This is a genomic window from Bacillus sp. JJ664, from assembly GCF_036962205.1.
Lineage (GTDB): Bacteria > Bacillota > Bacilli > Bacillales > Bacillaceae_G > Gottfriedia.
The window spans coordinates 1-44115 of the sequence record NZ_JBALMS010000001.1 but is presented as its reverse complement, the minus strand read 5'-3'; the positions used below and the strand labels follow the sequence as shown (position 1 = coordinate 44115).

Genomic DNA, 44115 nt, shown 5'->3' with positions numbered 1-44115 from the left:
ATTTATTGGTTGTGGTGATGCTTTTAGCAAAGTATTAGGGCATAATAGTGCCTTGCTTACTTTTAATCAAACAAATTTATTAATCGATATTCCAGATTCGAACTATTATCGAATAGATAAAATGGGATTATCTTATAGTGATATTGATAACCTATATATCACTCATTTGCATGGAGATCATATTAATGGACTTGAGAAATTAGCATACTTTAGAAAATTTATCTCTCCATTAGAGCAAAAAGACAAAACTGTGAAAAAGATCAATCTATACTTACATGAAACATTGCTAGACGGCTTATGGGAAAGTGTAAAAAATGGATTAAAATTCACAAATGATGGTGAAAAAAAATTAGAGGATTATTTCAATATATATACTGTAACTGATTCCTTTCAAATCGATGGCGTACTATTTAATTTATCCCAAAGTCAACATGTTCCAAACATGCCTGTTTTCGGCCTTTTTGTTGAAGACGAATTTTTCTATTCAGCAGACAGCGTTTATAATCAACCATTATTACAAAGCTTACTTCCAAAGGTGAAGAAAGTATTTTATGATATTCATTTCTATCCATTTCCAATTCCCGTACATGCTAGCGTTCGAGATTTTGAAACATTACACATTGAGGATAAGGAAAAAGTCTATGCTATGCACTATGACGATAGTAAAGTAAATACTTTATGCATTGAAGGTATAAAGCTAGTCCAACCATTTCAAAAAATTCATATTTAATACACATAAAAACCACTGAATATGATCATTCAGTGGTTTTTCTTTATAACATGATCATCAATTCTTAGTGAAATTCTAAGAACTCAATGCGATTTCCAAATGGATCATTCACAAAAAATCTTGTTCGACCTTCTATTGGAGGTTCTTCTTTTATTTCCATTTTTAGTAATATCAATCTTTCTCTTAACTTTTCAATATTTGTAACGATTAAACCAGGATGAGCTTTTTTAGGATGAATATGATCTTCTTGGATACTAATATGAATTTCTTGATGACCACAACTAAACCAACAGCCACCTCTACCTTTTAAGTTTTCTGGTTTCGGTATTTCCTTCATTCCAAGAAGGTCGCCGTAAAATTTCCTTGCTCTATCTTCCCCACCCTTTGGTGAAGTAATTTGAATATGATCGATGCCAATTATTTCAAAACCCATTTAATCCACCTCTTCATTCATCGTTCTATCGCATTATATTATTTTCCATCTCTAGCATATCAGAACATATAAAAATGAAAAGCATTACCTCAAATTGAAGTAATGCTTCTCATAACGAATGACTAAATTAATTTCAGTCCGTTTGTAATCAGATTTTTCAGTGAATTAATTTTACTTAATTCTTCTAAATCCTTTTTAATAGGTAATACTAAATGATTTAATTTTGGATTTACAATTGATAATTCAAGTAATTCCAAACGTAATAACCAATCTTCTTTATGCGAACGATTTAGTTCATCATGCGTTTCAATTAGCTTTTTAATACAATCATCACAGAATGTATTCTTCTCTCTAATGACTCTAACTTGTTGGTATAGTTTTTCTAATTCAGTTAATGGTACTGGCGTTTCCTCAACAACTTCAACTTCTTTTAGTGAATGATTAAAGTAAGTAGCTGGATCAGCTGCACCTGGGTAAGCTGATGTTACTTTAGAACCAACAGCCATATCAAAAGTGCCCCATTCCTTCTTAAACAGTTCTTTACCTTCATAAGTAACTGTGCAGTCCTCAAATGAAATTAAAGCAACTTTTTGATTATTTTTAATGATATTCACAACTCTTCCGGAAGCGCTTACATTGCTTGAGAATTCTAAATCAACATAGTTTCCTACAACAATACCTAAATTTTTAAGCATGTCATCGTCACATTCTTCTAATTCTATATTTCCTTTAAGAAGTCCGATTGGTGTACCAAATCCTTTTGCATGGTAATTCTTACCGTGACCCTCTAATTGTTGATGATTAACTGATAATGCAGTCTCTCCAGTTGTATTAACATAAATTGCTTCACCATTTTCATCCTTTAAAATTGCGTGAACAATTCCTGTTACACTTAAGCCTGAATTTAATTCAAATGTCGCAACGCTTTTCGATTTTAGTGCCTTATCTAAGCTTTCAGTACCACCAACGCGGAATGCCATTGTATTTGCTAGTTCTTCAGCACCCTCCATTAGCTCTTCAAAACTTTTACATACAAATAATTGTGATTGCATTTCCGTTATATTTTTTGGATGCAACGTAGCAGCCTCTACAGAGAAAGGCAATCTCTCTACAGCATCTGTAAAGCAATGTGTACTTTCACCAACCGATGATAATAAACCTGCACCGTAAATTTTTGGTCGATCAACATCGCCTATTAGACCATATTCAACTGTTCTCCAGAATACGCGTGAAATTTTTTCAGCTTCTGAAATGCCTACAATCGCGTTTTGTTTTTCCTCAACCAATCTTTGAGCCGCTGCTTTTTCTTCGACAGTTGATTTTGGATCTTCCATTACAATCGTTAAGTTTCTTACAGCCTCGAATAATTCTTGCTTTTCCTTAGTAGCAAAAGCTTTTGCACCAATTGAACCAATTTTTTGTACATATTCTCTAAAAACTGGGTCAAATAAAATCGGCGCATGCCCAGCTGCTTCATGAATAATATCTGGAGCAGGTGTATATTCAATGTTTGTTATTTGTCGGATTTCTGTTGCGATTGGTAAAATTCCATTTGCCAATAATTCAAAAAATGCTGCACCAGGAATTAATCCATTTACAATTCCAGCACCCCATCCAATTTTAGAAAGGCACTCGTTCATTTCAGCAACATTCGGAATTTTTTCCGTTTCAATTCCAGATTGTTTTAATCCATCAACAAATGCAGCGTGCGCTTTATCTTTTAAAGCATGATGATTTTGTCGCATAACATAACGCCACACAGCATGATCAATCGGTGTGTACAGATCATAATTTTGTTCAGACAAATATTGTTTTAAATGAGGTGGTATTATTTTTGTCTCAAAAGCAGCTTCTTTCATTTCTCAGTTCCCCTTTTTTTGTTTTTCACATAATAATCTATTACCTTACTTTCTTAAAAATACCCGTTTCATCTATTCTTGCTAAGCTTTTTTCGAGCATTTCTAAGCAAGTATTCATCATTAAACCATTTCTACTTTTTCCAAATTACTCCTTCTTTCCCCATAATCTTTTTTTATTCTGTATAAATAGTCATACTCATCAATCAAAAACATCACTCCTTTCAAAATTTAAAAGTGGAACCGCCTCGCTCAGGACCGACAAGCATAAGACAAAGTTCAGTGAAGGTTGCTCTTTAACCTTTACTGGGCTTTGGCTTATGACCTCGAGGGACTAGGCGGTGGAACTAGACATCACGAAAAGTGGAACCGCCTCGCTCAGGACCTACTTGTCTTAAAAACTGTCTTTATCACTAAGGCCTAAAATAAAAAAAATCCCTACTGTTTACACAGTAGGGACGAACATTCAAGTCGCGGTACCACCCTAGTTATTAGTACCAAAATATAATAATACTAATATCTTCATTTCATAACGGCTCTTCGCCGTCTTCCCCTCACTAATTCGTTTCGAAGAAGATGCTCCAGGACTGTAATTCATGTTGTTTTTTGTACTGATTTGCACCAACCATCAGCTCTCTGTCACAGGGAAAACATCACTACTTTGTTCCTTTCATTGCTCTACACTATTCAATTCATTTTCACTTATAAATAAAAAAGTCCCTACTGTCTACACAGTAGGGACGAAATGGTTAAATTCGCGGTACCACCCTAAACTATTAGTATGTAAATTAATATACTAATATCTTCATTTCATAACGGCTCTTCACCGTCTTCCCCTCACAAGTTGCTTCGAGGAAGATGCTCAAGGATTGTAATTCATGTTGTTTTTTGTACTGATTTGCACCACCATCAGCTCTCTGTTACAGGGAAAACACCACTACTCGAGTTCCTATCATTGCTTTTCGTCATTTGATTAATAACAACTTTATTCCTAAACGAAACAAATGTCAACATTTTTTTATATTAAAATAAAACTATATCGATATAGATAAATCCAGTTTATCTACTCTGATTACATTACAAAAAAAAAATTTTATCAATTGAGCGACTACCAGGACTGGCCAAATTTATGCTTAAGTAAGATATACAACCGAAACCTTTTCACACAAAAACAGTTAATTTACATGGTTCGAAAGCAATCATTCTTGATCATCACTTTACTTCAATGTCTCAACATTATTTCTACTAACCAGAATTCTCACATATCCTCTCAAGCCAACTTCATTTTAAAAAATATTATATCGTTATAACTTTTCGTTTTATACTTTCAAAATTAAAATTTAGTTTTACTCTTAACAATACAACGCAAATCAATAAAAAAGCACAATCTGAATAGATTGTACTTTTTAAACATAAAATTTATGCAGTTACATCTCGTTTTGAAAATACATAAAAGGCTAAGAATAGGAAAACCACTAAATAACATATTAGCATGATGCATGAGAAAATCATCGTCATCCCTTCAACTAGAGGTGCTCCATCCATATATTGCATAAGATTTGTGTTTGCAAAAAGGATGTATTTAGCCCATTCATATTTAGATGCAACGATCGTAGTAATCACATTCCCCATAAATAATAAAAATATAGATAAACCAATTGCAATCGTATTGTTTCTAAAGATTGTAGAAACCATAAAAGCCATCGTAGCAAGCATAAATGTCTCAATGAAACTTAATAAATATAGCTTTGCAGAATATAGTAATCGACTTTGCTCTTCAACATGTCCATCTACATATGCTAAGTAAGATGGATTCCCATCAGCAGTTCCAAAAAGTATTAAACCTATTACTAGAGACGCACAAAATAAAACTGCTAAAAATACAAGACCAAACAGAATACTAGTTAAATATTTTGATAAAATAATTTTACTTCTAGAATATGGTCTAATTAATAACAATTTAATCGTTCCCCAGTTAAATTCACTCGCTACAATATTTGCCGCAATAATAATTGTGAATAAACCGACTAGTACTATCACGTCTTTGGTACTGTCAATAAATGTCCAAACATTTCTCTCCCCATTAGGAGCTATATTATGTTTTATTCTATATTCATTGACTGCTATGTTTTTTTCAATAAATTTTCTATTTGGATCGTTTTTACCATATTCTTTTATATCTTTTTTCATTCCATCCGTTTCTTTTTGAAGTACTTGTTTCCATTCAGTATTAGTTACTTGTTGAGATTTACCCTCCGAATATTTTGTAAAAGCACCTATCACTCCCACTAAAATAATAACAAGCGCCATCATTACAAGAGTTCCCGGTCTTTTTATAATTTTTATCCATTCATTTTGTATCAATTTTATCATGGTCATATTCCCTTCTCTTAGAAATACTCAAAGTATGTATTTGCAATTAATTACAATTCACTATCTTACACCGTTGAATTACACATTCGTTATTTCAAGGAAACGGTCTTCCAATGTTTTTGAATTCACCTTAATTCCATATATTTTTATGCCTGCATGAACTAATTTTTCAATCATTTCTGGAACGTCTTCTCTAGATGCTTGAACATAGATATCACTTTCATTAATATCAACACTATATTTTGACAGTACTTTTTGAGAAGCACTTACATCACTAACTTCAACAATATATGTTTGAGATTCTTCGTTAATCAGTTCATTTACTGTTTGGACACCAACGAGCTCACCTTTTTGAATAATGCCAATTCGATCACACATCATTTCCATCTCAGATAAAAGATGACTAGATACAATGACAGCCATCCCTTTTTCTCGTGTTAATTTTTGTAAGTAATCCCTCATCTCACGAATACCAGCTGGGTCAAGTCCATTGGTTGGCTCATCTAAAATAAGAACTTTTGGATCATGCAATAAGCATTGTGCTAATCCCAATCGCTGCCTCATACCGAGTGAGTATGTTTTTACTTTACTACGAATCGCACTTGTTAAACCTACAAGCTCAACAACCTCGTCAATTTTCTCTTTTGTAATTCCTTTAACCATTCGTGCATATTGCATTAAATTATCGTATCCGCTTAAGAATTTATATAACTCTGGGTTTTCAACGATTGCACCAATATTCGCAACAGCTTTTTCAAAGTTTGTTTTTATGCTGTTTCCATTGATTATTACATCACCTTCAGTAATACTCATTAATCCAACCATCATCCTAATAGTCGTAGTCTTACCAGCACCATTTGGACCTAAAAACCCAAAAACTTCTCCTTCATAAATATCAAAACTTAAATCAGAAACTATTTTCTTATTTTTGATTACTTTGGTTAAACCCTTCATTTGTACAATCGATTTTCCCATGTTGTCCTCCTTTTTAGCTGTTTAACAGTATTTCAAAATAAAATAAATCCACCATACATCTTATTCTATTAAATTATTAGAAACCCTTTAAAAATGTTAAATTTTTCCTTTTTTATAATGTTATGTAATATAATAGCTCATTTTGTGCACATAATCCTAGATAAAAAATCAGATTGTACAATCAAAAATGAAACAAGCGTAATATTATATACAAATGGATCAATGAGCCAATTTTTAATAGTTAATAGAATAAAAGGCTTCACATTACGTCTAAACCATAAAGAAATACAGATAGAGCATTATTGGAGCTTAACATAAAGTTAGACATAGCTCGTTCTTGAAATATACTTTTAAACAATTTGTCATACGATTTAACACAATTTAATTTGTAATGCTCCTAAATGAAATAGTATCAACTGATGATCGATATTCACATGCCTAACTATGCGATTTTGATGGAGGATACTTGATTGATAAACTATTTAAAATTATTTATGTATATTGTTTTTTTACTTATCGCAATTTATTTGGATATAAAATTATAATTTTTAACCCTTTTGAACAGATAAAAGAGAAAACCAAATTAATGGTTTTCTTTTTTTATGTCCAATTTAGTTATTGACAATTTTTCCTTATAAAATATAATTAACTTAGCATATGTTAACTAAAAATATAAATAAGTTAACATTAAGAATGGGGGATTTAAAATGCAACCTGAAAGATTGAAAATGCTTATTACTGCAGCTTTATTTGCATCGATTATTGGTATACTTGCACAAATATCTATTCCTTTACCATTTTCTCCGGTACCAATTACAGGTCAAACGCTAGCAATCGGACTTGCTGCAACAATTTTAGGTAGAAAATATGGAACAATTTCAGTACTAATCTATTTAGCAATAGGTGCGATCGGAGTACCTGTATATGCTGAGTTTTCAGCTGGATTTAGTGCACTTATCGGTCCAACTGGTGGCTATTTAATTGGATTTTTACCAACTGTGTTGATCATTGCTTACTATATAGAAAAAACTAGTTTCACAGTTTTACAAGTATTCATAGCAAATACGATCGGAATGCTAGTTACATTACTATTCGGAACAATTTGGTTAAAAATCTCTCTAGATTTAGGATGGAAAGCAGCACTAACAGGTGGATTTTACCCGTTTATCATTTTAGGTCTTGTTAAAGCTTACTTAGCTTCTACAATTGGCGTAATTGTAAGAAAGCGTCTTGAGAAAGCTAATTTACTAAAAGTAGAAAGCAATATTTCAGCTTAATATTAAAAGAACCCTTTTGTAAGGGTTCTTTTGTTTTGAATTTATCTTTTTAATTAAACGTTTGTTTAGTTATTTGCCTATACTCCTCTGCACTATTTATTACATGATAAATAAGTCTTTTTATAAGAAAAACCACTCTAATATGAGTGGCTTTCCTGTTAGTTCGAGACATCAACAGTTTGAACAATCGCACGATCCTTTTTGTGTTTTACGGTTACAATATAATCTTGACCTGGTTGATTATATTCATCCATTTGATGTTCTGGAATATAAAACCGATCAAGATTATGGTTGATATTGATTACTTTTTCGCCATTATCATATGAATCATATAAATATGATATTTTAGCACTAATATATTTAGATTTTTCAGGACGTTGATCTGTTACAAAATCAAAAACGTAGAATCCCTTTTCACTCTTTTTGAACACAATGTAAATCTTCTGCCCTTCTTTCGGCTTCGCTTTACCCTTCCATTCCTTATCGGTAATTTCATCAAATTTATATGAAAGTGCTGCATAGTGACCTAATAATGGCTCGATTGGATCTAAGCTTTCAGCCTCAATCTTAAAAGTGTCAGCAGTTTGTTTAAAGTACAATATGCTCCCAAGTAATGAAAGCAGCAAAATGTACTGTACGAGTGACAATAATATTAGTTTCTTTTTATTTTTCATATTCATCACCTCTTGCTTTTTTCGATTGAATAAAGACGATATATAGTATAGCTGCAAGTATAATGAATACGATTGATTTACCTATGAAAGTAACAGATAATCCAGTGTAAATACCAATTACAAGAATAATAAAAGTAATAAAGCCAATGATCATGCTTCTTTTTTCTTGGTGAGAAACACCAAAGAATAAGCGAATACAAGAATATGTGAATAAGATGAAGACACCAACAATCATATTAGCTAATTCGTCTTGGATACCCAAAATTGGTAATAAGAAAATGAATAAATAAATCCAAAGATAATTTTTGATCTGCTCATTATTTTTCCATTTTCTATAAACAGTATAAACAGCTAACAAAATGATCAATAACATTAAAATATTGAAAACTGGAAACGCCAATTCTTTTTGAATTTCATGAATTACATCATATGTTACTCCCATGGTCGTCGTAATAAAGGTACCAATCCAAATAAATGGCGTAATGAAAGGAAGTAATACATAATCAATCACTCCCCACTCATTAAGTAGCCACAGAACAAATATTACCGCTATGATTGGAGTAATATGCTGACCATCAGAAATCGTCTCAAAAAACACGATGATTATATATCCTAAAAAAGTATAATTGAAACTCGCATTCCAAGGAGTTTTCATTTTCATTAGAAAATAAATTGAACACAGTAATAATGGTAGCTGTAAAAGATATACAAAAGATGTTCCATTATCAGCACTATAGTTTAAACTAAATAATCCAATTCCTAAGAATAAATAATAAAACATATCATGCCTTAAAAAGTAATAATAAAGAAAGGCTAATAATGTCCAAGTAATAAGAAAGATTGGGCTATCGCTAGAAAATTGGTACATTTGTACAATTAGAACGAAAGCGCACGCATATCCAATTACATTTATGAAATTCAAACAATTTCCGAAAAGCTCTTTTCCTTTTTGATAACTAATAAACGCCGCTGAATGAAAAATGATTAATGTAACAAAAATAATGACTAATCTAATTGCTTGATCATAATTATTCCAGTTGCTTCCAACAAGCGCTAGTATTGAAAATGCAACTAGTAAAGCAATAAGAAAGGGTACGATATTTGTTAAAAATGACTGTTTCTCACTTTTATTCCTATGATTTTCATAGGTTAGAATTCTGCTCATAGTCTCGTCATCTATTAACTCATGAGACCGCCACTCTTTTAGTTTTTGATCGATTTTATTCATTGTTTGCCCCCTGTTTGTAGTGCAAAATAAATACGCTACTTTAACATCGTAATATTTCAATGGATTATGAAACTTTAATGTTTCATAATCATTATAAGCTCCAAATACTGTTTCTAGTATTAATAGTTCTAAGATTTAAATAATTAAGAGAATGAATCAAACGTTTGTTTAACTATTTGATAAAAAAAGAAAGCCCTCCATTTCTGGATTGCTTCCTTTACATGTCTTATCCTTTATACTTCAATATTCCCTATATCTATTAATCCCAAATATTTGGTCGTTCAATATTCATTGTTCGCATGTAATCCAATAATTGGCCAGTATGAACAGATTCATGATAAGCCACTCTTAGCAACATATCTCCTAAAGTACGGATATATCCAACGTCTGAACGATCTATTTTTACATTCTCCAGATCAGACACTTCTATCGATTTAATATAATTAATAAATTCATCACGAAGAGGTAATGCTCTGTCTAAATCATCTTGCACATTCGTAAATTCAATTAAGTCGTATGGATTCTCAGGATTTGATATACTTTTTCTATTTTGTAAGATTTGAAGATAAATATACTCACTTTCTAGTACATGCCTAACCATTTCCGCACAAGTTAAAGCTTTTTCATCAGGCTTCCAATTTAACATATTAGTAGGAATTGCCTGCCAAACTTTCATACTTCTACGTCTTATTTCTTCAAAATTTAGTACAATTAAATCGATTTGACTCATTAAAATCCCTCCTTATATTATTAGTAAATTATACCATTAATTAATCCATAATTCGAACTAATGTTCTTGTTCGAATTGAACTATTTTATAGTTTCTGCATTTATTGTAGATTCTCCTTTGAACCAATTGGAAGTTACTGCATCATAAAAAAAACAGCCCTTTTTCAAGGACTGTTCAGTTATTTAAACTGGATAAACACCGTGCTTTTTCGTGCTTGGCGTTTCGTATGATTCCGAGTAATATTCAAATCGCTTAATTAGTTCAGAACGTAGCTCTTCTGGTTGAATCACAACATCCACGACTAATTCTGATGCTAATCGATAAATATCAATATCCTCTGAATACTCTTTACGTTTTTCTTGAATGAATGCAGTTTGTTCTTCTTTTGGTAGGCTTGCAATTTTGTTTGCATATACTGCGTTTACGGCAGCTTCTGGGCCCATTACCGCAATTTGAGCAGATGGGAATGCAATTACACAATCCGTTTCAAATGCAGGACCAGCCATTGCGTATAAACCTGCACCGTATGCTTTACGAACGATAACCGAAATTTTTGGCACAGTCGCGTTACTCATACTGTATAGCATTTTCGCACCGTGTCGGATAATTCCTGCGCGTTCAACTTTTGTACCAATCATAAATCCAGGTACATCCATTAAGAATAGTAAAGGAATATGGTAAGCATCGCATAAATTGATAAATTTAGCTGCTTTATCTGCTGAATCTGGGAATAATACCCCACCTTTAACCTTAGGTTGATTCGCCACAATACCAACGCTTCGTCCATCAATTCTAGCAAAACCTGTTACTAACTCAGGCGCGAATAATTTTTTAATTTCAAAAAATGAATTTTCATCTACTACTCGATCGATAAATTCATAAATTGAAAATGGTACGTTTTGATTCCCTGGAATAATTTCAGCTAATGATTTTTCTTTAACAACTGGGTTCTTTGCTTCTACAACAGGAGACCCTTGTTTAAAGTTTGCTGGTAAAAATGATAAATACTCTTTTACTTGTCGAATTGCATCTTCTTCTGACTCACATAAAACATCCCCACATCCTGAAACTGAACAGTGCATTCTAGCTCCGCCCATTTCATCGAGCGTTACTTTTTCACCGATTACCATCTCAGCCATACGAGGTGATCCTAAATACATAGAAGAGTTGCCTTCAACCATGAATACAGCATCACAAAATGCTGGTATATATGCACCACCTGCAGCAGATGGGCCAAATAATAAACAAACTTGAGGTACTTGGCCAGACAGTTTAATTTGATTATGGAATATTCGCCCAGCTCCACGTCTTCCTGGGAACATAAATACTTGGTCAGTAATACGTGCTCCAGCTGAATCTACAAGGTAGATTAATGGGCATAGCATTTTTTGACAAGTTTCTTGGATACGAATAATCTTCTCTACCGTTTTTTCACCCCAAGAACCTGCTTTTACAGTAGAATCATTTGCCATTACACAAACTGTACGACCATTAATCTTTCCAATTCCTGTAATAATACCGTCTGCTGGAAACTCATCATTTACACAATTGGCAAACAAACCATCTTCTACAAAACTATCTTTATCTACTAGCTGATTAATTCTTTCCCTAGCAAAAAGCTTCCCAATTTTAGCGTTGCTCTCATGATACTTTTCTTTCCCACCAGAAAGTATTTGGTCTTTTCGAGCTTGATATGTTGCTTCGTTTGACATGTGAGTTACTCTCCTTTATATTGTGGTTGACGTTTTTCTTGAAACGCATTTAAGCCCTCCATACGGTCTTCAGTATGTAGTAGTCTTTCGTACTCATAAGTTTCTAATCTTAAACCTAAATCTAATGGTAGATCGAAACCAGATTGAATTGCTTTTTTTGCTGCACGTATTGCAAGAGGTCCCTTACTTGCAATTGCTTCACAAATTTCTAATGCTTTATTTTGTAATTCATCTAATTCAACAACATGCTCCAAAATTCCAATTTGCTCGGCTTCTTGTGCACTTAATCGTTTACCTGTATAGATTAATTCCTTTGCTTTTCCAATTCCAACCAAGCGTGGTAGTCTTTGTGTTCCACCAGCTCCGGGAATAATCGCTAAAGATGTTTCAGGTAAGCCAACTATTGCTTCTTTATGAGCAAGTCGAATATCGCAAGCTAAAGCAAGTTCCAAGCCCCCACCTAGTGCAACGCCATTAATCGCAGCAATTGCTGGCATAGGAAGCTTTTCAATTTTAAAGAATAGAGATCCAATCATTGCAACTGTTTCCCTAGCTTCATTTTCAGTCATGCCTCTTCTTTCCTTTAAATCGGCTCCACTGCAAAAATAAGAAGAACCACTGCCTGTAAATAAAACTGCACGAATCTCTGATGCTTTTGATAATTTATCCATTTCATCATGAAGAGCTTCTAGTAACTCGCGAGATAAGGAATTTGCTTGTTTTGTCCGGTTAAGCGTAAATACTCTTACATGACCAATATCATTCACAAGTAAACAGGATTCCATTTAAATACTCTCCTTTGAACCATTCCATACGGAAAATAATTTACTAACTGGCGTCAAGTTCATCGCCTCAGAAATATAATTAGTCGCATGGTGAAGTTTCTTTTCATCAACGCCAGTTGAAATACCTAATCGATGAAGTAATGAAACAATATCTTCAGTTGCTACATTTCCGCTTGCACCCGGAGCATATGGGCAACCACCTAATCCTCCAGTTGACGAATCGAATCTTTCAATTCCAAATAACAACGAAGTATAAAGATTTGCCATTGCACGACCGTATGTATCATGAAAATGCATTGCAATCTGATCATTAGATATTTCTTTTAATAAGTCTTCTAGAAATTCATTCACTTGATATGGTGTAGCAATTCCGATTGTGTCTCCAAAAGAAATTTCATCAACACCGCACTCAACTAATTGATTGGCCATCTTAATAACCTGAACAGTATTGATATTACCTTCATACGGACAACCAAATACTGTTGATATATATGCCCTTGTTGTTTTTTTATGCTGTTTACATTCAGTGATCATCGAACGGATCTCATTCATTGAATGCTCGATGCTAGCATTTTTATTTTTCAAATTATGTGTTTCACTGGCAGAAACGAAAAAATTAATTTCATCTGCGTCAACTTCAAACGCACTCATTAGTCCTCTTTTATTTGGGACAAGTGCTGCATACGTAACCCCATCTTTTTTGTTAAGTTTTGTGAATAGATCAACGGAGTCACTAAGTTGAGGAATCCAGTCCGGCCTAACAAATGAAGAAACTTCAATATAAGATAAACCGCTTTCTACCAATAAATCGATCCATTCAAGCTTCTTTTCTGTTGGAACAAATTGTTTCTCATTTTGTAACCCATCACGTGGTCCAACTTCCCTTAAAATAACTGATTGAGGTAGCTTCATCTATTTACTCCTAACCTAGTTTTTCAACTTGGATTAATGAGTCACCTTCATTTACAAAATCGCCTTCTTGCACAAATACATTTACAACCTTACATTTATATGGTGCAGCATGCGGTATTTCCATTTTCATAGATTCCAAGATTACATATTCTCCGTCACTACTAATTTCGTCACCTACTGCAACTAGTAATTTCCAAACGCTACCTGCCATCATTGCCGTTAAATTTTCCATTATATAAACCTCACTTTACTTTTTGATATTCACTGATAAAATTAGTCGCATAATCGCCTTCTTGGAAGCCTTTAGTAGAAAGAATATCAATTAAAAATGGCACATTCGTTTTAATTCCTTCAATACGTACACCTGATAAATACGACTGTAGTTGAGATACTGCATCTTTTCTTGTTTTTGCAGTAACAATTACTTTTGCTAAAAGTGGATCATAAAATGGCGATACAACCCATCCATCGTAAAGATGTGTATCTACTCTCACGCCTTCAACTTCTGGAAAACTACAATGTTGAACAGTTCCAGGAGATGGGAAAAATGTTTTAGGATCCTCCGCATAAACCCTTACTTCAATCGAGTGTCCATTCATCTCAACATGATGTGGACGAATTGGAAGAATTTCGCCAAATGTAATGCGGAATTGCCATTCAACTAGATCAATTCCTGTAATCCCCTCAGTAACTCCGTGCTCTACTTGTAATCTAGTATTCATTTCTAGGAAATAAATATTTTCGTTTTCATCTACTAAAAATTCAATCGTACCTACATTTATATATTTCATTTTCTTTGCAATCGTAAGTGCATACTCTTCAAGCTTCTTACGGCCATGTGAAGAAAGAAACGGTGATGGTGCCTCTTCAACAACCTTTTGGTTTCTTCTTTGAATTGAGCAGTCTCTTTCGAACAAGAATACGATATTTCCAAGTGTATCTGCTGCAATTTGAGCTTCAATATGCCTTGGTTTTAAGATTGCTTTTTCAATAAACACATCATCATTTGCAAAGAATTGAAGCGCTCTTGTTTGAGTTGCAACGAACTCCTTTTCAAGCTGTTCTTGATTCTCAATTAATTTCATACCAATCCCGCCACCACCACTTGAGGCTTTTAACATGACTGGATAACCAATATCGAATGCAATTTCTTTTGCTTCTTCTACCGATTGAATTGGATGAGAGTTCCCTTTGATGACAGGGATATTTAATTGCTCCATCAACTGTCTAGCTCTAATTTTTTCACCCATCATTTCTAAATGTTCAGGTTTAGGGCCAACAAATAAAATTCCAGCTTCTGCACATTTTTTAGCAAAATCACTATTTTCTGATAAGAAACCGTAACCTGGATGAATTGCAGTTACGTTGTTTGCTTTAGCCAATTGAATAATATAATCGCCATTTAGATACGTATCTTTCGTATGATTTCCTTTAAGAGGGAAAGCCTCATCACTTAACTTAACATGCAAACTTTCCTTATCAGCCTCTGAATAGATAGCAACAGTTTGATAACGCAGTTTCTTACATGTTTGGATAATTCTGCATGCGATTTCTCCGCGGTTTGCAATCAGTATTTTGATCATATTCTCGCTCCTTATCGGCATCCTAATTGTCTTGCAATAACGATACGTTGAATTTCAGAAGTTCCTTCACCAATTTCAAGTAACTTAGCATCACGAACTAAACGCTCAATACCATATTCCTTCATGTATCCGTAACCGCCATGAATTTGTAATGACTCATTCGCAATTTTGGAAGCGATTTCAGAAGCATATAACTTAGCGAACGCCGCTTCTTTTGTAAAAGGTTTTCCATTATCTTTTAACCATGCAGCTTTGTGTACCATATTTCGAGCTAATTCTATTCCCATTGCCATATCTGCTAGCTTAAATTGGATTGCTTGGAAGCTAGAAAGAGGCTGGTTAAATTGTTTACGTTCTTTTGAGTAAGCTAATGCTTTATCAAAAGCCTTTTGTGCAATACCTACAGCAAGAGCTGCAATTGAAATTCTTCCACCATCTAATGTATATAAGAACTGGCCAAATCCTTTATCTGGATTGCCTAGAATATTTTCTTTTGGTACTCGTACTTCATTTAAAACGATTTGAGTCGTATTTGATGCTCGTACACCCATCTTGTCGTAAGGATCTGTAATTGTTAAACCTTCAGAATCCGTAGGGACAATAAATGCACAAATATTTTTCTTTCCTCTTTCATCTATTGAAGTATAAGCGGTAACAATAATTGTGTTTGAATACTGAGCATTTGTAATCCAGCATTTTTCTCCTGTAATAACATACTCATCGCCTTCTAAAACAGCTCTTGTTTGAGTTCCCCCAGCATCAGAACCTGCATTAGGTTCTGTTAAACCGAACGCTCCAAGTGTTTTCCCTTGTGCCATTGGAACTAAGAACTTTTGTTTTTGCTCTTCCGTACCAAAATAATAAATCGGAGAAGCGCCAAGTGAAATTGTGGCTGCAAAACTTAATCCAGTTCCACCACATGCACGTCCTATTTCTTCTACAGCTATTGCATAACTAATTGTATCGCTTCCGCTTCCACCGTATTCTTCAGGAAAAGGAATACCTAACAAACCTAATTCGCCCATTTTTTGGAATGTTTCAATTGGGAATCTACTATCGCGATCATTTTCCTCTGCAAAAGGCTCAATTTCCTTCTCTGCAAAGCTTCGTACCATTTCTTGAATCAATTGCTGTTCTTTAGATAATAAAAAATCCATGTGCTAGTCACTCTCCTTTTAATAGTAAGGTACGTTTTAAAAAACGTAAGAATGCCTCCAACTGTCGGTTTTCTCAGTGGAGTCAGTTTATATCTATATTAAAAAATAATATAGTCTTACAATTGATAATATTCGATATATTATATCAATTTCCTTTATACAAAATTCTTATAATTTCGACAAATTAAGACAAGAAATTAGTACAAGGTGTTAAAAATTGATATTTTACTTTCTATTAAACAAAAACACTAGCTAGTGTAGTGTTTACTTAATATATATATGAAGGTAGTAATAAAGACATTCCTTTTAATTTGTCCCTGTATAAACTTTGTTTGGAATACGATAAAAATTCTCCAATAAAAAAACTACCTTACCATAAAGATAAGATAGTTTTTACTTTTAATCATTCATTTTAGTAATGAAATTTTCTGCAGCTGCTTTAATATCTTCTTTCCCTAAAATGGCAGATACAATGGCAACACCGTCTATTTTCGTTTTCATCAAATCGGTTACATTGTCTTCATTAATTCCGCCAATCCCAACAATTGGAATCGAAATTGCTTCACGAATTACAATTAATTCTTCTAATGAAACAGGCTTTGCATCTAGTTTTGTATTTGTAGGATAAACAGACCCAATACCAACATAATCAGCACCTTGTTTTTGTGCAAGAAGCGCTTCTTCTAAAGTCGTTGCTGACACTCCGATGATCATTTCTTCTCCAACGATTTTCCTTGCTACCGCGAGTGGTAAATCCTCTTGACCAATATGTAGACCATCCGCTTCAATTGCAAGTGCAATATCTAATCGATCATTGATAATAAGTGGAACATTGTATCTTGAGGTTACTTCTTTTACCCTTAGAGCTAATTCATAAAAGTCTAAACTACTACAGTTTTTCTCTCTTAGCTGAACAATCGTCGTGCCACCTTTAATTGCAGCTTCAACTGACTGGATTAAATCCCTTTCCCCTAATACAGCACGATCTGTCACTAGGTAGAGCTTATAATCAACTTTATTTCTCAATACACTCATTCAACTTTACCTCCACTTAGCAATGTTTCTGCTGACATTTTAGAGATTTCATCAAATAAATTTACTTTAAATGTTCCAATTCCTTGGTCCTTTGTTAAACGTTTCTTTGCCAACTCACCACTTAACCCCATGATCGTAATGCCGGCAATTGCAGCAAGGAAATAATCTTTTGTTACACCAGCGAATGTTCCAATTAGAGATGTACTCATGCAGCCTGTTCCTGTTACATCCGCAAGCATTTTATCACCATTTGAGATTGTACAAACATTATCTATAGATGCAACAATGTCAACAGCACCAGTAATCGCTACTACTGATCCTAATTTCACCGCTAAAGCTTTTGCAATTTCAATACCATTTTCTTCAGTCGCAATTGAATCAACACCTTTAATCTGCACGTTTAATCCTGCAATCATTTTTATTTCAGACATATTGCCACGTATGACCGAGAAACGAACTTCTTTTAATAAAATTGCCGTTGTCTCTGTTCGAAGTGTAGTTGCACCTACACCAACTGGATCCAAAATAACTGGGACTCCTAGTTGGTTTGCCTTTTTTCCTGCTGTGATCATTGATTGAATTGTTCTTTCGTTCAACGTACCAATATTGATGACAAGCGCTGATGCAAAGGATAACATTTCTTCTATTTCTGCTAAATCATCTGCCATGACGGGTGAACCACCAATCGCAAGAACCATATTTGCACAATCATTAACCGTTACATAGTTTGTAATATGATGTACTAATGGTTTTTTATCCTTTACATCTCCAATTAACTGACTGATTTCTTTAAGAACTGACATCTTTATTTCCCCCTACTTGCTGATTAGCAAATTTATTTATGACAAATTGAACGACAATATAAATCACACCAATGACAACCATACTTGGAACAGTTGCTCCTAGAAAACTATCAAATTGTACAAACTGTCGATAGATACATATCCCAATTACCCATATAAGCATTGCAACCCAGTCTACCTTTAAGGTTTTTCTAATTTTCGTACGCTTTAAAATAAAATAGTCCGTTAACAAAATTGCATACAAAGGTGCAAAGAATGAGCCAATTAAATATAAAAACCCTTCATACTTTTCAATCGGAAATACAATTGCCAATATTGTTCCTATGATCGTCAGTACAATTGCGACATGCTTACCATTTAATTTAGGAAATACAGTTGTTAATGAAATGCCACCTGAATATGCATCCATAAAAGTGGTCGTAACGGTTGCTAACACAACGGTTCCAACTGCAAATAATCCAAGATTTGCACTCATTAGGACTGCCACTGGATCAAATTCATTAAATGCTAAAGCAGCTCCGAGTCCGATTGCATACATCCATGAACTACCAACCATATAACCAACAAAACTTCCAATTGCACCTTCACGAGTTGACTTAGCAAAGCGAGTATAGTCACTTATTAACGGCAGCCATGATAATGGCATGATAACGGATAATTCAACTGCGGCACCAAATGACATTTCAGAAGTGCCTGGTTCAAAAAGGAATTCACTATGCTTAAAAATGACAAAGCACAATACAACCGTTAGTAAAAATAATAGTGTTACTGCTACACTATTTAACTTCTTCCAAGCATTTTGACCAAAATATAACCATGTACAAATTAACAGTCCAACAACAAGACACCATACCCAAGGCTGGTTAAAATGAAAGTCAGATGTAGTTACTACATTAATTGACCTGGCTCCTGTCACAATCATAATTGCTGTCCAGCCTAGTAGCTGTAATACATTTAATATAGAAAATAAATAACTACCATAAGGTCCAAATGATATTTTAGTAGACTCCATTGCTGTTAAACGCTCTCTTGAACCGATGACGCCACCTAATACAAGAAGTAGCGTACCAAGTAAATGACCGAATAAAATAGCAGTCAATCCTTTTGTAAAACCTAAAGGTGCAATGAGTGCACCTGTCATAATTTCAGCGATTGAAACTGCAGCACCAAACCAAAGTGTTGCGAAGTTCCATCTTGTTAACTTCCCAGTTAGTTTAGACATGCTGTATACCCGCCTTTTGATACATCGAATAAAAATGATGTACTGGACCTACACCTTTTCCGATAGAGAATGAATGTTGAATAGCTAGTGTTATGTATTCTTTTGCTCTGCTAATTGCTTCATTTAATTGACATTCATTTGCCAAATTAGAAGCTATACTTGATGATAAAGTACAACCAGTTCCATGCGTATTAATGGTAGCTATTCTAGTACCCTTATAATAAGTAAATTCGTACCCGTCATAGCTAACATCTGTTGCATCGTCTTCTAAGTGACCACCTTTTACAAGAACAGCTTTTGCACCTAATGAGTGAATTAAAATAGCAGCCTTTTCCATCTCTTTAATCGTTGAAATGTTTCTACCTGTTATAACCTCTGCCTCTGGAAGATTAGGCGTAATGACAGTTGCTAATGGAATCAGTTCTTGAATTAAAGCTTCTTTCGCATCTGGACTTAATAAATCATAACCACTTTTAGAAACCATAACTGGATCAACAACAATGTGCTTTGGCTTATACTGTCTTAGTTTTTCAGCGATGACTTTAATCGTATCAATTTGTGATACCATCCCAATCTTTACTGCATCAACTTCAATATCAGTAAAAATTGCGTCTAGCTGACTTGCTATCATTTCTGGTGTAATGTCTTGAACAGCAAATACACCTTGTGTATTTTGAGCTGTCACTGAGGTAATCACACTCATACCAAACACACCATGAGCTGAAAATGTTTTTAAATCCGCTTGAATTCCAGCCCCACCACTTGAGTCGGACCCCGCAATTGTCAGTACTTTTTTCAATTTCTTTCCTCCTATTTAATGAATAGACTTTTTTTGATCTAACAGATAGAAGTTGTGGATTGATTTAAAAACAAAAAAGCACAAATCCCCATAGGGACTTGTGCTCGAACAAATCAATGTTATAAATACATATAAATATGCATTTACTCGCTCACTTTCCTACGCTGGCATTATCCAGATCAGGTTAAAGGGTCAAAGACAATCGTGTCTTAATCTCAGCCGACCATTTACGGCACCCCTAGTACTATTCAAAATATCATATTGTATTTCTATTTCATATTAATTAATACTATTACTAAATTCAAGTAGTTAGACTTATTCATTACATTCTATTGAAAAAACTTTTGTAAGGATCGCTACAAGCTTACAACTCATTGAGTAGACTATAGATAAATAGTCTACAATATGTAATGTTTAAGTTTTATTTTAAGTCCTTAACTTCATTAAGAACATCGTTTAAATCATCTGCAGCTTGGTTAAGAGTATCTGCGTCAAGTGGAGAAACTTTTACACCAGCTTCAATAATGTGTAGAGGCGTTTCAACCTTTTCATAAAGATCTGCATCTTTATCTTTTACTGAGTCTTCAAATTTCTCCCAAGACTCTTCAAGTGCCTCTCCGCTTTCTTTTGCTTTTGTTTCATCGTTATCAGCAACTTGCGATTTTAAATCTGTAAGTGTTTGAATCATATCATCTGATCCACTTTTAATTGTTTTGTCTTCTTTTGTGCCACATGCAGATAAAGTTAATGATAGTGCTAGAGCCATTGATAAAACTACTTTTTTGTTAGATAACATGTTTAATATCCCCCGATTTTTGTTTTTTTTCATTTTTTTTATTAGATAATCTATTAAAAATTGCTGCGATACATGCAATCAGCAATAGTATGATTTGTGGGATGAAACTCTCCCAAGTAGAATAAATTGCAAAGAAATCCACTGTTGGTATTGGTGCCTGCGTCGCTGGTAATAGTCCAGATAATTGTAATCCGTGAATGCCCATACCTGTAAACTTGAAACATAAGTAGAACATAAGAATGCTAGATATAAGGAAAAATGGTCTCATAGGAACTTTTAAACCAACTTTTAAAATTAAGTAACTTAGAATCGCTAAAATGAGAACCCCTAATAAAATGCCAATTAATAAACTTGTTAATTTTATAGATGAAGCCATACCGATAAAGAACAAGACTGTTTCAGTTCCTTCACGAAATACTGCTAAAAATGAAAGGATTGAAAGTGATAATAAACTGCCCGTGTTTAAAGCTTTCGTACTTTTGGTTTGAATATAAGATTGCCATTGTTTTAAATTTGATTTACTGTGGAGCCAATAACTCATATAAAGCAACATGACTGCAGCAAATACCCCGGTCCATCCTGCAATTAAGAAATTGTTACTCCCAAAAGCACCTGCTGAAAATAATAGGTTCACGACCACGCCTAATATAATACTGACACCTAATCCAGCACCGACTCCAAACCAGATCCACTTACTTTTATTCTCATGACCAGACTTTCTGATAAATCCTAATAAAGCTACTACAACCAGTAAGGCCTCTAATCCTTCTCTTAATAAAATTGTGATTGCATCTAACATTGTATAACTAGTTTTAGCTGCTAATGGTGAAAGATAATCTCTCATATCTTTTATCGTTTTCGTTGCTGCTTTAATGTCTGGCGTTTTAGCAGACAGCATCGCGTAAGAAGTAACCATATCTCTTTCTGCATCTGTATAAACTTTTTGGGATTGTGTTAATACTACCCCTTCAATACTAATCCAAGATTTTCTAAATTGATCAATTTCTGATTTTGCTCCAGATACATCATTTTCTTTTAAGCTTGATAATGCATTGTTCAATATTTGTATTAAATCTTCAACACTACCTGTATTCTTTGTATCAATTTTGGATTCAGCAAACTGATGTGTAATGAACTTTTCATTTACTGCTTCCAATTCTTTTAAAGAATTGACAAGTGTATCTTGATTAATTGTCTTTTGGGCTAATGAGAATTGAACCATTCCCATCGCTTCCTCAATTTTGCCATATGCTTCAATTGACTTATTTTTAATCCCATCTTCTTTGGCTAACCATTCATCATTGAATTTTTTATAGTCCTTCTCAGCAGATGAAAAGTCTCCTTTCTGAGATGCCAGTATAGCGCTTTCAACAAATGCATTTGCATGCGTTAAATCTTCTTCAGGACTTGCTGCGAAGATTTTAGATGGAATAAGTAATAAACTAAGTAGTAAAGGTAAAATAACTTTCATTAAATTTTTCTTCATTTTCATTCCCCTTAAATACGAATGATAATCATTTTCAAATAGACTATATACTTAATTAGGTAGATAGTCAAAGGTATTTTTTATCTAGACTAACTATAAATAATCATAAAAAAGAATATTTATAAACTCTTGTTAAAATTTAACATTTCTATTACTTGATATAATTTAAAATAATGTGCACAAAAAAAATGGTGATGAATATGAACTAATATTCATTTAATAAAATATATTAAAATATCATTTAATCAGTGATAATTGAAATATAACCTTATAGTCAAGGAAGTTATAATATAAAAAAAGTTGGGGAATCACCTCAACTTTTTTATATAAATTATTTAGTTAGAAACATTTGCTGAGAGCTCGTACGTATTTCTTTTATAATAGCAGTTCATTTTCTTGTATATTTTGATCAAGATAAACTCTGTCTGGATGCGGATAACTTAGAATCCAGGACTTTTCGCTTATTTTTTCACTATTTTATTTTTATTAAACTAGTACTCTTTTATTGACTTGTAAGATTTGATATAACTCATCAAGATTTTGTATTTCATAGGTTGGAATTAGATCAGTATCATTTTGCTTTTTATGAGGATTAAACCAGCATGTATCTAATCCCGCTTGTTGACCGCCTTTAATATCAGCGTTTAAGGAATCCCCTATTATTAACCCTGTGTTCACGTTAAAATTTGGAATTCTCTCAAAAACATAATCAAAATACTCTTTCATAGGTTTTTGGAAACCAGTATCCTCAGAAACAAAAATATCTTTAAAGATCGGCTGTAAACCTGACGCACTTAATCGCTTATATTGAGTCAGCGAATCCCCATTCGTCACGATATATAGATCGAAATGATTTTGTATATTTTTTACTAATTCAAAAGCACCATCAACAAATTGTTTGCCATCTTCTAAATAACGGCGATAGCTATTTTCTAATAATGTTCCGTCAACAATGTGTCCATACTCTTTTAATAGAGTCGAAAAGCGAGTATTTAATACTTCAGAGCGTTCAATAGTCCCGTCTTCAAATTGCTTCCAAAGACCCTGATTGATGACCCTGTAATTCGCCTCAATTTCTGGTGTTAAATTCCATTGATGCTCTTCAAAAAGTAAACGTAAAGCAACTTTCTCAGCTGCACCAAAATCTAATAGTGTATCATCTAAATCGAATAATAAAGTTTTATACTTATTCATATTGATCTCCCCGTTTAATCGTATCAAAAATGATATAATCATAGATTCCATTCCATAAATATTAAGCAGCCTGTGATTTCTGTTTTTCACTCTCTCCGCTCAATTTAAATAAAATCATACCAAACATAATAACAATTACGCCAATACATTCTTTCAAGGTAAAAGGCACTTTTTCAAGTCCAAACATCCCGAAAGAGTCAAATAAGACTGCAAAGAGTAATTGAGAGGCTAAGGCGATTGATATTGCATACGTTGGACCTAGATGTTTGACCCCTTGCACTAAACAAGTAACGACACCGACACCAATAAATCCACTAAACCAGTACCATGGTTTCATATTCTGAAAGTCAAATAAACTCGTTCCTTCAATGATTAAGCCTATCATTAAAGATGCTAAAAATCCCATCCCTAAAACAAGTGTTGTTGTTGTCTGAGACCCAGCTCTTTCGTTTACTTTACTGTTAAATATATTTTGAAGTCCGACTAACGAACCTGCAAGGATTGCCAAAAATAACCCGATAAACATTGTGAACACCCCTAATTTCGTTTATCTTCATAACTATTCATAAATGCTATGACCCGAAAGAGACACTAATCCTTCTCTATCCTTTATCAGAATAAAACCATCTTTACGCTCGACTAAACCATCCTTACAAAACTGTTGGATGACACGATTCAAATGCCGATAACTCGTTCCGATAAAATTTGCTACATCTTTTAAATTAGCTGTTCTCAATTGATCTTCCAGTAGTGAATCAGATTCATCGAACGATACCGATAATAGATAACTAGCTAATCGGACTTCTACAGGATGCATTATATTGAAGCTTAAAGAATTTGATTTTATATAAAATTTTTCTGTAATAATTTCTAGTAAAAACTGTAGCAATGGTGAAAAATCTTTTCCGTATTTTTTTAACCATTGATGATGAACGCCAATCATGTGAACTGAAGAAACTGCCTCCGCTGTATTGAGAAAATCTGTACCCCGAACGTACTCAATATCACCAATTACCTCCACTGGCTTCTTAAAAGAAAGAATTAAGGTTCTTCCTTCTACTGAAGTCGTATAAATCTTCAGTTTCCCTTTGACAAGGAAATATAAATACTCAGGAGAATCTCCTTGCGAACAAATTAGCTCTCCTTGATCAAAGCTATACAAAATTAAGTGTGGCATTAACTGGTCATTAAAAATAGATTCGATTTGATGACTTTTTAAATAGTAGCTTAACAGCTCTTGATCCTTCAATTCCTTCATAATTTTGTTCACCTCCACACTTTCAAATTTCATTTATCTTAATAGCCTAAGATCACAACTCCAGCAATCATCATTGAGATCCCTATAAATTGTAATGGTCTTTTTTTCTGCTTTACGACATCGAACCAACCAGTCAAATCTACTAAATATGTCATACATAGCTGTGCAATTAATAAAGCCGAAATCGAAATTGTTACACCAATCTTATGAATAGATGTAACATTACTGAAAATAATGATTGCACCCAACGCGCCGCTAGTCAAATATAATGGTTTTACTTTTGTTAGTATTTGCCATTTTCCGTCTTTCACAAATAATAAAATAATAAATGCTAATACGAACCCTGCAAATTGCGTTATCGTTGCTGTTTGCCAAGTACCTATATCCTGACTAATATGAGCGTTAGCTACACCTTGTAGTGTTATAAATGCGCCACCTAAAAAAGCAAATAAACTCCCTTTCATTTCCGTTCTCTCCCTAATTTTATTTCTTCTATTATTAAAAGATATCTACATATAACTTGGAAAGGACATATGTCCTAAAAGTAAATAATAAAAGGATCTTCAATAAGAAGATCCTTGCAGTTTGTAGAACAAAGTATTAAAACTTAGAGATTCAGACAGATGGTCATTATTGCTTCATTATTTCTATTTCTTTTATTGATTGTATCAAATGTTTAATCTCAGAAACTTTCTCTACATTCAATAATTCTACAATTTTACTACCAACAACTACACCATCGCAATCTCGACTTATTTTTTTCACTTGTTCAGGAGTTGAAACACCAAATCCAGCGAGTACTGGTATTCTACTTAATTCCTTTACACTTTTTAAAAATGCAGACAGATCTCCATTAAAATCATTTCGAACTCCAGTTATTCCTTTTACTGTAACAGTATAGAGAAAACCTCTTCCTCTTTCAGCAATTTTCTGTATTCTGTCTTTTGGAGTCGTCATTGTAACTAATCGAATTAGTTCAATTCCAGCACCCTCAAGTTGATTGACAATCAACCCTTCTTCCTCAATTGGCAAGTCAGGTATGATACATCCATCTATTCCAGCTTTCTTGCAATTAGAGACAAACTTTTCTATTCCATAAGCCATAATTGGATTCATATATGTCATAATGATGAGTGGAATTGAAATCATTGAGCGAACTTCTTTCAACTCATCTAGTACATCTCGTAATGTAGTTCCGACTTGTAAAGCACGAATACCTGCTTTTTGTATTGTTGGCCCATCGGCAACGGGATCTGAAAACGGGATACCAATTTCAATTGCAGATGCACCAAACTTCTCAAGTAGAGCAAGTCTTTTACCTAGCACATCTAATCCACCATCACCTGCCATTATATATGGAATAAAAAGCTTTTCTCCATTTGATAGTCGCTTTGAAAATTGCTGTTCAATTCGGTTCATTCTAGACTTCCCCCTTTAAAAATTCTCGAACGGTATGAACATCTTTATCACCTCTACCGGACAGACAAATGACTAGACTTTCATCTTCCTTCATACTAGCAGCTTGTTTGATCGCAAATGCTACAGCATGAGCACTTTCTAATGCAGGAATGATTCCTTCTAATTTCGCAAGCAGTTGAAACGCGTCTAGTGCTTCTTGATCAGTGATTGATTCGTACTGAACTCTACCTATATCCTTTAAGTAACAATGCTCCGGACCAACACCTGGATAATCAAGTCCAGCCGAAATTGAATGTGCTTCTTGTATTTGTCCGTGTTCATCCTGAAGAAGATACATTAGCGCTCCATGTAACACACCAGGAACTCCTTTTGTTAATGAAGCTGCTTGTTTATCTGTATTCACACCATGACCTGCTGCTTCAACACCAACAAGTTTCACAGTATAATCTTCAATAAATGGATGGAACATACCAATCGCATTACTCCCTCCTCCAATGCAAGCCACAACTGCATCTGGTAGTCTATTGTTTCTAGCTAAAAACTGTTTCTTTGTCTCTTTCCCAATCACACTCTGAAAATCTCGTACCATCATAGGAAATGGATGTGGGCCCATTACAGATCCTAGTAAATAGTGCGTATCATCCACATTTGCAACCCAATAACGCAATGCTTCATTGACAGCATCCTTTAGTGTTGCACTTCCCGATTCAACACTGATTACCTTTGCACCAAGAAGTTCCATACGGAATACATTTAGCTCTTGTCTTCTAACATCTTCAGCACCCATGAATATGACACAATCAAGATTTAGCAAGGCACAAACCGTTGCAGTCGCTACTCCATGCTGGCCCGCCCCGGTTTCTGCTACTATTTTTCGTTTTCCCATTTTAACTGCAAGTAGGGCTTGACCGATTGTATTATTGATTTTGTGAGCCCCAGTATGATTTAAATCTTCCCGTTTTAAATAAATTTGAGCTCCATTTGCGTACTTTGTTAAATTCTCAGCATAATAAAGGGGTGTTTCTCGACCAACATAATCTTTTAATAGTTTTTCTACTTCAGCAAAAAAACTCGGATCATTCTTTACGTTTGTATAAGCTTCCTCTAATTCAGTAACGGCTTGAACAAGTGTTTCAGGTATATATTTTCCACCATACATTCCGAAGTGTCCCTTCAAATCAGGCATGACATAACTTTTCATCTCAAATTCCTCCTCTTTTTACTGTTTTAACAAAAGCTTCTATTTTCTTTTCATCCTTCTTGCCATCTGTTTCTACTCCACTACTTACATCAACCATCACTGGTTTCACGATTTCACTTGCTAATAAAACATTATCAATCGTCAACCCACCTGCTAAAATCAACTTTCTTTCAATATTTTTATGAATAAGTAGATTCCAATCAAATGTTGTTCCATTTCCGCCTCTATATGGTCCAAGTGGGCTATCTACTAAAATATAATCACATGAATACGCGGTGATTTGATCAATATCAGACTCAGATTCAATTCGAATAGCCTTTATGACTGGATATCGCAATGCTTGGCAAAACGCTGGAGATTCGTCTCCATGAAGTTGTATATGGGTCAATCCAACCTCTTCAAAAATCGATTCTAAATTCTCCTTAGTTTCATTTACAAACACTCCTATTTTGAGAATATGTTTTGGGATTGTTTGAATGATTTCCTTTGCTTTAGATACACTAATTTGACGTTTACTTTCAGCAAAGACAAATCCGATCGCATCAGCTCCTGCTTCAATAGCGAACTGAGCTGTTTTACAATCTGTTATCCCACAGATCTTTACATTCACTGTTTTGCCCCCCTCAAATTAGGAATCATTAAATCATTCATACTAGCAGTCAAGTCTCCGCTTCTCATTAAAGCTTCTCCTACAAGTACACCGCTCGCACCTGCAACACTGACTCTTTTCGCATCTGTATTCGTAAAGATCCCACTTTCACTTATGACATAGCTTCCAAAAGATTGAATAGATGGGGCCAATCTTTCAGTTACTGCTAGATCCACTTCAAATGTTTTTAAGTTTCGATTATTAATTCCAATTACCTTAGGAACGACTTTAAACGCTTTTTCTATATCCGCTTCATCATGAACTTCCATTAGTACTTCCAAATTTTGTTGTATAGCATATTCATATAACTCACTGAGTACAGAAGGAGTCAAGGCAGCTGCGATTAATAGAATAATATTGGCACCATTTTCTTTTGCTAAATCTATTTGAACTTGATCAATAATAAAATCCTTACATAAAATCGGAATATCAACAGCTTCTCTTACAAGTCTCAAATCATGAAACGATCCTTTAAAAAAGGTAGCATCTGTTAAAACCGAAATTGCTGCTGCACCATTTTCCGAATAATGTTTGGCTTGTTCTGCTGGGTTTAAATTGATATTTATATCTCCTTTAGAAGGCGAAGCCCTTTTAAACTCTGCAATCACTGATAATGTGTTTGCCTGTTCAAGTTGTTTGATGAGAGAGTATGTTGTTTCTTTCCGTAGCTCTTTTCTTTTTAACTCTTTTAAGCTTTTTATTTCTTTCCTTTTTTCAAAAAGAATTCGTTCCAAAATCGTTTCCATTTAAATCACCTCTTTTTTGAATTTAGTCGTTTGTTCAACTAACAAACATAATTTTTCGTAGGCAGCTCCGGAATCTATACTCTCTTGCGCTTTTTTGATTCCATCTGAAATGTTTTGTACAGTACCTGAAGTATAGATTGCAAGACCTGCATTTAATAAGACTGTGTCACGAAATGCTCCTCTTTCTCCTTTCAAAACACCTAAAAGTATGTCTGCATTGACTTTCGAATCTCCCCCAATAATGGATGCATTTGGGTAGCAAGTTAAACCAACTTCTTCCGGATGCAAAGTCATTTTTTTCAGATTTCCATTTTCTAATAGGACTAAGTGATTCTGTCCTTCTAGTGAAGCTTCATCTAGATGACCTGCGCCATTGATTACAATTGCTCTTTTTCGTCCAAGTTTTTTTAACACCTCAGCAAACATTTCTAAATAGTCCCGTCGATATATACCTAGTAATTGCGTTTCTAACTCAATTGGATTTGTCAAAGGTCCGATTAAATTAAAAATGGTAGGTATTTGCAATTCACGTCTTACTTTCATCACTTTTTTCAACTTCGGATGAACATGAGGCGCGAATAAAAAAGCGATTCCGATCTTTTCTAATAATTCTTCTGCGTAATGAGATGGAATTGATAAGTGAACGCCAAGCTCTTCTAAAACATCAGCACTTCCCGTTTTACTAGACATACTTCTGTTACCGTGCTTTGCTACTAGAATTCCAGAACCGGCAATGACGAATGCTGAAGTTGTACTCACGTTAAAGCTAAGTGAACGATCTCCTCCAGTTCCGCAATTATCAATGACATTCTGAAACTTTCGTGAAAACCCAATCGTATTGTTCCTTATTGCATTTACAAGCCCTGCAATTTCATCAACTGTTTCTCCCTTCGTTTTTAAAGCAATTAAAAATGCAGCAATCTCACTATCAGATATCTCTTCATCCAAAAGCATTTGTCCAACTGCTAATTGCATTTCTTCTGACGAAAAGGATTCTTTATTTGCTAATCTTTGAAGATACTCTTTCATTGCTAAACTCCTCCTTAATCTCATCTAAAAAATTTAGTAATAACTGCTTACCTTGCTTTGTACCAATCGATTCAGGGTGAAACTGCATACCATAGATTGGAAATTTTCTATGCTTAATTGCCATAATTTCTTGATCATCCATTGATGTTGCTAATGTTTCAAAGTTATGTGGTAAACTGTCTTTTTGAATCACCAAGGAATGGTACCTCATTACCTCTAAAGGCTGATGTAAATATGCAAATAAATTACTTCCCTGGTGAGTAATATTTGAAGTTTTTCCATGTTTAATAGTCCTTGCTTTTTGAATAGTGGCACCAAATACATAACCTATTGCTTGATGACCTAAACAAATACCAAGCATTGGGATTGATTCATAAAATCTTCGGATTAAATGAAGCGTTTCATGTTTTTCTTCTGGTTTACCTGGCCCTGGTGAAAGTACGATTGCTTTTGGATTTAACTGTTCTATTTCATCTATGCTGATTTTGTCATATCGAGCTACGTATACTTCTTCTCCAAGTTCTCCTAAATATTGATAAAGATTGTAGGTAAATGAGTCATAATGATCAATTAGTAATATCATGATTTCCCTCCAGAAAAGCTTTCATTTTATGAATGGTTTCCTCATACTCTAGTTCAGGTGAACTATCATAAACAATCCCCGCACCTGCTTGAATAAAGGCTTCATTGTTATGAAAAATGATTGTTCGGATCGCTAAAGCAAAATCCAGATGACCATTTACCGAAATATAACCAACAGCTCCGGAGTATACGCCTCTTTTTGACTCTTCTAATTCATTAATGATTTCCATTGCTCTAATTTTCGGTGCTCCTGAAACTGTCCCCGCTGGTAAACATGATATAAATGCATCAAGTGCTGTAAATGGTTTCTTTAAAGTCCCGCTAACCTCAGAAACTAAATGCATGACATATTTGTATTTTTCAATGTCCATAAATTTTTCTAATCTTACCGAACCGAACTCACAAACTTTCCCAAGATCATTTCTCCCTAAATCGACGAGCATTTTATGCTCTGCTAATTCCTTTTCATCTTGAATTAAATGTTTTTCAATCATTTCATCTTGCTCGATGGTCTGCCCTCTGCGCTTTGTACCAGCAATTGGGTTTGTTATCACTTGACTTCCTCTCACTTTGATTAAGCTTTCTGGTGATGTACCTGCTACCACGTTAGTTCCAAAATCTATATAGTACATATATGGTGAAGGGTTTTGGATTCGTAACTTACGGTAATAATCAAACGGATTCCCTTCAAAATTTGCCTTCATTCTCTGTGATAATACGACTTGAAAGATTTCTCCTGACTGAATATAACCTTTTGCCTTCTCAACTTTCGTCATATACTGCGCCTTCGTTACTTCAGGGTTGAAAGTTGAAAATGTGAAAGGCACTTGCTTCTTCTCAATCTTTTCATTCAAAATCTCTTGTTTAAGATCTTGAATTTCCCTTTCAAGCATTTCAGTAGTTGTTTCTTTCGAAAGTTTGATCCCAACAATTGATATTTGTTGCTCTAAATGATCGAAGACAATAACAACCTCAAAAAACATGAGATGAATATCCGGTAATCCGATCGTATCTTCTAAACCTTCTCCAATTTCTTCAAACTGTCGAACGATATCATAACCAACATAACCAATCCCTCCACCTATGAAGGGTATTTGGTATTCTTCAATCGCTTTTTGATTAGGTATTAGCTCCTTTAACTTTAAAATTGAATTACCGCTGAACTCTTCTTTATGACCATTTCTATATAAAACTTCTCCTTGTTGATTCGTCCCAATTAACTCAAACACTGGACTGCGACCAATAAATGAATATCTGCCAGCATCCTGATGTTTAAATGAGCTTTCGAATAAAAACTTCTTTGTTCCAGATAATTTGTTAAAAAGAGATATTGGTGTAAATGTATCTCCTTGCAATGCTTCAAATATAATTTCTACTTTGTTTTGTATTGATGACATAGCACTTTAACCTCCTAAAATTCACTTTTTAATAGATGGCTCTAATTGAACCAAATACATAAAAAAAGTCCCCTATATGCACAGAAACTGTACATATAGAGGACGATTATTTTATACCGCGGTACCACCTCGATTGGATTAGAAAACGCCTAATCCCACTTTTCAGATACGGGAATTGTTGTTATAACAATCCGATATCCTATCCTTTTAACGGTGGAAGTCCGTGCATCCCTACTATAAATTTCAAGATGCCTCTCGTAAGCCCATTCGATATAGGTTCCTGTGTTAGACTCTCACCAATGTCTAACTCTCTGGGACATTCACCAATATTTACTCTTCTTACTCAGCGATTTAACAATATGATTTTAAAAATAAATACAAAAAGGGCCCCCCGTCTTAAAAAGGACGAGAGACCCGTGGTGCCACCTTCATTAGCTGATTAACAGCCGCTTTGCCAGTATCCAAATAATTCCGTTGAATACTCGCCTCTTGTAACGAGGAGGCTACTCGCCAAAGCCTACTACTAAACGACCGGTTCGGTTTGGTAGCTCGGAAGTCCATTCACAATTACTTTCACACTGATTCTCACCAACCATCAGCTCTCTTAAGTTTCCGTAATCGTTACTACTCTTCGTCAACGCTAAGTTAAAATTTAATTGTCCTAATACTAATATGTGATAAATAAAAAGTCAATGACTAGAAATCAAAATCATAAAAAATATTATTCGAGCGCAAGAACCATTTTTTGTCGATAAACTCCGAAAACATAGTAGTTAGATAACCACTTTCCAATTGATTTTATTGATATTTTTTGGCAACTAGAAATTCTACAAAAGGTAATGTAATCATTGATAATATTAATAATAATAGCAGCATGATATTAATAGAACCTGAAACTAATTTATCAATAACTGCCGCTAGAAACACAAACACCATTAAAAGAAAATAACTAATTTTAGAACTTTTTTCTATGATTCTTTGTCCTAATTCTTCCTCTTGTAAAATACCATCTTTCTCTTCTTTCGATCCCCAAGTAATCGCAGTTAAAAACAAAATTAATAAACCACCTATGGAACCGACTTCATTAAACCCAACATCTTTTCCGATCCAAAGTTTATAAATCGTAAATCCGATTACAATCTTTGAAGCTATACCAGATAATAATGCTGTCATCCCTCGAGTCCTCATAAATCACTCTTTCCCTCAAAACAAAATAAATCATCTACTTTAATGCCTAAGTTTTTAGCAATATGAAATGCGAGTTGTAAACTTGGATCATACTTATTATTCTCGATTGCATTGATCGTCTGTCTACTTACATGACATAAGTCTGCTAATTTCCCTTGTGAAATCTCTAATTTTTCTCGATATTCTTTTATCCTATTTATCATGATGACTTCACCTTTACAGTAATATATGTAAAGTATGTTTTACACCTAAATTTTAGTAAATTACAAAGCATGTGTTAAACATGTTTTGCACATTATTCAGACAAACAAAAAAAGATCTGTTTCAACAGATCTCTCGTTTTACTATTCTAATATAACCATCTTATTGATTAAACCTAATATTAAACGTCGTTCCATTTGAGCTTGATACAAAATCAATCGTGGCATTATTTCTTTTTGCGATTGCATAACAGATTGCCAATCCTAGACCTGTCCCATTCTCCTTTGAAGTCACAAACGGTGTAGATATTCGATCATTTATTTCAGGAGGAATCCCTTTTCCGCTATCAATAATTGATAATACAACCGTACCTTCTTTTATATATGTTTTTAAAACAACCGAGTCGTGTGGTTTCATCGCATCTAAAGAATTACTAACCATATTCAAAAGAAGCTGGCGAATCTCATTTTGATCAATTTTTATAGTTGGAATACTAGACAATTCTAAATGAATGAACTTATTTTCTTTTAGTGCTCTCGTTTCAAGCAAAGGGTTTAATGTTTTTATGATCCCATTTAAATCATTAAATTCAATTTTGTTTGGCTTAACTTTAGCTATATCAAGAAATTCCGAAATGATGTTATTTACACGGTTCATCTCGTCAATCATTAACGCAAATATATCCTTATAGTCACTTAAATCATTATTTTCTGAGATTACTTGCAAAAAGCCTTTTACAATTGTAAGTGGATTCCGTACTTCATGAGCGACCCCCGCTGCCATCTCACCAATAATTTTAATTTTCTCTATGTACATCTGTTCTTCTTCAGACTTTTTCTTCTCTGTTATATCCGTAAATATAGATAAAATCCCATTTTTATCTGGAATAACTCTGATTTCTACATCTCTTTTAGAGTATTCCGTAACAATCTCAAATGTCTGTATTTCTTGGTCATCATAGGCTTTATGATAATATTTATAAACATCAGTTCCAATATAGTTAGGTAGAACATCCCACATACAAGCACCTAATAACTCTTCTTTAGGCTTCTCAATCATCGCTTCCGCAGCTTTGTTAATAAATACAAATTCCATTTTTGAGTTTAGGTAATAACACCCTTTGACCATATTCATTAGTACATCTTGCAAGTCTACGCTTTTAGCTAGTCTTTTCTCATCTAAAAAAGACATATTTTCTAATGATTTCATAAAGATTGTCCTCCTCTCATTTAGAATACTAACGTAGATACTAAGTAAGAACGGAAGAGACTGTTGAGGAACCCAAATATGTATTGTCCATCTTCCAAATTTTTTATATGTAATTTTCTCTCAATCTAAGAATAACATATTTCTAAAATTTCTGAAAATAACGTTATAAGTCAGCTCTTAATTTGATATATTATTTTTTTCTTTTGCATCACATGATATATATTTGGTTGTTTTCATATCCGTTGTTGCTATTTAAGAGTGTGTCCCCCCTTATAATGATTATTTTTAGTGAATCTCTCCTAATTTGTTAAACTTTTCACATCAAATACTACAAAATACATTTTACTTTTCATGTTAAGTATTCAATAAATACCACATTTTCCCTTTTTAAACTTGCAAATTAAATCTAATTAGATTATTATCTAATTAGATACTTATGAAAGTAGTTGGTGAATATTGCAGTTAAATAAAATTGTCGAATTTCATAAAGCGCTAGGTGATCTTAACCGCGTTCGTATAATCGCTTTGCTTCAGCAAGGTCAATTGAGTGGGCAAGAGATTGCCGGGAAGTTGGGACTAAAACCACCGACAATCACGCATCATATTTCAAAGCTCAGAGAAGTTGGCTTAATTAAAGAACGCAGAGATAAAAACACAATCTATTTTTCTATTAATCTAAAAATATTAGAAACGAGTGCAAAATCAATTATAACTGTCGGCACAGGAGGGAATTCCAATATGGAAATGTCAGTAACGGAAGAAGAACGTTCAGCCATTATCAATAATTTCTTCACAAAAGATGGAAAATTAAAGATTTACCCTGCACAAAGGAAGAAAAAACTAGTAGTCCTTGCACATATGATAAAAGGATTAGAGTTTGGAAGAGTTTATCAAGAAAAAGAGATTAATGAATATTTAAAACAATACCATGAGGACTATGCTACACTTCGACGCGAACTCATTATGTGTCAATATATGTATCGTGAAAATAGTTTATATGAGTTAAACCCTGTTGAATTGTGGTGGTTAAGTTAATAAATGTAATACCTATTCTAAAATATTAAAAAACCTACCTCAGAACGAATGCTAGGTAGGTTTTTTAATATGGATCTTATAGTAATCAATTTAAGATGAAATACCCTTACCACCCTCTGGCTTGAGCGTTGCAATTCTTTCCATTCCTGTAATGATTGGTTTTGCATGTTTGATTAATATTTGGGTAGATTCAAGAGTTAGCGACTCTTGATGAGCATGCTCGCTACACCATACTTCATATACAAATACTGAATTTGGCTCATCCTCACAAATGCTTACATGATATAATTCACATTCATCCAAATTCTCCATTGATTCCGCTGCTTCCAATAAAATGTTGACTAACGTTTCACGTTCGCCCTCTTTAACTGTAAACTTGCCGAACAATCCAAATTTACTCATTCTTTTTCTCCTTTATGGTGTATTTTCATCTTTACTTATTTCTACAACGAACTGACATTTACCTATTATTCCCATAAATAAATGAGTTAACATGTAATACCAAAATCTAAAAGAATAAGAATTTACCATGTATCCAACCTATTGATTAAGTCTGTAAATTTGGCGCGCAATCGATTCGATAATATAAACGACCGGCACTTGTCTTTTACTTAAGTCCCTGGCATACAGGGACTTTCTTTGTTATTCATTAAATCTTTACTTTAATAAAGAATAAATACTGGTATCAAACGGCACATCATTTTGGTATAGATAATTTCTCAATACCCCTTCCTTTTGGAAGCCAAGTTTGGTCAACAACTTAATTGAAGATTTATTTCCAGTAAAAACAACTGCGCCAATTCGCTTTAACCCTAGCTCTTCAAAGCCATAAGAAACCGTTTTGCATACAGCCTCTGATGCGTAACCATTCCCCCAATTTTCAGGTAAAAGTGCATAGCTTATATCCGCTCTCTTATGTTCTTGTGACCACTCCTGAAATCCAATTGTTCCGATAATACCTTCCTTCCCTTTTAATTCAATACCCCATTTAATCCCTCGTTTTTTACTGAAGTTCGTTGAAAAATTTTGAATGATTTGTTTTACTTGGTCTATGCTTGTTAATGGTTTTTGCCCATAATAACGCAATACATCATTATTTGAAAAACAGTTTAATATGCCAATTGCATCATCTTCATTTAATTCTCTCAATACTAATCGTTCAGTTTCTAGTATAGGAAACATTCTCCAACCTCCCTTAATTAATAATTTACCCCTCACATTGTTAAGTAGTTTTAGAAAAGAGCATATTATTTTAATTTATACATATCTTCATTTGTGGCGTTTTAAAAATGATATCTTCATTATTGAATACTATTCTATAGCGTTATTTAACATTCCTTGTTCACTCTACAGCTATTATTTTACGGCGTATCGAAGCTACCCTATTACCAACTAGAATTGCATTACATATGAATAAATTTAAATTTTCTATATTTGGAAGAGTCTTTTTTTGAACATAATATTATAATTAGTTAAGATCCGTTTTATCAAATTACAGTAGTTGTGTTATTTACAACTTTTGAAAGGACTGTTTTTATTGAAAATCGCATTTATTGCACATGATGGTAAGAAAGCTGACTTAGTGAATTTTGCAAAAGCATATGAATCGATTTTGTCTAAACATGAGCTATATTCTACTGGTACAACTGGTACAAGAATTATGGAACAGACAAAATTGCAGTTACATCGTTTTAAATCAGGTCCACTAGGTGGAGACCAGGAAATAGGAGCCTTAATCGCAAAAAATTTAATGGATATAGTTATTTTCTTCAGAGATCCGCTTACACCGCAACCACATGAGCCTGATATTTTAGCGTTACTTCGCTTATGCGATGTTTATTCAATACCTTTGGCGACGAATATGGGAACTGCAGAAATTTTAATACATGGTTTAGAACGTGGAGATTTAAATTGGAGAACAGTTATTCATGAAAAGGAAAGTAAAACAAGTGATTCTAAGTAGTAGAATCCTCATCTAGAGTAGTTAGAAAAGCCGCAATTGCGGCTTATTTTTATAGAATCTCACATTAAATAGCTGTTTTGTACACAAATTCTTAAAAATTATAAGCCTTTTTTTTAACCTAAATTTCGTTATAGTTAAAGTTAATAATCTAGAGTTTTTTTAAAGAAACGTCCCAATTTATATATAAGAGAGGAATTAAGATGAAAATTGATTCACCCAATATCCCACGAGAATTACAATTGAGAAATTTTAATGATATTTTTTATGAAGAGGATCCTGAACTTGAAATGTGCGAAATAAACGACTCTGTTTTTGAAAATGAAGTTCTTGAAAGAGCAAGATTATCAAAAATGTTGATTAAAAATTGTAGGTTCAATAATACAGATTTTAGTAATATCGATATAATTGATGTGCAATTTGAAGACTGTGATTTTTCAAATTGCAATATGAGCAAGTCTTCCATTCACAGAGTCATATTTAAGAATTGTAAATTATTAGGTGTAAATTTAACGGATTCTAGCTTTGGAAACGTACAATTTGATCAGTCTGTCTTAAATTTGGCGTTGCTTGGAGACTCGAAGTTAGAGAAAGTCATTTTTCAAGATAGTTCTTTAAAAAGTACAGATTTTTACGATTGTAAATTTAAAAAAATTGATTTTATAAGCTGTAATCTTGATGAAGCCAATTTTGAACAAACATCACTAAAGGGGATAGATATTAGTTCTTCTACATTTAGTGCACTAACTGTTTCAATAGAAAGTTTAAATGGCTGTAAAGTATCATCATATCAAGCGATTCAGCTTGCGAGCTTGATGGGATTGAAAATTACTGATTAGAAAATGTTTTATGACAAAAGACTTCAATTTAAAAACGAGTAGCAAAAATAGCTACTCGTTTTTGTTATTGGTCATAATATCATTTTAGAATACTAAATATTGCTCAAGCTTTGGTAAATACGATTTTTTCAAAAATCAGTGCAGACATTACAACGAATTAATCGCTACGAAACTCACGAACTTTGTTTGTTAACAATGATAAAACACAATATAAAAATAATAATTGTATAAAATAAATGAATATTAAATAGCAAATAGTTCATCTGAAAACTCCTAACATAGCAATCCAACTTATCGAAGTTGTTTTGCTTTATTATCATTTGGTTTTTAGTACATTGGGTTACCATTTGAACAGACTTATGGAAATTAAGTAGTGGCATTTTGTGTATTGTATGTAAAGATTACATCCATTACTTTTTCATTTTTATATTTTTGTAAATCCAATTATTTTAAATTCTTCAGCTTGGCGATTAATAAATTTTGCTAAAGCTATTTGTACGCTTTTTGAAAGCTCTTCTTCGTTTTCAATATTTTCAATTTCAACTGATGCAAAAGAATCAGTACTATTCATTATAATTTTCCCTGCAATTTTAACCGATGACCTATATTGCACCATTACTCTCATTTTTTTGTCTCCTTGCCATTATTCTGTTTAACTTTGGCTATTTTAATTTCTTTCGTTATTTCGGCCCTTAATAACTTAGCGCCTTCATTACTGACAACAATTTTTCCGTCTGCTAGCTTAATCATATTGCCTGTTTTTTCGCCAGTAATCAGACATTTCGTATCAGCACCTTTTCTAACGATAATATTTCCTGCATCTATTAATACTTCCATCATGTCACCGAACTCGATATTTAATAATCTTCTAATTTCTATTGGAATAACAATTCTTCCTACTGAATCTACTCTTTTCTCAATCCCAATTGCTTTCAAATTTACTACCTCCATTACATTGTAAAAGTAAATATGAATCTAATAGGATAGTACTAGTAAATTAACGCTTTACAGTTTTCCCCACTTAATCTTTAAAAATTTTATGACAGCATTTAATTTATCTTTTACTTCCAGCTTCTTTATGATTTTAGAAATTTGTAATCTTGTTGATCTTTCTGAAATAACCAGCCGATCAGCTATTTGTTTACATGAATAACCTTCTGCAACTAAATTTATAACTTCGTATTCTTTATTTGTTAATAATTCCTTTAAATTTATTGCGTTTATCGGTGCATTTTGAAGTGAATCTATTTTTAATTTTCGGTAATCTTGTATTAATAATTTTAAATACCGATTTTCTATAAATATATACCCTAATAAAACTTGCTTAATTGCTTGAATAAGTTCATCTTCTTCCATCCTATTCGATAATATTCCCCTCACACCTAATTCTACTAGCTTCTCAATCTCATATATTTCTATTTTGTTACAGATAGTGATAATTCTAGTTGATGCATCCATTGATAATAGTAACTTTGCTTTATGTGGCATCGATTCTTTTGAAACCTTTGTTATTAATATCGTATTTTGATACTGTTTCTCTAATAAATTTTCATATTCTATCATCTCTATTTTTAATTTGTAGCAATCTAAAACTCTAAAAACCCCAAGAACAATTAATGAGTTCTCTACAAGTATTACAGTATTGTGTTTATAAATATGATCTTTTACTACTTTTGTTATCACTTGCTAACCCCTTTTTGGAATTTCAATATTTTCTATTATTCAAAACTCAACTAGTGTGACTAGGACGAAAAGAATGGTCTAATAGAGTCTGTCTGTTCTTTTCTATTTAAAATAGTGTAGTTTTTATGATTTACAACTGTAAAATCAACATCAAATATTTTTATTTTACGAACGTCAACGAGTACACAATTCTCATAAACCATGAGGACTTTAGCTTTTACAATTTTAGACCTGATCTTGTCTATATGGATCTTTGCATCAAAACTTATATAATCTCCAACTTTAACAACTTGATTATGTAGTGTTGATTTGTTTTTCATAACTCACTTCTTCCAGTTTATTTTCTTTCCATCTCACTAAATTTTCTCTACAAATTTTGAAAACATTCCTACCTAACAAGCATCAATTTTTATCCAATTATGTCTTAACCCTTTAATAACAGCATTTAAACGATCTTGAACTTGCATTTTTGCTAGAATATTAGAAACATGGTTTTTCACTGTTTTTTCTGAAATGTACAATCTTTTGGAGATTTGGTAGTTTGTACAACCTTTAGCTAAGAGTTTTAATATTTCATATTCTCTTTTTGTTAATAAGGTATTAATTGATTCAAGATCAACTGGTTGTCTTTGTTTCTGAATTCTTTTATATGATTTATATTCTCTTAAAATTTCATTCGTAAAACGGTAATCAATAAATAAATTTCCTAAATGAACTTGTTTTACTGTCGTCACTAAATAAACTTCATCTAAATCAGATAGCAAACATCCCTTTACACCTAAATCAACTAACGCTTCAATTTCATTCACCTTGAGTTCATCTTTTATGACAATCACTTTAGTTGAACTATCATTTTTCAAGATTGATTTAGCTTTTGTTTCCATGTCTTTACTAGCTACTTCACAAATAAATATAGAATTTAAGTCATTTGTTTGAAACACTTCATCAAAAACTGAAATTCTTTTAACCTCTATTTGATGATATTCTAGTATTCTACAAATTCCTGACAGAAATAGTAAACTCTCCACAAATATAACAGTGTTATTTTTCCGTTTAATGATGTCCAACCTAGTTGCTAGCATAACTGTCTCTCCTTTTGTGATTTCATTCAAATTTTCTATTCAATAGATTAATTAGATAAATACAAATCTCAGATAAAATGATTCTCTGATTCTTGCCCCCGCTACCATTTAAAGCCTCCTCAATATCTTCTGCTTTATAATTTACTTTCATAGCTAAATCATCCATACTCAAATTATTCTCATTCATAATCATGAAGTTACACTTACGAAGATTATTTATAAGCTTTTGTTCATTAAGTTTAAGTTCATTTTTAATTTTATCAATCTGCATTTCTATCATTCGTTTTTCTATGTGATTAATGATATTAAATAATGAATCCTCTTTATGACCGGCATCTATTTTCATATGAATTACATTCGAATTTCTACTTTCATTTTTTACTACTGTCATATTTGCAACCCCACTTCTATCATTTTTGTTTAATGGAATTAGTCTTGAATTATAATATCCTTGACCTAAATCGAAGACTCATTAAGTCTTCTTCACCTTCTATTGGTTAGTATTTAGTAAATAATAATTTTTGGTAGTTATTTCGCCTTTATTTCCAGACATACGGTTTTACTAAACATTAAATACGCTAGTTCTTTTTTGTAAATCTTCTGCCATATCAGCCAGCGTAGTTGATGAAGCAGAGATTTCCTGCATCGTTGCTAGTTGCTCTTCGGTAGCAGCAGAAATATTCTGAGTTTGTGCAGCTGTATTTTGTGCAATTGAACTGATATCCTCAATTGATACCCCTAATTGTTCTGTGCCTGCAACCATTTGTTGAACAGCCGAGGATACTTCATGAATTTGAATTGAAACTTCATTAATTGAACTTTGAATTTTTCCAAATGAAATACCTGCATTACTTACATTGCTAGAACCAACTTCAACTTGGTTATTCGTCATTTCCATGACGGCTATCGCATTGTTAACCTCTTTTTGAATGCCAATAATCAATTTAGAGATATTATTAGCAGAGACCGCCGATTCCTCAGCTAACCCTCGAACTTCTGCAGCAACAACTGCGAACCCTTTTCCATGCTCTCCTACACGAGCAGCTTCAATTGCAGCATTTAATGCTAGTAAATTGGTCTGATCTGCTATTCTAGTTATTACTTGGACAATTTCACCAATCTCTCCTGAACGTTCTCCTAATATATTAATTGCATTATTCAGACTACTAATCGTGTTATGAATTTCTTCCATTTGCGCTACTGCCACTAGAACAACCTGAACTCCATCAATTGAAAGTTGCTCTGCCTCTTTTGCAGCCTCATTAACTTTGATCGAATTGCTCCCAATTACTTGTGCTTGTTTGACCATACTATGTACAGTTTCATTCGTTTCCATAACTGTTCTTACTTGATCTTCCGAACCACTGGCAACTTCAACTGTGTTTGTAGCAATATGCTCGCTAGCTTCACTTGTTTGCTCAGCACTAGCAGAAAGTTCACTTGAATAAGCAGCCACTTGATCAGATATCTCTTGTACTTGACTGATTAGCTCACACAAATTTGACATTGTTTCATTGTAAGCACTCGTTAATTTACCTAATTCATCTTTTGATTCATAATCTACTTTCTGTGTAAGATCTCCATTTTGAGTCGCTCGTAAAGACACCAGTAACTGATTAATTGGTTTTGTTATGAGTCTAGAAATATAAGTTCCTAGCCCTATACAAATGACTGTAACAATAAAGAATAGCAATAGAGATTGATTTACCGAGCTACTAGCAAGCTTTTCATTATCTTCATTTAAGTCTTTAGATATATTAAAATTTACTTGGTCTAATTGATCGTAAAGTGTAGTCAGTTGATTAACATATTTAGTTATTTCGTTATTGTATAAATTAATGGCTTCTTCATTTTTGTTTTGTAATCCGAGTTGAACAGATTTTTGAATACTACTTTCAAATAATGGCATTGTTTTCTCAATATCTTTAATAATGTTCGCTACTTTAGTTGTCATTTTAGTTGATTTATAGTCATTTAATAGTTGCTTATTTTTTTTCATGGTTGTATCTATATTGAGCCTTAGTTGGTTACTAGTTGAAAGATCTGTATGTGTAAATAGTTGCCACATGTCAGCAATTACTTTTCGATTATTTAACCGATATTCAGAAAACACTACAGTCGGAATTAATCTATCCTTATACAATCCCCCAGAGTTTTCTTTCATACCTGCTATTTTTTTAAATGTATTAACTTGTAGAAAAACCATCGATAAAATAAAAATGAGGATGATTAGGCCAAGTTTAAACTTTGTACTTAAATTCCGAATCACTTTTCCATCTCCTTTGTTAATCATCTTTTTTTGTGAAATAAATCACAAGTATATCCGAACTACTGTTATCACTCCTTATATTCCATACTTCTTTACTTCATATTTCTAACATTCAATATGCCATGTACTCGTGCTTTCTATTCCTCACGTTACGTGTTTGTGTTTTTTTCACAAAATATCTTTCGAAAATGAGGCTCATTGCCCTTTCCTAGCAATTCTAATTCATAACGATTGAATCCTTTTGTGAAAATTGTAACAAACTTTCATTCCAAACTAGCTATTTATGAGTTATATCACAAGTAAAATATAAAATAGTTCCGACTATATTACCACGTCTTTTTTTAACTTATAAAAAGATAAAAAATGATAATTTTGTTGAAAAAAACCTACTTTCAGCCCGAATAAAGTTACTGATTTTGATTTATCAAACTATTTTTTGATTTTTTTACTATATTAAAGATAATTTTTTAACTGTATAAGTTCAGATTCTGCTAGGGTTTTCTACTTTTTTACCTAAGTCAAAAGTAAAAAAACATGTTTATTAGCTTACTTAGTTGAATTAAAATAATTTCTAATAGATTTAGTTTCTTAAATTTATTTATTTTTAA

At 33.2% G+C, this 44115-nt stretch carries 47 protein-coding genes, 1 riboswitch and 4 other annotated features; of the genes, 5 read left to right on the top strand and 42 right to left on the bottom strand.

Annotation, left to right across the window (positions count from 1 at the left end; genetic code table 11):
• On the top strand, positions 1-730 hold a 730-nt coding region (locus V7056_RS00235; protein WP_499698370.1), incomplete at its 5' end, for an MBL fold metallo-hydrolase.
• Between the two features lie 64 nt (positions 731-794).
• On the opposite strand, the gene V7056_RS00230 is transcribed toward V7056_RS00235, so the two are convergent.
• The 4 genes from V7056_RS00230 to V7056_RS00215 form a co-directional block, all read right to left on the bottom strand.
• Positions 795-1163 carry a VOC family protein gene (locus V7056_RS00230; protein ID WP_499698369.1) on the bottom strand — a complete coding sequence of 123 codons (369 nt, stop codon included), beginning with the start codon at positions 1161-1163 and terminating at the stop codon, positions 795-797.
• Positions 1164-1285: 122 nt separating this feature from the next.
• Positions 1286-3022, bottom strand: a complete 1737-nt coding sequence (locus V7056_RS00225) for an aromatic amino acid hydroxylase (protein WP_499698368.1) — start codon at positions 3020-3022, stop codon at positions 1286-1288.
• Positions 3023-3470: 448 nt separating this feature from the next.
• Positions 3471-3702, bottom strand: a binding site (T-box leader).
• Between the two features lie 50 nt (positions 3703-3752).
• Positions 3753-3984 (bottom strand) — a binding site (T-box leader).
• Positions 3985-4438: 454 nt separating this feature from the next.
• On the bottom strand, positions 4439-5392 hold the full coding sequence (locus tag V7056_RS00220; protein WP_499698367.1) for an ABC transporter permease: 954 nt from the start codon (positions 5390-5392) through the stop codon (positions 4439-4441).
• A 78-nt stretch (positions 5393-5470) separates the two neighbouring features.
• On the bottom strand, positions 5471-6367 hold the full coding sequence (locus tag V7056_RS00215; RefSeq protein ID WP_499698366.1) for an ABC transporter ATP-binding protein: 897 nt from the start codon (positions 6365-6367) through the stop codon (positions 5471-5473).
• 707 nt (positions 6368-7074) lie between these two features.
• Here V7056_RS00215 and V7056_RS00210 point away from each other — a divergent pair.
• Complete coding sequence (locus V7056_RS00210; protein WP_499698365.1) at positions 7075-7644, top strand: biotin transporter BioY; 570 nt, start codon at positions 7075-7077, stop codon at positions 7642-7644.
• Between the two features lie 158 nt (positions 7645-7802).
• Here V7056_RS00210 and V7056_RS00205 read toward each other — a convergent pair whose 3' ends face one another.
• The 29 genes from V7056_RS00205 to V7056_RS00065 all read right to left on the bottom strand — a co-directional run bounded on the left by V7056_RS00205 (position 7803) and on the right by V7056_RS00065 (position 34639).
• Entirely contained in the window at positions 7803-8318 is a 516-nt protein-coding gene (locus tag V7056_RS00205) for a GDYXXLXY domain-containing protein (RefSeq protein WP_499698364.1), read from the bottom strand.
• A complete protein-coding gene (locus V7056_RS00200; protein WP_499698363.1) occupies positions 8308-9546 on the bottom strand; it encodes a DUF2157 domain-containing protein in 1239 nt (412 codons plus the stop codon). The genes V7056_RS00205 and V7056_RS00200 overlap by 11 nt, the downstream gene beginning before the upstream one ends.
• 259 nt (positions 9547-9805) lie before the next feature.
• Positions 9806-10276, bottom strand: coding sequence for a DinB family protein (locus tag V7056_RS00195; protein WP_499698362.1), 471 nt, complete (start codon positions 10274-10276; stop codon positions 9806-9808).
• Between the two features lie 182 nt (positions 10277-10458).
• Positions 10459-11988 (bottom strand): acyl-CoA carboxylase subunit beta, encoded by a 1530-nt coding sequence (locus V7056_RS00190; protein ID WP_499698361.1) that lies wholly within the window; start codon positions 11986-11988, stop codon positions 10459-10461.
• A 5-nt stretch (positions 11989-11993) separates the two neighbouring features.
• A complete protein-coding gene (locus V7056_RS00185; RefSeq protein ID WP_499698360.1) occupies positions 11994-12773 on the bottom strand; it encodes an enoyl-CoA hydratase in 780 nt (259 codons plus the stop codon).
• On the bottom strand, positions 12774-13685 hold the full coding sequence (locus V7056_RS00180; protein WP_499698359.1) for a hydroxymethylglutaryl-CoA lyase: 912 nt from the start codon (positions 13683-13685) through the stop codon (positions 12774-12776).
• A 10-nt stretch (positions 13686-13695) separates the two neighbouring features.
• Positions 13696-13917: a biotin/lipoyl-containing protein gene (locus V7056_RS00175; protein WP_088000948.1), complete on the bottom strand. Its 222-nt coding sequence runs from the start codon at positions 13915-13917 to the stop codon at positions 13696-13698.
• 10 nt (positions 13918-13927) lie between these two features.
• Entirely contained in the window at positions 13928-15268 is a 1341-nt protein-coding gene (locus V7056_RS00170; protein WP_499698358.1) for an acetyl-CoA carboxylase biotin carboxylase subunit, read from the bottom strand.
• 11 nt (positions 15269-15279) lie between these two features.
• Positions 15280-16425 (bottom strand): acyl-CoA dehydrogenase family protein, encoded by a 1146-nt coding sequence (locus tag V7056_RS00165; RefSeq protein WP_499698357.1) that lies wholly within the window; start codon positions 16423-16425, stop codon positions 15280-15282.
• Between the two features lie 399 nt (positions 16426-16824).
• A complete protein-coding gene (thiE, locus tag V7056_RS00160) occupies positions 16825-17460 on the bottom strand; it encodes a thiamine phosphate synthase (protein ID WP_499698356.1) in 636 nt (211 codons plus the stop codon).
• Positions 17457-18263, bottom strand: coding sequence for a hydroxyethylthiazole kinase (gene thiM / locus V7056_RS00155; protein ID WP_499698355.1), 807 nt, complete (start codon positions 18261-18263; stop codon positions 17457-17459). Before thiM ends, thiE begins: the two co-directional genes overlap by 4 nt.
• A complete protein-coding gene (gene cytX, locus V7056_RS00150) occupies positions 18250-19485 on the bottom strand; it encodes a putative hydroxymethylpyrimidine transporter CytX (RefSeq protein WP_499698354.1) in 1236 nt (411 codons plus the stop codon). Before cytX ends, thiM begins: the two co-directional genes overlap by 14 nt.
• A complete protein-coding gene (gene thiD, locus V7056_RS00145; RefSeq protein ID WP_499698353.1) occupies positions 19478-20284 on the bottom strand; it encodes a bifunctional hydroxymethylpyrimidine kinase/phosphomethylpyrimidine kinase in 807 nt (268 codons plus the stop codon). The genes cytX and thiD overlap by 8 nt, the downstream gene beginning before the upstream one ends.
• A gap of 139 nt (positions 20285-20423) precedes the next feature.
• Positions 20424-20534, bottom strand: a riboswitch (TPP riboswitch).
• A 171-nt stretch (positions 20535-20705) separates the two neighbouring features.
• Positions 20706-21080: a hypothetical protein gene (locus tag V7056_RS00140; protein ID WP_499698352.1), complete on the bottom strand. Its 375-nt coding sequence runs from the start codon at positions 21078-21080 to the stop codon at positions 20706-20708.
• Positions 21070-22566, bottom strand: a complete 1497-nt coding sequence (locus V7056_RS00135) for an FTR1 family iron permease (RefSeq protein WP_499698351.1) — start codon at positions 22564-22566, stop codon at positions 21070-21072. Before V7056_RS00135 ends, V7056_RS00140 begins: the two co-directional genes overlap by 11 nt.
• Before the next feature lie 486 nt (positions 22567-23052).
• A complete protein-coding gene (locus V7056_RS00130) occupies positions 23053-23760 on the bottom strand; it encodes a YjjG family noncanonical pyrimidine nucleotidase (RefSeq protein ID WP_499698350.1) in 708 nt (235 codons plus the stop codon).
• 61 nt (positions 23761-23821) lie between these two features.
• Positions 23822-24286 carry a DMT family transporter gene (locus V7056_RS00125; RefSeq protein WP_499698349.1) on the bottom strand — a complete coding sequence of 155 codons (465 nt, stop codon included), beginning with the start codon at positions 24284-24286 and terminating at the stop codon, positions 23822-23824.
• 33 nt (positions 24287-24319) lie between these two features.
• The gene (locus V7056_RS00120) at positions 24320-25018 is read right to left on the bottom strand and encodes a Crp/Fnr family transcriptional regulator (protein WP_499698348.1); all 699 of its coding nucleotides are present in this window, start codon (positions 25016-25018) and stop codon (positions 24320-24322) included.
• 38 nt (positions 25019-25056) lie between these two features.
• Positions 25057-25482 carry a DMT family transporter gene (locus V7056_RS00115; protein ID WP_499698347.1) on the bottom strand — a complete coding sequence of 142 codons (426 nt, stop codon included), beginning with the start codon at positions 25480-25482 and terminating at the stop codon, positions 25057-25059.
• Between the two features lie 166 nt (positions 25483-25648).
• Positions 25649-26437, bottom strand: a complete 789-nt coding sequence (gene trpA, locus V7056_RS00110; RefSeq protein ID WP_499698346.1) for a tryptophan synthase subunit alpha — start codon at positions 26435-26437, stop codon at positions 25649-25651.
• Position 26438: 1 nt separating this feature from the next.
• Positions 26439-27638 (bottom strand): tryptophan synthase subunit beta, encoded by a 1200-nt coding sequence (gene trpB / locus V7056_RS00105; RefSeq protein ID WP_499698345.1) that lies wholly within the window; start codon positions 27636-27638, stop codon positions 26439-26441.
• Between the two features lies 1 nt (position 27639).
• Positions 27640-28248: a phosphoribosylanthranilate isomerase gene (locus V7056_RS00100; RefSeq protein WP_499698344.1), complete on the bottom strand. Its 609-nt coding sequence runs from the start codon at positions 28246-28248 to the stop codon at positions 27640-27642.
• Positions 28245-29033 (bottom strand): indole-3-glycerol phosphate synthase TrpC, encoded by a 789-nt coding sequence (gene trpC / locus V7056_RS00095; RefSeq protein WP_499698343.1) that lies wholly within the window; start codon positions 29031-29033, stop codon positions 28245-28247. Before trpC ends, V7056_RS00100 begins: the two co-directional genes overlap by 4 nt.
• Positions 29034-30062, bottom strand: a complete 1029-nt coding sequence (gene trpD, locus V7056_RS00090) for an anthranilate phosphoribosyltransferase (RefSeq protein ID WP_499698342.1) — start codon at positions 30060-30062, stop codon at positions 29034-29036.
• Positions 30031-30645: an anthranilate synthase component II gene (locus V7056_RS00085; RefSeq protein ID WP_499698341.1), complete on the bottom strand. Its 615-nt coding sequence runs from the start codon at positions 30643-30645 to the stop codon at positions 30031-30033. Before V7056_RS00085 ends, trpD begins: the two co-directional genes overlap by 32 nt.
• Positions 30629-32041 carry an anthranilate synthase component I gene (gene trpE / locus V7056_RS00080; protein WP_499698340.1) on the bottom strand — a complete coding sequence of 471 codons (1413 nt, stop codon included), beginning with the start codon at positions 32039-32041 and terminating at the stop codon, positions 30629-30631. The genes V7056_RS00085 and trpE overlap by 17 nt, the downstream gene beginning before the upstream one ends.
• A gap of 95 nt (positions 32042-32136) precedes the next feature.
• Positions 32137-32397, bottom strand: a binding site (T-box leader).
• Positions 32398-32439: 42 nt separating this feature from the next.
• Positions 32440-32688 (bottom strand) — a binding site (T-box leader).
• 151 nt (positions 32689-32839) lie between these two features.
• Positions 32840-33214, bottom strand: coding sequence for a hypothetical protein (locus tag V7056_RS00075; RefSeq protein WP_499698339.1), 375 nt, complete (start codon positions 33212-33214; stop codon positions 32840-32842).
• Between the two features lie 11 nt (positions 33215-33225).
• The gene (locus V7056_RS00070) at positions 33226-33432 is read right to left on the bottom strand and encodes a helix-turn-helix transcriptional regulator (RefSeq protein ID WP_499698338.1); all 207 of its coding nucleotides are present in this window, start codon (positions 33430-33432) and stop codon (positions 33226-33228) included.
• A gap of 160 nt (positions 33433-33592) precedes the next feature.
• Positions 33593-34639 carry a two-component system sensor histidine kinase NtrB gene (locus V7056_RS00065; RefSeq protein WP_499698337.1) on the bottom strand — a complete coding sequence of 349 codons (1047 nt, stop codon included), beginning with the start codon at positions 34637-34639 and terminating at the stop codon, positions 33593-33595.
• Positions 34640-35095: 456 nt separating this feature from the next.
• Between V7056_RS00065 and V7056_RS00060 the strand changes: the two genes are divergently transcribed.
• Positions 35096-35674, top strand: coding sequence for a DUF2087 domain-containing protein (locus V7056_RS00060; protein ID WP_499698336.1), 579 nt, complete (start codon positions 35096-35098; stop codon positions 35672-35674).
• A 90-nt stretch (positions 35675-35764) separates the two neighbouring features.
• Here the strand turns inward: V7056_RS00060 and V7056_RS00055 are convergent, their stop codons facing one another.
• Positions 35765-36076: a putative quinol monooxygenase gene (locus tag V7056_RS00055; RefSeq protein WP_499698335.1), complete on the bottom strand. Its 312-nt coding sequence runs from the start codon at positions 36074-36076 to the stop codon at positions 35765-35767.
• Between the two features lie 255 nt (positions 36077-36331).
• Positions 36332-36856 carry a GNAT family N-acetyltransferase gene (locus V7056_RS00050; RefSeq protein ID WP_499698334.1) on the bottom strand — a complete coding sequence of 175 codons (525 nt, stop codon included), beginning with the start codon at positions 36854-36856 and terminating at the stop codon, positions 36332-36334.
• 355 nt (positions 36857-37211) lie between these two features.
• On the opposite strand from V7056_RS00050, the gene V7056_RS00045 reads away from it, so the two are divergent.
• Both V7056_RS00045 and V7056_RS00040 read left to right on the top strand, forming a co-directional pair.
• On the top strand, positions 37212-37637 hold the full coding sequence (locus V7056_RS00045; RefSeq protein ID WP_499698333.1) for a methylglyoxal synthase: 426 nt from the start codon (positions 37212-37214) through the stop codon (positions 37635-37637).
• A gap of 200 nt (positions 37638-37837) precedes the next feature.
• Positions 37838-38473, top strand: a complete 636-nt coding sequence (locus V7056_RS00040; RefSeq protein WP_499698332.1) for a pentapeptide repeat-containing protein — start codon at positions 37838-37840, stop codon at positions 38471-38473.
• A gap of 424 nt (positions 38474-38897) precedes the next feature.
• Here the strand turns inward: V7056_RS00040 and V7056_RS00035 are convergent, their stop codons facing one another.
• From V7056_RS00035 to V7056_RS00005, 7 genes are all read right to left on the bottom strand, one after another.
• The gene (locus tag V7056_RS00035; protein WP_499698331.1) at positions 38898-39098 is read right to left on the bottom strand and encodes a hypothetical protein; all 201 of its coding nucleotides are present in this window, start codon (positions 39096-39098) and stop codon (positions 38898-38900) included.
• A complete protein-coding gene (locus V7056_RS00030) occupies positions 39095-39409 on the bottom strand; it encodes an AbrB/MazE/SpoVT family DNA-binding domain-containing protein (RefSeq protein ID WP_499698330.1) in 315 nt (104 codons plus the stop codon). Before V7056_RS00030 ends, V7056_RS00035 begins: the two co-directional genes overlap by 4 nt.
• A 69-nt stretch (positions 39410-39478) precedes the next feature.
• On the bottom strand, positions 39479-40156 hold the full coding sequence (locus tag V7056_RS00025) for a response regulator transcription factor (RefSeq protein ID WP_499698329.1): 678 nt from the start codon (positions 40154-40156) through the stop codon (positions 39479-39481).
• 59 nt (positions 40157-40215) lie between these two features.
• Complete coding sequence (locus V7056_RS00020; protein WP_499698328.1) at positions 40216-40476, bottom strand: DUF2187 family protein; 261 nt, start codon at positions 40474-40476, stop codon at positions 40216-40218.
• 72 nt (positions 40477-40548) lie between these two features.
• Positions 40549-41238 carry a LuxR C-terminal-related transcriptional regulator gene (locus V7056_RS00015; RefSeq protein ID WP_499698327.1) on the bottom strand — a complete coding sequence of 230 codons (690 nt, stop codon included), beginning with the start codon at positions 41236-41238 and terminating at the stop codon, positions 40549-40551.
• Positions 41239-41260: 22 nt separating this feature from the next.
• Positions 41261-41629, bottom strand: coding sequence for a hypothetical protein (locus V7056_RS00010; protein WP_499698326.1), 369 nt, complete (start codon positions 41627-41629; stop codon positions 41261-41263).
• Positions 41630-41800: 171 nt separating this feature from the next.
• Positions 41801-43531, bottom strand: a complete 1731-nt coding sequence (locus V7056_RS00005) for a methyl-accepting chemotaxis protein (RefSeq protein WP_499698325.1) — start codon at positions 43529-43531, stop codon at positions 41801-41803.
• Between the last annotated feature and the right edge of the window lie 584 nt (positions 43532-44115).

Bases quoted from the DNA above. Each gene is read 5' to 3' on its own strand.
- V7056_RS00075 (WP_499698339.1), bottom strand. From the start codon at position 33,214: ATGACAGCATTATTATCTGGTATAGCTTCAAAGATTGTAATCGGATTT.
- V7056_RS00035 (WP_499698331.1), bottom strand. From the start codon at position 39,098: ATGAGAGTAATGGTGCAATATAGGTCATCGGTTAAAATTGCAGGGAAA.
- V7056_RS00085 (WP_499698341.1), bottom strand. From the start codon at position 30,645: ATGATATTACTAATTGATCATTATGACTCATTTACCTACAATCTTTAT.
- V7056_RS00230 (WP_499698369.1), bottom strand. From the start codon at position 1,163: ATGGGTTTTGAAATAATTGGCATCGATCATATTCAAATTACTTCACCA.
- V7056_RS00020 (WP_499698328.1), bottom strand. From the start codon at position 40,476: ATGAAAAACAAATCAACACTACATAATCAAGTTGTTAAAGTTGGAGAT.
- cytX (WP_499698354.1), bottom strand. From the start codon at position 19,485: ATGTCTAAACTAACTGGGAAGTTAACAAGATGGAACTTCGCAACACTT.
- V7056_RS00050 (WP_499698334.1), bottom strand. From the start codon at position 36,856: ATGTTTCCTATACTAGAAACTGAACGATTAGTATTGAGAGAATTAAAT.
- thiM (WP_499698355.1), bottom strand. From the start codon at position 18,263: ATGTCAGTTCTTAAAGAAATCAGTCAGTTAATTGGAGATGTAAAGGAT.
- V7056_RS00005 (WP_499698325.1), bottom strand. From the start codon at position 43,531: ATGATTAACAAAGGAGATGGAAAAGTGATTCGGAATTTAAGTACAAAG.
- trpA (WP_499698346.1), bottom strand. From the start codon at position 26,437: ATGAACCGAATTGAACAGCAATTTTCAAAGCGACTATCAAATGGAGAA.
- V7056_RS00065 (WP_499698337.1), bottom strand. From the start codon at position 34,639: ATGAAATCATTAGAAAATATGTCTTTTTTAGATGAGAAAAGACTAGCT.
- V7056_RS00215 (WP_499698366.1), bottom strand. From the start codon at position 6,367: ATGGGAAAATCGATTGTACAAATGAAGGGTTTAACCAAAGTAATCAAA.
- V7056_RS00210 (WP_499698365.1), top strand. From the start codon at position 7,075: ATGCAACCTGAAAGATTGAAAATGCTTATTACTGCAGCTTTATTTGCA.
- V7056_RS00015 (WP_499698327.1), bottom strand. From the start codon at position 41,238: ATGCTAGCAACTAGGTTGGACATCATTAAACGGAAAAATAACACTGTT.
- V7056_RS00175 (WP_088000948.1), bottom strand. From the start codon at position 13,917: ATGGAAAATTTAACGGCAATGATGGCAGGTAGCGTTTGGAAATTACTA.
- V7056_RS00120 (WP_499698348.1), bottom strand. From the start codon at position 25,018: ATGAAGGAATTGAAGGATCAAGAGCTGTTAAGCTACTATTTAAAAAGT.
- thiE (WP_499698356.1), bottom strand. From the start codon at position 17,460: ATGAGTGTATTGAGAAATAAAGTTGATTATAAGCTCTACCTAGTGACA.
- V7056_RS00070 (WP_499698338.1), bottom strand. From the start codon at position 33,432: ATGATAAATAGGATAAAAGAATATCGAGAAAAATTAGAGATTTCACAA.
- V7056_RS00165 (WP_499698357.1), bottom strand. From the start codon at position 16,425: ATGGATTTTTTATTATCTAAAGAACAGCAATTGATTCAAGAAATGGTA.
- V7056_RS00115 (WP_499698347.1), bottom strand. From the start codon at position 25,482: ATGAAAGGGAGTTTATTTGCTTTTTTAGGTGGCGCATTTATAACACTA.
- V7056_RS00130 (WP_499698350.1), bottom strand. From the start codon at position 23,760: ATGAATAAGTATAAAACTTTATTATTCGATTTAGATGATACACTATTA.
- V7056_RS00220 (WP_499698367.1), bottom strand. From the start codon at position 5,392: ATGATAAAATTGATACAAAATGAATGGATAAAAATTATAAAAAGACCG.
- V7056_RS00190 (WP_499698361.1), bottom strand. From the start codon at position 11,988: ATGTCAAACGAAGCAACATATCAAGCTCGAAAAGACCAAATACTTTCT.
- V7056_RS00200 (WP_499698363.1), bottom strand. From the start codon at position 9,546: ATGAATAAAATCGATCAAAAACTAAAAGAGTGGCGGTCTCATGAGTTA.
- V7056_RS00195 (WP_499698362.1), bottom strand. From the start codon at position 10,276: ATGAGTCAAATCGATTTAATTGTACTAAATTTTGAAGAAATAAGACGT.
- V7056_RS00010 (WP_499698326.1), bottom strand. From the start codon at position 41,629: ATGACAGTAGTAAAAAATGAAAGTAGAAATTCGAATGTAATTCATATG.
- V7056_RS00140 (WP_499698352.1), bottom strand. From the start codon at position 21,080: ATGTTATCTAACAAAAAAGTAGTTTTATCAATGGCTCTAGCACTATCA.
- V7056_RS00135 (WP_499698351.1), bottom strand. From the start codon at position 22,566: ATGAAGAAAAATTTAATGAAAGTTATTTTACCTTTACTACTTAGTTTA.
- V7056_RS00170 (WP_499698358.1), bottom strand. From the start codon at position 15,268: ATGATCAAAATACTGATTGCAAACCGCGGAGAAATCGCATGCAGAATT.
- V7056_RS00180 (WP_499698359.1), bottom strand. From the start codon at position 13,685: ATGAAGCTACCTCAATCAGTTATTTTAAGGGAAGTTGGACCACGTGAT.
- V7056_RS00205 (WP_499698364.1), bottom strand. From the start codon at position 8,318: ATGAAAAATAAAAAGAAACTAATATTATTGTCACTCGTACAGTACATT.
- trpB (WP_499698345.1), bottom strand. From the start codon at position 27,638: ATGAAAAGTTATGTCATGCCTGATTTGAAGGGACACTTCGGAATGTAT.
- V7056_RS00225 (WP_499698368.1), bottom strand. From the start codon at position 3,022: ATGAAAGAAGCTGCTTTTGAGACAAAAATAATACCACCTCATTTAAAA.
- trpD (WP_499698342.1), bottom strand. From the start codon at position 30,062: ATGAAAGAGTATCTTCAAAGATTAGCAAATAAAGAATCCTTTTCGTCA.
- trpE (WP_499698340.1), bottom strand. From the start codon at position 32,041: ATGTCATCAATACAAAACAAAGTAGAAATTATATTTGAAGCATTGCAA.
- V7056_RS00040 (WP_499698332.1), top strand. From the start codon at position 37,838: ATGAAAATTGATTCACCCAATATCCCACGAGAATTACAATTGAGAAAT.
- V7056_RS00125 (WP_499698349.1), bottom strand. From the start codon at position 24,286: ATGTTTATCGGGTTATTTTTGGCAATCCTTGCAGGTTCGTTAGTCGGA.
- trpC (WP_499698343.1), bottom strand. From the start codon at position 29,033: ATGGAAACGATTTTGGAACGAATTCTTTTTGAAAAAAGGAAAGAAATA.
- V7056_RS00185 (WP_499698360.1), bottom strand. From the start codon at position 12,773: ATGGAATCCTGTTTACTTGTGAATGATATTGGTCATGTAAGAGTATTT.
- V7056_RS00055 (WP_499698335.1), bottom strand. From the start codon at position 36,076: ATGAGTAAATTTGGATTGTTCGGCAAGTTTACAGTTAAAGAGGGCGAA.